This is a genomic window from Rhizobium skierniewicense Ch11 (assembly GCF_023757665.1).
In the GTDB taxonomy this organism is placed as follows: domain Bacteria; phylum Pseudomonadota; class Alphaproteobacteria; order Rhizobiales; family Rhizobiaceae; genus Agrobacterium; species Agrobacterium skierniewicense.
In genome coordinates, this window is record NZ_RXPG01000016.1 from 115,344 (window position 1) to 171,910 (window position 56,567).

Sequence of the window (56,567 nt, forward strand, 5' to 3'; positions counted from 1 at the left end):
CAGCCCCATAATGACGTTGCCGTTGAAGACGCTGGCGTTGATGCCTGCGTCTTTGAGGCCTGGCAGGATGCTTGGTACGGAATAGCGGGCTCCCACCGCATCGATGAGCACACGAACCTCGACGCCCCGGTTTTGTGCCTGGGTCAAGGCGTCAACGAAGCGGGTTCCTATTCTATCCTGATCGAAAATATAGGTTTCGAGAATGATCGAGCGTCTTGCGTTGGCGATGGCTTCCAGCATGGCCGCGTAAGCGATATCGCCGCTTCCTAGGGGCTCTATCGTATTGCCGGTGGTCAGCGCGTTGCGTGTCACCCGGTCTCCCACGGTTTTCATGGCCGAAAAACGTCGTCCAAAACGTGCAATGACGATGTCATCACTGGCATCGAAACGCGCAACGCGATCCATTATCGTACCGTGCATCAGGGACCGCTGTTGGCCCAGTGAACTGCGACGGATACGGTTGATCCCGGCGATCGCGTAGATGACTGCGCCAATCACAGGGGAAAGAACGATCACGCCGACCCAGCCCAGCGCCGTGCGGACCTCTTGCTTTGTCATCGTCGCGTGGATAGCGGCCGTTGCGCCCATGATGACAGACAAGGTTGCCAGAATATGGGGCCAGTAGGTCGTGACAAGTTCGATCATGTCGAGGAATATAGAGGAGTTCGGCTTGGCCGCAAGGCGGGTCACATAAAGCCGGGTAGGGATATTTTAAGGCTTTGTAAGCTATAAATGTCGAAGATAATTCACTAAATCCGACGAAATCATGAACGCTGGTACAGACATCTCCGTGGCAACGCGAGGGCCAATGACAAGCCCTCAGACTTGTATTCAGGCTGGATTTATTTTACCACCGTTTTACCTTCTGCAAATCGGTGTAACGCCATGCGTTTGAGACATATTCTGCTTCTCGCCTGTACGGCTCTGATGCTGACTGGCTGTAACGAAACGCTTGAAACAGTCGAGCGGGACGTGTCGCATGTCAAGAACAAGGTTGATTACCCGCTCTCTCCGTCCATTCTCGCTGAAATCGACAAGAAGAATATGGATCGCAATGCGCCGATCCTGATGCGTATTTTCAAGGAAGAGGGTAAGCTTGAAATCTGGAAAGCGCGACGCGACAACCGTTTCGAGGTGATCGCGTCCTACGATATTTGTGCATGGTCGGGAAAGCTTGGGCCCAAGGTCAAGGAAGGCGACCGTCAGGCGCCGGAAGGTTTTTACAATCTGACGCCAGCGCACCTGAACCCGAATTCCAACTATTACCTTGCCATCAATACCGGTTTTCCCAACCGCTATGATCAGGCAAACGGCCGCAACGGCACCAATCTTATGATCCACGGCGCGTGTTCGTCGTCGGGGTGTTATTCGATGACCGATGCGCAGGTTCTTGAAATCTACGGTTTCGCACGCGACGCCTTCAAGGGCGGCCAGAAGACCGTGCAGCTTCAGGCGTTGCCATTCCGTATGACGGCGGAAAACATGGCGCGTCATCGCAACAGCGAGCACTACGAATTCTGGAAGATGCTGAAGGTCGGCTACGACAATTTCGAAGTCACCAAGCGCCCGCCCGAAGTCAATGTCTGTGAAAAGAAATACGTGTTCAACCAGCAGGCCGAAGGCGGACAGTTCAATGCTTCCGCTGCCTGCCCGAAAATGAGCACACCACCCGCTCTTGCCAGTGCCCTTCAAAGCTATGCCAAGACCTATGATGTTGCCTACGCCAAAGCGACGAAGAAGCTTGACGGGATGGTTTGGTACGACCCGAGCGAGGCCGAGCGTAAAGCGATTGTAGCAGCAAAGCGCAAGGGCCGTGAGCCTGCTTATGCGCCGACTGGTTCTGCTCTCAAGGCCGGACGATTGATGAAGGAAACCGAATTCGTCGCGCTCATGGAAAAGAAGGCTTCCAAGGGCATTTCTGGGCAGGCCGCGACCGCTATGGCTTCAGCATCCAACCCGGGTGCAACCACTGCCGCGACGCTTGGTAGGCCGCAGAACGACGCTGGCCGCGTGGCGCCAACTGTCATGGTTGCGGCGACACCTGCTGCTCCCGCCCAGCAGACGGCTGTTGCGCAAGCTGTTCCGGTTCCCGCTGTCAATCCTCTGGCTTTCTCCGCGCCATCGCCAGTTGAGGATGCCCAGAAGAAGCCGTTCTGGAAGTTCTGGTCCAAGGAATGACGGACACCGTTCCCCTGGTTTATGATTTAAGGGGGCTGAAATGCCCCCTTCCTGTTTTGAAAAGTCGAAAGAAACTATCGACGATGGTCGCGGGTGAGACGCTGTGGGTGGAAACCACAGACGATCTCGCCGTGCTCGATATCGCCCATATGTGCAACGAAGACGGCCATAGTCTTTTGGAAACGGTTGCGATGCCAACAGGCCATCGGTTCTTGATCCGCAAGCGGTAAATGGCTTTGACCGATGGCGTCTAGACGCCGCGCTTGTTGCCCCAGAGCAGCACATGCAGCTGCGGAAGAACGCGCACGTCGAACCACTGGTCGGCGCTCACTTTCTCCACAAGCGACAACATCCGGTCCATGACACCGTCGATATCGACGGTCGCATGATCGTCGTCGGGCGGTGGTGGTGTGTGGTTGCCGGGCTGAAGATAAACCGGAAGGTGGGGATAGCGCTGGTGGGCGTCTCTGGCATATGCAAAGTCTGCATCGTCAAACACCACGATTTTCAGCGCAAGTTGCGGGCCGCTGCCTGCTGCTATGAGACAGCGCTCGAATAGAGCCCAGTCCGTCTGCATGCCACTGGATGGCGGCTTGGGACTGAGAACCAGATAGTCGAGGTCTGCGAACCAGTCTTTCGCAAGGCTTCCCTGGGTTTCCAGAGCAAAGCGGTAACCTTCCCCATGACCTCTGTTAATGAGCGGGCCAAGCGGCTGAATGGCTGGATTTCCGCCAGATAGGGAGACTACCAGAGGTTTTCCACCCGATAGCTGCGTGACCTGCTGCCAGATGGCATCCGCCGACATGGGCTGCCAGTCGTCACGATACTTGCTATCGACAGCATGGAGCGTATCGCACCATGCACAGCGATAATCGCATCCACCGGTGCGAACGAAGACGGTGGGAAGGCCGATAAGGGGGCCTTCGCCTTGGATGGTCGGGCCAAAAATCTCGCTGACACGAACAAGCGCTTCTTTTTGCGTGATCATGGCTTTGGCTGAGGGCGATACTCGGCCCATGTTTTTGCTGTTTCGCTGACGCGAACAGCGCTCGTTTCCGGCAGGCGCTCTTTGCACCAGTCATAGAAGTGCTTTGCAAGGCATTCAGCGGTGACGCTGTCATGCCCCATGACATCGTTGAGGTGGCGGTGATCGAAATGGTCATCGATGTAACGCTTGAGCGGCGTAAGCTCCTGATAATCACGCACAAAACCATGGCCGTTGAGTTCTTGGCCTGAAAGTTCCACTTCAACGATGTAATTGTGTCCGTGCAGCCTTGCACATTGGTGGTCTGCGGGCAGGCTTTTGAGCTGATGGGAGGCAGAGAAGTGGAATTCCTTTGTGATCCGGTACATCACTTCACCTCCTGCGCTGCATAGGCACTGGTGGCTGCGATCCAGAAATCCGGGTCTTCGTAATCTGTCGGGTCCTCGACACGTGCTAGGTGAAAGGCTTCACGTCGTTCCACACAGGTGCCACAGCGCCCGCAGTGGCGTGTACCACCCTTGTAACAGGACCATGTTTCAGCAAACGGCGTCTCGTGCCTGGCGCCATCTGTCACGATATCGGCTTTGGAGCCTGTGACATAGGGCGCGTGGAGCTTGACCCTGGCATAGCCTTCGAGGGCGTGGCGCTGCATATCGTTGAAACTGTCGATGAAGCCGGGACGGCAGTCGGGGTAGATGAAATGGTCGCCGCCATGAACGGCAATGGCAACGGCATCCGCCTGTTGGGCTGCTGCCAGCCCGAAGGCGATTGTGAGCATAATGGCATTGCGGTTGGGAACGACGGTGGAGCGCATCGTGTCTTCCGCATAATGGCCGTCGGGAACTTCGACATCGTCTGTCAGGGCCGAGCCCGTCAGATGCGCGCCGATGGTGCGGATGTCGATCATATGATGGGCAACGCCAAGACGTGTTGCGCAACGCGCTGCGAAGTCCAGCTCCTTCTTGTGTCGCTGTCCGTAGTCGAACGATACGAGTGCGAGTAGTTCATGTTCAGCTGCAATTTTATGCGCAAGCGAAACCGAGTCCAATCCGCCAGAGCAGATGACGATAGTCTTCATGTTGAGATCCCTTGTTTTGACCGGGTGGGCTGCGACCGGATTTATGGTTGCGGCTTCTAGCGCAAGTCGCGATCATTGTGAAGAGGCGCTCGCTTTTTAGAGCCGACGCCTTAGTGGGCGGTAAGCTCGGTTATTCGCCCACCAAAAACGAGGGATTTGATGTCATGCGATGACGACCGATAGGAAGCATGATTGGTCGACCCGACGTCGGGTCTGCGATGATGCAGCTCTCCAGGCCGAAGACGGCTCGGATGTTATCTTCCGTCAAAACCTGTTCAGGCGTTCCCATGACGTGCAGACGCCCATCCGCCATGGCGACGAGATAATCGGCGTAGCGTGCTGCCAGATTAAGATCGTGAAGGACCATGACGATGGTCGTGCCGCGACTGTGATTGAGGTCGGTCAGGAGATCAAGCACCTCAATCTGATGGCTGATGTCCAGAAATGTTGTCGGCTCATCGAGAAGCAGGAGTTCCGTCTGTTGCGCGAGTGCCATGGCGATCCAGACCCGTTGCCGTTGCCCGCCCGAAAGCTCGTCCACCGCCCGTTCTGCAAGTTCGAAGGTCTTCGTTGCTTCCAGTGCAGTGGCAACCGCCTGGTCATCCTCATTGGTCCACCTGGAAAGAAAGCCTTGATGCGGGTGCCTCCCGCGACTGACGAGATCTGCTACCGTGATGCCCTCAGGTGCTATGGGGGATTGCGGAAGCAGGCCCAGTGTCCTCGCCAGCTTTTTGGACGCGATGGCGTGGATTGATTGTCCGTCCAGCAAAACATGTCCTGTTTTCGGGGAAAGAAGACGGGACATGGTGCGCAACAGCGTGGATTTACCACAGGCATTGGCCCCGACGATGACGGTGATCTTCCCCGACGGTACGGTAAGATCAAGGTTTTCCAAAATCAGATTGTCGCCGTAACCTGCGGACAATTGGCGTGCCTGAAGAGAATGAGTTGTCAAAGCGAGCCTCCGCTCCGGTTGACGCGTATGATCAAGAAAATCAGATAGGGTGCGCCGAGCGCTCCGGTGATCACCCCCACCGGATAGCGACTTGGCAGCAGGAACTGCCCAGCGTAATCCCCTGCAAGCACCAACACGGCTCCGATCAAGCCTGCGGGAACGAGCACTGAGCCATGAGGGCCGACGATGCGCTGCGCAATCGGACCTGAAAGAAATGCCACGAAGGCAATTGGCCCCGTGATGGCCGTTGCGCAGGCAATCATGCCGACGGACGCGATGATGACGATGACGCGGGTAACGCCGACGCGCACGCCCAATGCGGCGGCCGTGTCATCCCCCAACCTCAGCGCCTGAAGATCGCGCTGGCGGCCAAGGAGCAGTGTCGCGAAGACAAAAAGCCCCAGCAGAAGCGGCAGGACCTGCGAGAGCTGCGCGCCGTTGACGCTGCCCGTCAGCCATCGCATGGCTTCCTGCAGGTTCCAGGCCGGGGCGGTCGAAAGAATATAGGCGATCATGCTCTCCAGCATGGCAGAGACACCAATGCCGACAAGGATGAGCCGCGTTCCGGCAACACCGTTTCGAGACGACAGGCCATAAACTGACAAGGCGACGCCAAGGCCTGCCACCACGGCAAAGACCGAAACGATGGGACCTTTCAGCGACAGGATGACGATTGCAAAGACCGCTGCCGCGCTCGCACCGGAACTGATGCCGATAATATCGGGGCTTGCGAGAGGATTGCGCAGCATGATCTGGAAAGCCACGCCGCCGAGCCCGAAGCTGAGGCCCGCCAGAACGGACATCAAAGCGCGCGGCAATCGCAACTGTCCGACCGTAAAGCTTGCGCCAGCGACGTCCTCGCCCAGCAACACGCGCATGACATCTGCTGGCGACGTAAAGGATTGACCGAGCACAAGAGTGAGCACGAAGAGCGCAAACAGGAGGACGATGAGGGCAGTCATGACCCGCAGATGTCTGCGCGCATGTTTCGCGCGGCTTTCGGTGATGGAACGAATGATCGAAGGCAGCATCGTCATAGTTCGCGCACCCGCTGGCGCCTGACGACCCAAATGAAAAACGGCGCACCGATCAGCGCAGTTACAATGCCCACGTCGAGCTCAGCCGGGCGCGCGATGATGCGCCCGGTAATGTCTGCAGCCAGCAACAGGCTGGCTCCCCCCAGTGCAGAAAACGGTAGGAGCCAGCGGTGATCGACCCCGACCAGCAGCCGACAGAGATGCGGCACGACAAGCCCCAGAAAGCCGATGGGTCCACAAACCGCCGTGGTCGCGCCGCAGAGGAGGATCGCACCAAGTGCCGAAAAGGCGCGGGCAACTGCCACACGCTCACCAAGGCCTGCCGCCAGTTCATCCCCCAGTGCCAGCAAATTGAGCCTTCGTGCCGAAAGCATGCTGATGAGAAAGCCGATGGCGAGAAACGGCAGGACTTGCGAAATGCGATCAAAGGTCGCGCCGCCAACGCCGCCAATCTGCCAGGACCGAATACCCCCCGCAATGTCATTCCTAGGCAAGACGACAGCAATGACCAACGACGAAAATGCGACGGAGGTTGCAGCGCCTGCCAGCGCCAGCTTGAGAGGCGTGGCACCTCCACGGCCCAGTGAACCGATTGTGTAAACGAACACGGCAGAACACCCCGCACCCGCGATTGCCGTCCAGATAAAGGCATTGGCCGAGGCAATGTTGAACCACGCAATGGCACATACCACCGCCAGCGAAGCACCCATATTGACGCCGAGTATCCCGGGGTCTGCCAAGGGATTGCGCGTGACACCCTGCATGATGGCGCCGGACAGACCCAGTGCCGCACCTGCAATCAATGCCAGCAGGGTCCGGGGTATGCGAACGAGAACGGCAGCCTGACCGATATTGTCGCTATGTCCGCCGAAAGCCGCGAGGATATCGGTCCACGCGACCTCTCTCGTGCCGATGGCGACGGAAAGCGTGCACAACAACGCCAGGATCGCCATCACGACGACGAGCCAGAGCGAACGGCTCGTGTTGGAACGCCCCATAACACCGATCGGCGCATTGTGCTTGAAGCGTCGAAACGTCATTATTGCCGTCCAGTCGACTTTTCTGCTGCGGCGGCCAGCAAAGCTACATAATCTTTCAAGACCCACGAGATGGACAGAGGTGTGGGGTTCGCCGCCGTGCCGAGAGGGTTTCGTCCCAGCATGACGGTGGATTTGTGAAGAACCGCAGGCATTTTTGACAGGAGCGGGTCGGCCTCCACCGCGTCAAGCAATGGCTGCCCGCCATAGGTCACGATGATGTCGACATCGTCAAAGGCATCAACGCGCTCGGCACTCAGGCTGGACGCGAATTGTCCAGGCTTTGAAGCCTCTCTGACGCTTTTTGGTGATGTCAGACCGAGGTCCGCAAAGAATTTCACGCGCGTATCGTTTGCGGTGTAGAAATTGATGGTGCTGAGGTTTGTGGCGTCCAGATGCGTCACAAACATGGCCGATTTGCCTTTTAGTTGCGGATAGCCGGCGACCGCTTGAGCAATCTCACCTTCGGTGCGTTCGATCAACGCCTCGCCCTCTGCGGCCATGCCGAGACCTGCGCTGTTGAAGCGGATCGTCTCGCGCCAGTCTGTGGCCCAGGACGATTGCGGGTAGGCTATCACAGGTGCGATTTGGCTCAGCGTATCGTAATCCGCTTGGCTCAGACCGGAATAGGCAGCCAGGATGACGTCCGGTTTTGTAGAGGCGACAGCTTCGAAATCGATGCCGTCTCCCTCATCAAACAGGACAGGCGTCTGGGCACCCAATGCTTTTAGCCTTTCTGCCACCCAGGGCAACAGGCCATCCCCGTCATCGTCACCGAAATTTGCCGCAGCAAAACCAACCGGCACGATGCCGAGAGCCAGGGGCACTTCATGATTGGCCCAGGCGACCGTCGCAATACGTTCAGGCTTCTTGTCAATCGTGGTCGTCCCCAATGCGTGCTTGATGACGAGGGGATAGACCGTTGCGTCCACAGTCTGTGCTCCTGATGCGGTGGCGAAAGACATGATGATGGCAATGATGGGCGCGAAAGCGCGGGTAACGCGCAGCATGGGCGATACTCTCCGAAATTAAAGTTGAGTTCGTTTCTCAGCTTCATAGTCTCCGGTCAAGGTTGATGTGGTGGTGACGCAACAGGCAGCGAGGAAGTTTCCGTGGTTTTTTCCAAAACCGTGGAATTGTACAATACCGGATAAACTCTCTCAAGTTATTCCCCTTGCCATGGAGCTCCGGTGTTCTGCCGAGATTGCCAGCGACAGCAACACCACTTCTGGAATTTGATCATGAAGACTGAGACAAAAAGCGGGAACTTGGGCCAGCAATGGCATCGCTATTACAACGCGATCCTGTTGGGATGCACGGCACTTGCCGCATTTTCTCCGACGCGGCTCATCGCGCAGGACGCGGGCGCTTCAGGCGCCACGGTTCTTGAAACAATCGTTGTGGATGGATCAGGTGGCGACGACAACGAAAAATCAATCATAGCCAGACGCACGACGGGCGCTGGGAAGATGCCAAGCGAAGTCCTGACAACACCGGCTTCGGTCTCCGTCATCACGGCAAAGGAAATCAAAGAGCGCGCCGCGACCAGCGTCGAGCAGGTTGTACAGTACACAGCCGGCGTGGTCACTGATTTCTATGGTTCGGATGATCGTTGGGATTTTTTCGATATCCGCGGTTTTACGCCCTATACCTATCGTGATGGACTGGCCATTGGCAGGACGTTCGGTGGCGTTCGCGAAGAACCCTATGCTTTCGAGCGTATCGAAGTTCTCAAGGGGACAAGTTCGAGCAGCTTCGGATCGGCCGAACCTGGTGGTGCGGTAAATTATGTCACCAAATTGCCGAAAAGCGATCGTTTCGGCGAGGCTTACGTAACTGGTGGTTCGTTTGACCACAAGGAACTTGGGTTGGATTTTGGCGACAACATCACGCAAGACGATACGCTTTCCTATCGCTTGACGGGCAAGTTCCAGAACGCGGATGCCGAGTACGACTATTCGAAGGATAACGAGAAATTCCTCATGGGCGGACTGACATGGCGTCCCACGGACGTAACGAACTTGTCTTTTGTCTTCGATCACCTGAACAAGGATGGCGTACCGGGCAGCGGCGGCCATCCTTTTGGTTCGGATTTCGACAGAAGCAAATTCTTCGGTGAGCCGGACTATTATTTCAACAACACCAACCGCAACACATACAGTCTGATGTTCGATCATGACTTTGGAGATGGTCTGAGCTTTGGCTCAAAGGCGCGATATAGCAAGACGAATACAGGATTTGGGAGTGCATATCTGCAGAACCCGACAGCCGGATTTCCAAACCTGACGGATCGTTACTTTTTTGGTAGCGACAAATCCTCCGAACAGTTCGTCATCGACGCCAACCTTGTCTATGAGCGGACCTTCGACGACATCGAGAGCCGCACGCTTCTTGGCGTCGAATACAATAATTTCAAATCCGAAGAGGCCAGTCTGTATGTGCCCAACGGACCGCCACCGATTGATTCTGCAAATCCGGTCTATACAGGTGGCCCGAACGTCGGGCTCACACCTGGAAATGGAAACGATCAGACAACCAAGGCAATCTATCTTCAGCAGGATGTCACTTACCAGGACAGGTTGACGGTTAGCCTCGGTCTGCGAAACGATTGGCTTGATCTCAGCCAGACCACTTTATCGTCTGGTGCTTCGACGTCGGATGACCATAGCGAACTCAGCAAAAAGCTAGGCATTAGCTATAAAATTACAGAGGAATTTGCGGCCTTTGCAAGCTACGCCGAGTCGGCAGCCGCCCCGGGCGTCGGGACAGAGCCAACGACCGGCAAGCAATATGAAGTTGGCATAAAGTATCAGCCGGAGGCTTTTCCCGCTCTTTTCACCGCCTCGCTCTATGATCTGACAAAGGGAAATATTACGGTCTATGACAGCGTGACGTATCTGCCGGATTCCGTCGAAAAGGTTCGCCACCGCGGGATTGAACTTGAAGCCAAAGCCGAGCTGACGAACAGCATCAATCTGATCGCGGCCTACAGCTATATCGACTCCAAGATCGAAGAGCCGGGCGGCGCGAATGACGGCAACCGCCTTATGCGCGTCCCCAAGCATGTCGCATCAATTTGGACAACCTATACACTGGAAGGTGAGGGCGCACGCGGCGATACGACCTTTGGCGTTGGGGCCCGGTATTCCGATAGCTACTTCACGAACATCCAGAACACGATAGCGTCTGAAAGTGCGATCGTGTTCGATGCCGCCCTTACTTACAAGATCAAGGAAAATACGACGCTGCAGCTGAATGCCAGCAACATTTTTGACGAAAAACATGTCGCAAGCCAGGACAGCGGTGGGATTTATTACAATCCAGGCCGCGCGATTTACGCAACGCTTCGTCAGACTTGGTAGCGTTCCTAGAGCGGTTCCATTTAACAAGGAAACGCTCTAGATTAGAACGCTGCGATTGAACAAGAAAACGCTCCAAGGCTAAAACCGCTACCATGAGTTGGTGGCGGTTTCCTGCGTATCACAAAACTGTTTTGAAATCAGCCGCACAGCGAAGGGGGCGCGGTAGACCCCACAAGTTCGTTATCGTCGCTGTCGCAAGAAGGTTGGTAACCAACACATACGCGGTCTTTAAAAGCGGCTCCACATGGAGCCATCAAAGCCAGATTTAAACACAGTTGCTAGGTCTGTAAATCGATTCGAAACACCAGGTTCTTATCGACCGAGAACATTTGTCGATGCAGCATTGACGCACCTCCGAGAGCCGGTCCCTCTAACCCTGTACGCGACAGATTTACAATTGGCAGCGGATGATCGTCCAGCAAATTGCCCCTGATGTTCAGTTGCGTATGTTCGACGCACAGGTGGTAAAGTGCAGCCACGCGCCCGCCCAGAACAATTCGTGACGGATTGAAAATACTGCTGATGAGCGCTAATCCGCGCCCGAGATAGAACGACCAGTCTTTGATCGTTTTGAGTGCAGCCGGTTCCGCATTTTGTGCAGCTTTCATGAGCGCGTCAACGGTCTTGCAGGTTCCTCCATAATGGCGATGGCGCGCAAGAACGGCATCGTGGCCGACAAAACTTTCGAATGACCCGCTGGGTGTGGCGAGTTCGACGAAGCCTTGTTCTCCAAGAATGATGTGGCCGAATTCGCCTGCATAGCCATCGTGACCACGGAGCAATTGGCCAGAGGTCACGACAGCCCCACCCACGCCTGCGTCAAGAAGGATATAAATACTGGTATCGTTCTGGTCGATCTGAGATCTGTATCCGTCGGCAAGTGCGAAAGCATTGGCGTCATTTTCGGCAACGACAACAGGCATTTCCGGCAAGAGGGCAGACATTCGCTCCAACAGTGGAACGCGCCTCCACCCCAGGAAGGGTGCACGCAAAACCGTGCCTGACCTGTCGATGACGCCCGGCACGATCACGCTTAAACCGCGCAGAATGTAGCCTGGTCCGATACTCCGCACCACTTTGCTGACGCAACGAGCGAGTTGGCTGGTGAGCTTTTCAAAGTCTTTCCTGTCGGTTTCAAATTGGAAATTACGATTGGCAATAATCGATCCGGCAAAATCAAGTGCGATGATCGTGATATGCCCGACCCCAATATCCGCTCCCAGGAAAAGACCGTGTTTCGGGTTGAGGCGCAGAAACGTGCCAGGTCTTCCGGTGCCAGCCCCCTTATCTTCACCCGAGGTATCCTCTAGCAGCAGACCTTCATCAGCCAGTCCCGCGACAAGACTGCTGGCCGTCGATCTTGTCAGACCGAGTTCACGGGCGATATTTGCCCGGCTGACCTTTCCCGCGCGGAAAACGACCTCCAGAACCCGTATTTCGTTGATGTGCCTTACGGCGCGTGGCATGGACATCGATTTTCTGGCCTTTGGCATTCTAAAGTAAAAGAGGGACAATCAGGGACGTCAGGATCGCATTCAGGCCCATGGCAATACCGGAAAAAAGTCCTGCGACCGGATCAACGGAGTAAGCGCGTGCCGTGCCGATACCGTGGGATGAAAGTCCTACCGCAAATCCCCTCGCGCTATAATCACGGATTTTCAAGGCATTCATCAGTGGAGTGACGATGATTGCGCCGCAAATTCCGGTCATAATAACGACAGCCGCCGTTAATGCAGGGTCTCCGTTCGATCCTTCCGAGATAGCCATTGCTACTGCGGCAGTCGTGGATTTCGGTGCCAGTGACGCAACTACTGTCTGATCGAAATCGAAGAGCTGAGACAGGAAAATCGTCGAACTCACCGCAGTTACACTGCCGACAAGCGATGCACACAGGATAGGAAACAGGTTCGCTTTTACGAGCGAGATCTGCCGGTAGAGCGGAATACCGAGTGCGACCGTGGCCGGCCCCAAAAGGAAGTGTATGAATTGCGCGCCTTCGAAATACGTCGTGTAATCGATGCTTGCAAGTTGCAGGATTCCCACCATGAGGCAGACGCTCATCATGACGGGGTTCATGAAAGGATTAGCCGGACGCAGATCGCACACACGCAGTGAAATCTGCCATATTGCCAGAGTTCCCACCAGCCAGAGAAGCGATGAGGTCGACAGATAGACCCACAGGCCGTCAGTCATGTCTCTCTCCTCCCGTGAGGCGCTTTACCGATATGAAAACGAAAACGGTCACCAGAAGAGTTAAGACCGTGGAGATGAAGACGATCATCAGCAGCGCGATGCCTCTGTTCGCGAGAAGGTCTAAATGCTGAATGATACCCACTCCCGCCGGCACAAACAGAATTCCAAGATTGGCCAGCAATGCCTTCGACGCGTTGACGGCGTTGTTTTCCAGGTCCGGGAGCCAATTGCGCGCCGTCAGTCCTTTTAGAAAAACCGCAATCAAAGCCATTCCGATAACGGGACCCGGAACGACGTTGCCCGAAAAATAAGCGATAATCTCGCCAATCAGTTGAAAAAGCAGAATGGTCGTTATTCCCGTCAGCATCGTCTAGCTCCAACAATATGTATGTTGACACTAAACGATCAATATGTTTGTTTTCAACCCAAACAAACGGGAGGAGCATCGTTTGTTTTGGAGGGACGGCATCGGGCCGGTCTGTGGGAGGATAATATGCGTTCTACCTTTAAAAAGATGGCCCTAGCGGCCGTCCTTGGTGCATCTGTATCAGGCTATGCCTTCGCTCAGGAGAGCGTTGAGGTATTGCACTGGTGGACGTCGGGCGGTGAAGCTGCCGCTGTCGGCGTGCTGAAGGAAGACCTTCAGAAACAGGGCGTGTCGTGGCAGGATATGCCGGTTGCCGGTGGCGGTGGAGAAGCCGCGACGACCGCGTTGAAAGCCCGTGTCGCATCGGGAAATCCGCCAACCGCGGCCCAATTGCTTGGCATGGCAGTCAATGAATGGTCTGAAGAGGGCCTTCTCGGCGACCTGACGCCTGTCGCCACAAAGGAAGGCTGGGATAAAGTCGTTCCCGGCGCGATCAAAGCCTTTGCCGTCCATGATGGCAAGTGGGAAGCGGTTCCTGTCAATATTCACCGACCAAACTGGCTATGGATCAATGCCAAGGTTTTCAAGGATAACGGCCTTCAGCCTCCGACAAACTGGGATGAATTCAATACGGTCGCCGAAAAGTTGAAGGCCAAGGGTATCGTAGCGCTGGCGCATGGCGGTCAGCCTTGGCAGGACACGACCATTTTCGACGATGTTGTGCTTGGCCTCGGTGGTCCGGATTTTTATAGAAAAGCTATTCTTCAACTCGATGAAACAGCGCTCGGCTCGGATACCATGGTCAAGGTTTTTGACCAGATGCGCAAAATTCGTGGTTTCGTTGATCCTAATTTCTCAGGCCGCGACTGGAATCTGGCAACCGGCATGGTTCTTAAGGGCGAAGCCGCGATGCAGCTCATGGGTGACTGGGCCAAGGGCGAGATCGTCAAAGCCGGATTGAAGCCAGGTGTCGATATTCTATGTGTTACCGCGCCTGGTACCGAAGGTTCCTTCCTTTTCAACACTGACTTTTTCGCGATGTTCCCGGTCGGAAAAGACAAGGTTGATGCTCAGAACAAGCTGGCAACCAGCGTCATGTCGCCGAGCTTCCAGGAAGCATTCAACCTGGTGAAGGGGTCAATCCCGGCCAGAACAGATGTTTCCGGCACCAAATTCGATGCTTGCGGACAGAAGTCCATGGCCGATCTGAAAACGGCCGAGGCTGCTGGCACACTGCTGGGTTCGCTTGCACACGGTCATGCCGAACCATCCGGTATTCAGCGTGCCATGTTTGATGTCGTTACCCAGCATTTCAACTCTGACATGTCGTCGAAGGATGCCGTGGCCGCCCTGATCAAATCGGTCAACGCAGCCAAATAATGATCTCTCGCGGACAACACCGTCACATCTTTGGATGTGGCGGTGCATGTGATCCGGCCCAGAGTTCAGGGCAAAACAGGTGGACAACTCATGTCTTTCTCAAAACGTGTCAGAGGCGCATTGCCTGCGATTGTCTTGTCGCCATCTGTCGCGGCGATAACGGTCTGCGTTTACGGTTTCATCGCCTATACTGCACTGCTGTCTTTTACCGGATCGAAGATGTTCGCGCGTTTCGATTTCGTCGGCTGGCGGCAATATGAACGCCTTTTCGACAATCCGCGCTGGATCACTGCCATCGAAAACATGGCTATTTTCGGCGGTCTTTATGTTGTTGGCGCAACCTGCCTCGGACTGTTCATCGCCATTTTGATCGATCAGAAAATCCGTATGGAGGGCGTGTTCCGGGCGATCTTTCTCTACCCCATGGCGCTGTCTTTTGTTGTAACAGGGGTCATCTGGCAATGGCTGCTCAATCCCGGGGTTGGCCTTGAGCATATGATGCGTAGCCTCGGCTGGGAAAGCTTCACCTTTCAATGGCTTGTCGATCCCGATATGGCGATTTACACCATCGTCATCGCCGGGGTGTGGCAGGTTACTGGCTTCGTCATGGCGCTGTTTCTGGCCGGTCTGCGCGGCATCGACACCGAAATCCTTCGCGCTGCCCGCATTGATGGCGCGCCGATTCACAAAGTCTACACGCGCATCATCATTCCCGCCTTGCGCCCGGTTTTTCTCACCGTCTTCGTCATCGAGGCACATCTTGCCATCAAGAGCTACGATCTGGTGGTGTCACTGACCAAGGGCGGCCCGGGTGTTTCCACCGAACTGCCCTCGACCTTCATGTATTCGATGACCTTTACCCGCAACGAGCTTGGTGTGGGTGCCGCCAGCGCCACCGTTATGCTGGTCAGCCTTGCGAGCATCATCGTACCCTATCTCTATTCGGAGCTTGGCAATGACCGCACAGCCTAAAGGCAACATGGCAGGAAAGCTGCGCGTTTCAAAAGTGGCCGGGCGTGTCTTCATCTATGCCTGCCTGACCATTCTCGCCGCAGCCTTTCTGGCGCCGCTCGTGTCCATGCTGTTTACCTCACTCAAGGGCATGGAGGAAATCCGCTCCGGCAATCTTTTGTCCGTTCCCATGGCGCCTACGGTTGAGGCTTGGAAGACCGTATGGAATGCCGCGTGTATCGGCGTGACCTGCACAGGACTGAAGGGCTATTTCGGCAACTCGTTTCTCATCGTCATTCCGGCCACGCTGCTGTCTGTAGGTCTCGGCGCGCTGAATGGCTATGTCTTCGCCAACTGGCGGTTCAAAGGCGACAATGTCCTGTTCGGGCTTATCCTGTTTGGTTGTTTCATCCCGTTTCAGATCGTTCTTATTCCTATGGCCGGCCTGCTCGGCACGTTCAACCTGGCAGGCACGATTTCCGGTCTGGTTCTCGTCCATGTCATCTATGGTGTGTGCTTCACCACGATGTTTTTTCGCAATTACTTCGTGACCGTGCCTGCCGAAATCTTCAAGGCAGCGCGCATCGATGGCGCGGGCTTCTGGGCAGTCTTTTTCCGCATATTGCTGCCGATTTCCTGGCCCATCGTCATGGTTTCGATCATCTGGCAATTCACCGGCATTTGGAACGACTTCCTCTTTGGCGTGTCGTTTGCGGCTGGTTCCAACCAGCCCGTGACGGTTGCTCTCAACAATCTTGTCAATACGTCGACCGGAACCAAAGCCTATAATGAGGATATGGCTGCTGCGATGATCGCTGCCCTGCCGACCATCCTCATTTATGTGGCGGCGGGCCGCTATTTCCTTCGTGGCCTGATGGCCGGCGCAGTCAAAGGATAACCATTGTGGCCAATCTCGCAATCAACCACGTCACAAAGAGTTTCGGCAGTCTCGAAGTCCTCAAGGACATCAATATCTCGATAGAGGATGGAGAGTTTCTGGTTCTTGTCGGTCCGTCCGGCTGCGGAAAATCGACGCTGCTGGCGATCATTGCCGGTCTCGACAGCCACACATCGGGAACCATCACCATCGACGGCAAGTCTGTGGAGGGTCTGGAGCCGAAAGAGCGCGATATCGCCATGGTTTTCCAGTCCTACGCGCTCTATCCCGCCATGACGGTGGAGCAGAATATCGGCTTCTCGCTTGAAATGAGCAAGATGCCAAAGCCAGAGCGAACCGAGCGCGTCAACAAGGTGGCGGAACTTTTGCAGATCACGCACCTTCTGAAGCGTAAGCCGGGGCAACTTTCGGGCGGCCAGCGCCAGCGTGTGGCCATGGGCCGGGCGCTTGTGCGCGAACCGAAAATTTTTCTGTTCGATGAGCCGCTATCGAACCTCGATGCCCAACTGCGTGTGGAGATGCGCACCGAAATCAAGAAGCTGCACCAGCGCCTCGGCTCGACCATCGTTTATGTCACCCATGACCAGATCGAGGCCATGACCATGGCCAGCCGCATTGCAGTGATGAAAGATGGTATTCTCCAGCAATTCGGCACCCCGGAAGAGATCTATGACCGGCCCGCCAATGTCTTCGTCGCCACCTTCATGGGGTCTCCGGCCATGAACCTTTTGCCCGCAACCGTGGTGGAGGGGGAGGGCGGATTGCAGCTCCGGCTAGAGGGCACCGGCGTGACGCTGCCGGTTCCGGTGCCAGCACTTTCGACCGGACAACAAGTTCTGCTCGGCCTGCGCCCCGAATGGCTTTCGCTGGTCACAGATGCGGGAAACACGCTGGCGCGGATCGATATGGAGGTCGATGTCATCGAGCCGACCGGTCCTGACGTCTTCGTGGCATTGCGAGCTGGCGAACAGGAAATCATGGCTCGCCTGCCCACCGGAACACCGGTGCGCACTGGACAGAAGGCAGCCTTTTCCATCGACCTTTCAAAGGCTGTGCTGTTCGATGCCGAAAGCGGTCTTGCGCTGAGCAAGGATCGGCCCATCAGCTGAACGGCCAGCCGTTCTCTACCCGTTCAAATCGTGAATTCAGGAACTTATAAAATGCCAGCAAAACAGGAAAACCGACTCCGGGTCGGCGTGCTAGGCGCGGGGCAAATTGCCCAGGCGGCCCATTTCGAAAGCTGCACCAAGGCCGCCAATGCCGATCTCCATGCCATCTGCGATGTGGCCGACGATCTGCGCGAGCGCATGATGATCACGCATGGCGCAGCAAAGGGTTACAACGACTATGACCGCATGCTGGCCGATCCCGATATCGATGCAGTGATCATCGCCACAGCCGATGCCTTCCACGTTCCTGCCTCCATCCGGGCGCTTGAAGCTGGCAAGCATGTGCTGTGCGAAAAGCCTGTCGGGCTGACGGTTGAGGAGTGCCTGGAACTGCGCTCTGCCGTGGAAAAATCCGGTAAAGTGTTTCAGGTCGGCCACATGAAGCGCTTCGATGCCGGTCTTCAGGCGGCAAAGTCCTTCATCCAGGACGAGATGGGCGATCTGGTGGCGCTCAAGGCGTGGTACTGCGATAGCACTCATCGCTATCCCATGACCGATGCCGTGCAGCCATTGATCGTTACCAGCGCCAATGCCAGAAAGCCATCTGCCAACCCCAAGGCCGATCTGCGGCGATACTATATGCTGGCTCATGGGTGCCACCTCATTGATACGGCTCGTTATTTTGCGGGCGACATCATCTCAGTGCAGGCCCGGCTTTCAGAGCGCGCCGGGATCTGGTGCTGGTTTGTCGATCTGGAATTCGCCTCCGGTACGCTCGGTCATCTCGATCTCACCGTTCAGGTCCGCATGGACTGGCACGAAGGTTTCCAGATCTACGGTAAGAACGGCAGCATTCTCGGCAAGACCTATAACCCGTGGTATTACAAGAGCAGCGAGGTCGATATTTTCCGTGAGGCCGATGGCGCGACCCACCGTGTTCTCGGTGCTGATGGCCACTTCTATCGCCGCCAGGTAGAGGGCTTTGCCCGCACCATTCTTGACGGCACACCGATGGAAGGCGCCGATATTCATGATGGGCTCGCCTCGGTGCAGGCCATGGTGGCCATTGCCCGCTCGGTCGAAACCGGCAAGCCGGTGAAGCTCGGCGATGTCGCAGGTGGCGTGTGATGAAGCTCGGAATTTTCGCCAAGACTTTCGAGGGAACCACGCCGCAAACGGTGCTGTCTTCGGTGGCTGCTGCGGGCTTCGATTGCACCCAGTATAATATGGCATGCTCCGGTTTGCCCTCGATGGCGGATGCGATCAGCGCGGAACAGGCCGGCACCGTGGCCGACGCGGCCAGAAAGACGGGTATCGCGATCGTTGCGGTATCCGGCACCTACAACATGATCCATCCCGATCTGGTTGAGCGCGAGGCGGGACACCGCAGGCTGGAAACCCTTGCCGCACGCTGCGCTGACATGCAAACGAACCTGATTACGCTGTGCACCGGCACCCGCGACCCCCACGACCAGTGGAAAGAGCACCCCGATAACGATACGCCGGAGGCTTGGCGCGATCTGTTACAAGCCATGGAGACCGCCATCGGTATTGCCGATCGCTACAACATCGATCTCGGTATCGAGCCGGAACTTGCCAATGTCATCAACTCCGCTGAAAAGGCCCATAGTCTGATTGCTGAGCTGAAAAGCCCGCGCATCAAAATCGTTCTTGACCCGGCCAATCTGTTCGAGATCGCTGCGCTTCCGCAACAGCGAGATATCGTGTCAAAAGCGATCGATCTCCTGGGAGACCGCATCGCGATGGCCCATGCCAAGGACCGCAACCGCGATGGACGTTTCGCAACCGCGGGCAAGGGTGTTCTCGATTACCGGCATTATCTTGGCAGATTGAAAGCTATCGGCTTTGGGGGCAGCTTGATCACCCATGGACTGACGGCCGCTGAAGCCCCCGGCGTTTCTGCCTTCCTCAAACGGCAACTTGCGGAGCTCGTATGATGCGCCACGGAGAGCCATTCAAAACAGGCGATGGTACGTGTCTGAACGTCGATACGTCTGGTGAGGGCACACCTGTGGTGTTCCAGCATGGCTTGTGCGGCGATGCTGGACAAACCTCAGAGGCGTTTCCGCTTGGCAACGGTTTCCGGCGTGTTACCGTTGAAGCGCGAGGCCACGGGCGTTCGGAGCCTGGCGATCTTGCTCGTCTGTCCATCGCCACATTCACCGACGATCTGGCTCTCTATATCATGAATCACCTGACTGCTCCGGTGGTTGTCGGCGGCATTTCCATGGGGGCAGCCATTGCCCTGCGCCTTGCAGTCACGCATCCCGATCTGGTGAAAGCCCTCATCCTTGCACGGCCTGCATGGGTGATCAATGCGGCGCCCGCCAATATGGCGCCCAATGCTGAGGTCGGACGTCTACTGAAGACCATGCCGGCTGAGAAAGCAAAAGCCACCTTTCTGGCAGGTGAAACCAGTCAACGTCTGGCGCTTGAGGCGCCGGACAATCTGGCCTCGCTCTCCGGCTTTTTCACGCGCCAGCCGCATGACGTCACGGCTGCCTTGCTCACCGCAATTTCCGACGATGGACCCGGTGTCAGGCAAGCCGATCTTGGCAATCTCCGTGTGCCGACCCTGGTCATCGGTCACGAGGAGGATGTCGTCCATCCACTCGCCCATGCGCAGGCGCTGGCGTCCATGATCCACGGTGCGCGTCTTGCGCAGATCACCCCCAAAACCGTCAGCCGCACGCAATATATCGCGGATTTCCATCTCGCTATCGGCAATTTTCTGAAGGAACTTTGAAATCATGCCCCATAAAACCTGGATCAACGATCTCCCCAAAGACCGGCTTATCGCGGAATTTTCCGTGTGGTCGGCAGATCTTGTGCACCTGGCCGACGATCTTGCTCGCGTCGATGAACATGTCGATATTCTGCATATCGATGTTGCCGATGGCCATTTCGCGCCCGCCATGCTGTTCTTCCCCGATCTCGTGGCGGGGGTGCGCAAGCTCACGAAAAAGCCCATCCATGTTCATCTGATGATTGCCGACAGCATCGTTCTCTCGCAGATCGAGCAATTTGCGGATGCGGGCAGCGATCTTATCAGCCTGCATGTCGAAAACGATGCGGTGGCTGATGAGGCGCTCGATCTGCTGGAACGCCGTGGTGTTGCCGCGGGCATGGTGCTGCGCGTTGAAACCCCTGTCGAGCGTGTGCGTAAATACGCCGCCCGTCTCGATTTCCTGACCCTACTCGGCACGGCCATCGGCGTGAAGGGCCAGGGTCTTGATGAGAAGGCTGGCGAGCGCCTCGGACAAGCGCGGCAGATCATCGAGACGTCCGGCGCCGAGCATCGCATCGTGCTGGCCGCCGATGGCGGTATTCGCGAACATACCATGCCTGTACTTCGGGCTGCGGGTGCGCAAACCGTGGTTCTCGGCTCCCTCGCATTCAACGCGCCATCGCTTCCTGAGCGAATGACGTGGCTCCACGCTCTCTGACCCGTGGTCATGTGAATGAAGAAAATCGCCATCGGAATAGATCTGGGCGGGACTACGGTTCGTGCCGCTCTTGTGGATCGGCGCGGCCACGTTCTCGCCCGCACAGAGGATAGCACGAACGCAGGGGCCGGCCCGGAACAGGTTTTGCAGCAGATTAAGGCGCTGGCGGATGGTCTGCTTGCAGAAGTTGATCCTCTCACTGTCGTTGGCATCGGCGTATCGGCACCCGGCCCACTCGACACGGTGGCGGGAATTGCAACCTACACGCCGACGCTTGCAGGATTTGTGGATTTTCCCTTGCGCGCTGAGCTGCAAAAGCGTTTCTCCTGCCCATTAAGCCTGGAGAATGACGGAATTGCTGCCGCAATCGGAGAGTGGCAGTTTGGTGCGGGAATGGGGCTCGAAAATCTGGTCTATGTTACGGTTAGTACGGGGATAGGCGGGGGCATTATTCTTGATAATCGGGTGCTTAGGGGACGAAAAGGTATGGCGGGTCACGTCGGCCATATGTCGGTTCAGGCAAACGGTGCGCTTTGCCCATGTGGAAACCATGGTTGCTTTGAAGCTTATGGATCGGGAACAGCTTTTGCATTGCGTGCGATCGAAAGCGCTTTCCAGTGTTCGGAAACGAGCCTTGGCAAAGACGGTGCTGTCATTGACGGAGCCGCGATCTTTGCTGCCGCAAGAGGTGGCGACCACCTGGCCAACAAGCTCATCGAGGAAGAAGCTGAAATTCTTGGAAGAGGCTTTACCAGTCTGATCCACCTATTCAGCCCCGATGTCGTCATCATGGGCGGTGGTCTTTCACATGAGTTCGCACGGCTCAAGCCGGGCATCCAAGCTTATATCAGCCAATGGGCGATGCCCGCCTTCAGGGAAGTGCCGGTCGTTCAGGCGGCGCTGGGACAGAACTCTGGTCTTGTCGGCGCGGCCGCTCTGGCCTTTTATTCAGATGCTCTCGCCGGCAGTTGAACGCGGTCGTCAAAATGGCTGCAATGAATGCTTCAGATAACAATCCTCAGCTGCGGATATTTTTTTGAAAAGCTATTGATTGAAACGTGATTGAAAATCATAAGGTGCCGGTCGTTGGTTGCTCACATCAGCGGCTCGTTCGATTGAGAAATGTCAGGCCAGGTGCTCAGAAATGAGCATTCCATCGCGCTCCAAGGGCCTATGTTGGTCTGGATACGCCGGACATCATGTAAGGTAAATGAAAATGCTCTCACTCCCCGCTATTATCGGTATTTCCTTCGGCGCTGCTGGATATGCAGCGTTCAGCAGAAAGAACAAACCTTGGAGCTTTCTGAAAAGGTTGGGATATTTCATCGCGGCGTCACTGATAATTCTGCTGTTCATGCTCGCCGTCAATTTTGGGCTCTATTACATGAACCTGCAAAGCTGACCGTTCTGTTTCGCAATGACGGTGAGGAGCAGGTCAACCCAGACGCGCTTTCAGTTCTGCATTCTCTGCCTCAAGCTGGTCGAGGCGGACGCGTCGCGGCTCGATGGCGGCTGCGATCTCTGGCTGGGTGAAACGCGGCGTGATATGCTGTTGGCAGTTCCAGTCGAAGCTGACCAATTTCAGCCGGAAAACGCGCTCCAGTTTCGCTTTATATCCGCGATCACTAACGAGTTCTGTGAGCGCGGGCTCATCGTCCAGCGAAAGCTTCTCGACATGGACATAGATTTTCAGGCGGCTGCGGTTGGGATAATCCATCAGGATCAAGCAGGCGCGGTCGTTCGCCGCGAAATTCCCCGTGCTGATATACTGGCGATTGCCACGGTAATCAGCAAATGCAAGTGAGCGGTCGTCGACCACTTTAAGAAATCCAGGCGGCCCGCCCCGATGCTGGACATAGGGCCAGCCCGTTTCAGAAACGGACGCCATATAAAATGTATCGCGACTGTGAATAAACGCTTTTTCGTTTTCGGTAAAACGGTCAAACTCGCGGTGTCCGCTGAAATCAGCCCACAGGCTATCCGCACCCATCTCGGCTTGCGCGGCCCGAACACTGGGTGTTATCGCGATGTCCAGAAATCCATATGCCATGCTTGTCTCCGACGGGAAACGGTTGCGGCGTTCAGAGACTGAGCGCCGCAAGTCTGTCATCAAGGTCGTGTCACTTCTTTTTCGTCGTGCTCTCGCTCGCTTTTACCTGCGATCCCAGTGTGGGTGCTGGAGCCGCTGCGGCCTTGTCTTTTTTTGGTTTTCTGACTTCTTTGTTGCTGCGGACTTGACCCTTGGCCATTGAATGCCTCCTTGGTTGGTCTTACGATCTAGCAACCAAGTGGTCGCCAAACGCAAGCAGTTTTTGCTCTCATATCCAATCGGCCTCGCTGTCTGCAAATCCAGCGGGAACCGTGTTCAAAAAAATGTTTATGTTTGCTTGTGTCGACCCGGCGCGCCGAGTTCACGCCATTGGCGTCCATCACGCTCGATGAGATCCTGCGCAGATTTTGGGCCCATACTTCCAGGTTCATAAGGCTCGGGCGTTCCGCCTTTTGCCCAAAGATCCAGAAACGGCTGCACAGCGGCCCACCCGGCTTCGATGCCGTCTGCACGTTGAAAGAGCGTCTGATCTCCTACGAAAAGCTCGTAGAGAAGAGATTCGTAGCCTGTCGTTTTGCTGATATCGAACCGGTCCGCATAGCGGAAATCAAGCGCCACCGGCACGGTATCGACCGACTGGCCGGGCGATTTGATCGACAGTTCCATGCTCAGACCCTCATCCGGCTGCACCTGAATGACGAGCCTGTTGGGGGGGAGGTCAGGTGTGACATCGGTTTGACGAAATTGCGCAAACGGAACCTGCTTGAAAGTCACGACGATCTCTGTATCCCGGGCCACCATTGCCTTGCCGGTACGAAGGTAAAACGGCACGCCAGCCCAACGCCATGTGTCCGCATAAAGCTTCAAGGCAACGAATGTCTCGGTGTTCGATTGCGGTGAGATGTCTTTCGTATCCCTGTATGCGGGAATGGCGGCACCGTTCGACGTTCCGGCACAATAGGCACCACGGGCAGAATGGCTCTGTGCTTCCTCGGCCGTGTAGACGCGCAACGCCTGCAGCACCTTGCTCTTTTCGTTGCGGATGGCTTCGGCGTTGAAGCTGTTTGGCGGCTCCATGGCGACCATGGCCAGAAGCTGAAACAGATGATTGGGCACCATGTCACGCAGCGCGCCTGTCGCATCGTAGAATTTGCCGCGCGAACCCACATCGACGATTTCCGCAGCCGTTATCTGCACATGATCAATGTAATTGTTGTTCCAAAGGGCTTCTATCATCATATTGGCAAAACGCGCCGTCATGATGTTCTGGACGGTTTCCTTGCCAAGGAAGTGGTCGAGCCGATAAACCTGCTTTTCTGAAATCGTATTCAAAATCCGCGCATTCAGCGCCCGTGCAGAGGCGAGATCCGTCCCAAAGGGTTTTTCAATCGCAACCCGCCTGAACTCCGTGTCTGTTTCTTCGACCAACCCATGCTGGCCCAGTTTTTCGACGATCGTTCCGAAAAACTGAGGTGGGACAGCCAGATAAAAGGCTGCATTTCCAACCGCGGTGCCAGCAAGACGGCTGGCGATCTCGGCGTAGATTTCGTCCTTGGTAAAGTCTCCACTGATGTAGGAAATGCGCTGCTTCAGGCGAAGCCAGGCCTGATCCGCCGAAACCGGCTCCGCGCCGCCCAGCCCGGACAAAAAGCTGTCCAGCCTTTCCACCAGCATGGCATCGTCACCCGGTTCGATACCCACACCCAGTATGTGAAGGTCGTCACCGACCAATCCGCTGCGAGTGAGGTTGATGAGGGACGGGATGAGGAGGCGGCGGGTGAGATCGCCCGTAGCGCCGAAGATGACGAGGGCAACCGGAGGAGCAGGGGCAGCGTCCAAAATGATATCTCCACATTCGCGAAAGACTGAGACGTTCGGTTGATCAGGGCAAAGCTAAAGCATGTCGCGCTTCATTGTCCTCAATGAAACGATAACGGACATGCGACAAAACAAGAGCTAAAGCATGTCGCAGTGTATCCTATTCACAGAGACAGGCTTTAGTGCATGCTTCAGACCGGATTATGTCTGGTTCCAGCTTCGCACCACCGGTTCGTCAAGATTGTGTTCATATCCCAAGACACTGATGCTGGCGGTGTCCAGAATGAAGCAGGCGCCCGCGGCTGCGTCCAAGCCCAGCCACCGGGCACCCAAAACCCGCAGAAAATGCGAGCTCGAGAAGATGAGGACATTGCCGCCGATTGCTCTGATTTTTGCAACGGCTGCATCAGCTCTATCGCTGATATCCTGAACGCTTTCTCCGTCCGGGCAGCCGTGTCGAAAAACATTCCAGTCCGGCGTCTGCGTTTGTATCTCTTTTGTCGTCAGGCCTTCGTAACGACCGTAGTTCCACTCCGCGAGATTGCTCTCGATCTCGGCTCTCGCGCCGAAGCCCGCCAGATCACAGGTTTTCTGCGCGCGTTGCGACGGGCTGGAGAGAACGGCATCGAAAACGATCGCTGGTAAGCGCTTTCCCACAAGCCTTGCTGCGGCCTCTCCATTTGGAGTTAACGGAATATCGCTGCGCCCGGTATGGCGGCCCGAAAGCGTCCAGTCCGTTTCGCCGTGACGAACCAGAACGATCTGCGGGTATTTCGTGGTCATGTCGGCGCCCTCTCGATTGATGAAAACTGATCTCATCTCGACTTCGCTAGGTGTACTGACTTCACGCCGAAAATGCGTCCTTTATCTTCAAAGGTTCGCATCTGTATCTATCCATCATGCAGATGGTCGCATCCGATCCTTCGAGTGATGAACAGTTCAAGGGCCCAATCGCGTTGAGCGTCGTTCAGGACTACTGGCAGGTGTCCGCGATTTTTTTGAGTTCGACGGCAGGTTCCAGCATCGTGTCGGGAGCCTTGCCGACAAACCTGTAGGTTCCACGCCAGAGACCCTCTGCGGCTTTGGAAATCCGAAGCCTGTGGTCGCCATCCTTGCAGGATGCATCATAGGCCAGATCACCCATGTCGGTGAAATCCAGATCACATTTGCTCGCTTGCGCCTTGGGAAGAACCGGGTTCATGTGGGCCTTTGCGGCGGCTTCATTGTAGCAGATTTGAAAGACCTGCTCATCGTTCTTAAGCTCTGGTGTCGGAATGGGGGTGAAGAGACGCACCTGCCATAAACCCGTTGGAAGGCCGGTTTCCTGCGCCAGACCGGGTGTCGCCAGCAGGGAAAGAGCAAGGGGAACCGAAAGTCGGACGAGGGAGATTGTCTTCATCACTTGCATTCTCCCATCCGTTTGACAACGACATCGGTCGTAGGTTGCGGCATGTCCATATCGCCTTCGTAGGTCTCGTTGTAGGAAATCTGGCCGGTAAAACTCTCGCCATCCTTTTCGGGCTGGAGGTACATGCCCCATGACGCTCCGATGCCACCAAGGTCACACTCCGCGCGCATCTGCACGCCGCTGTCGTAAAAATGAACTTTATCAATCAGAACGCATTTCACGCCTTCAGGTTTTGGCATCAGTGGCAGAGTGTCGGCTGTCATGTCGTCCTTGACGCAGATATCCCTAGACGTTTCGACGACCTTCATCTCGGTCTCGGTCCGTTGCAGCGTTTTCCATGTGAAGCGCCAGAGACCACCCCATTCAGGCCGCTCCGTCGGGGCTTCAACGGCAGCGCCGTCCGAGCGAGCCTGAGGAGACGAGAGGTCCATGGTCTGGAGGGCCAGTCGTCTCGAAAACCAAGCGCCCAGAATGTTAAAATCGTTGAACGTGATGTGGTAGGGTTTCAGAACTTCATCCTGTTCTCCCAACGACGTGCCAGCCACCGACGCTTTCCGGGAGTAATAGACCTGGATTTCACGAAACGCCTCCTCCGGCATCGGCTCGCTTTGCGTCAGTGGTGCCTGATTGAGCACCGATTGCGCAACATCCTGACCGAACGCGGCATAGGTGCCTTGCGCATTTTCCGCAAAATAGGCACCAAAGATTTCCACCATGGCAAAGGTCGGATCAACCTTCATCCGCTGGCCAAACGCCGCGCTTGCGGCATCGAAGTTAGCCTTGTCGGTGCCGAATTTCTGGTAAATCGCTTCGTGGTTGCCATTGGGGTCGAGAAATATGGCGTAGGTTATGTGACCGTATTTTCTGAAATCGATCCCGTTGACGGGCTCCAGCATCTTGAGATCGAAGCCCTCACGCATGGTCGCAATCTTGGGCGGAGTTGCTGGCGAGGGTGTCTCGATCGGAGCAACGGCATCTTGAGACATCCCCGTGGCCGGAGCCGACATGGCCATGACGGCGGACAAGGCAGCAATACACAGGCGTGACACGGCGATATGTCCCTCTACAAATTATCGATATTTATAAACCCAGAGCTCCTATAAAAATCATTATGAGCTGAAAGACGCTTATGCAAGGTTGAACATATCGAAGGATAGCGTCTTCTTCGCTACCATCAGTGCAACCCGCCGACACCCAGCAGCCGTTCGACCGCAGCCTTGTCATCGGACAGTTGGATCGGCGTTCCCGTCCATGCCACGCGACCGCGCTCGAGGACGATGACGGTATCTGCAAAATCGAGCGCGCTTTGAATACGTTGCTCCACCAGAACGATCGTCATGTTTCCTGTCTTGGCCAATTCCGAAAAGACCACCATCAGCTCTTCGCAGATGACGGGTGCGAGGCCTTCGAGAGGTTCGTCGAGAAGAAGGACAGAGGGGCGACCGAGGATGGTGCGCGCGGTGGACAGCATCTGCTGCTCCCCACCGGACAACTGGCTACCCAGGTTTCGGCGTCGCTCTTTCAGACGCGGAAACATCGTGTAGGCTTCTTCCATCGCGCTTTTAGGGCGGGATTTAAGGCCAACGGACAGGTTTTCCTCCACCGACAGGCTTGGAAAGATGCACCGGGCCTGTGGCACGTAGCCGAGACCCGCATGTGCGCGTGCGGCACTGGCCATAGGCGTGACATCGACAGACCCGATATGGATCGTGCCGCCGTAGCGTTTCGTCTGTCCCGCAAGCGTCGACAGCAACGTTGTCTTGCCCATTCCATTGCGTCCCAGCAGAGCCAGCCGCCCGCCGGATGGAACGGAGAAGGAGATGTCTTCCAGAATCCGCGTCGGTCCGTAGCCGGCCGACAGTCCGGCGACATCAAGCGGCATGGCTTGCATTGGCGTAGCTCCCCAGATAGGCCTCGCGAACGCGGGCATCCTGTGTGACATCGGCAGGTGAGCCGTCGAAAATAATGGTGCCGGCAGCCAGTACGACCACGCGTTTCGCGAAGCGAAAAACGAGGTCCATATCGTGTTCGATCATCAGGACGGCAAGGTCTTGCGGTAGATCGGCAAGGGCCTGCTCGATGCGACCCGTGTCGCTTTGTGGAACGCCTGCTGCCGGCTCGTCGAGCAGGAGAACTTTCGGTTTGAGCGCCATGGCGACCGCCAGTTCCAGCAGCCGCTGTTGGCCGTAGGCAATCTCTCTGACGCTGCGATGCATGAGGTCCATCAGACCAAGCGTGTTCAGCAATGCATCGACTTCAGCCATGACATCGCGCATGCCGAGATAGCTTCCGAACATGCGTCCGGTTTTCCCCTGGCGCTGCAAAACCGCCAGAGCGATATGTTCGGCCGGGGTCATGTCCAGAAACAGGCGTGTGACCTGAAACGAACGAACGAGGCCGCGTTTGACGCGACCGTTGGCGTCGATTTTCGTCACCGTCTCTCCGTTGAGCCTGACATCCCCGGAATCGGGATGAAGGTTGCCGGTGACGAGGTTGACGAAGGTGGTCTTGCCGGCACCGTTTGGGCCGATGAGGGCAACCCTGTCTCCCGGTGCCATCGACAGCGAAACGTTGTTTGTCACCGAAAGCCCGCCAAACGATTTCTGAAGGTTGGCGACTTCAAACACAGCACTCATGGGCGCACCTGACGTTTGCGGGCAAGCCATGTCGCCGCCGTTCCGTATAGTCCCTTGGGGGCGAAAAAGACGACGACGATCAGCAGCGCGCCGACCATCGTCAACCAGTGGAAGGGGTTTGCGGCCGAAACATAGTCTTCAAACAGCATGAAAACGACCGTTCCCATCAAGGCGCCAAACAGCGAACCGGTGCCGCCGAGAACGACCATGACCAGCGCTTCGGCAGACATTGTAAACGACAGGCTATCGAGGCCCACGACCTGGGTGGTGATCGCATTCAACGCGCCGCCAATACCGGCAACAGCGCCCGAGATCACGAACATTTTGATGATGGCGGTTTTGGGTGATCCGCCCATGGCACGCACGCGCACAGGGTCTTCCTTGATGCCGCGGCACAGCATGCCGAATGGCGAGCGGACGATGAAGCGCAGTATGATGAACACGACCAGGAGAAGCGCCATGGAAAACGCATAGGCCGTGTGTCCATAGAGATCGAATTCGAACAGCCCGAAAATAGGGTCGGGCGATATGCCAGACAGGCCATCGCTGCCGCCGGTCCAACTGGATGCCTTGTTGGCAAATTCGTGGAACAGATGAATGAGTGCAATGGACAAAACAAGTTGCGGCAGCCCGTGTCCGCGCAGAAGGATGATGCCGCTCAAGAGCCCAGCCAGTGCGCCACCGCCGATACCGGCAAGCGTCATCAGCAACGGGTCGTTGACGCCGTAATGCGCCGAAACGATGCCCGCCGCATAAGCGCCGGATCCAAAGAGTGCGGCATGCCCCAGCGTGGCAACACCACAATATCCCGTGACCAGATCGAGCGATAAGACCAGAAGTGCGACTGCAATGATGCGTGTGAGCAGAGCGAGATTATCGGGAAAGAGGACATAGCCGATAACGGCGAAGACGATGATCGCGGCGATGCCGCCCACGTCCCTTAGGATCGAGCGGCGCAGCCTTGCGGCCCCTTGTTGTTTTGGGTTGGTGAGTGTCACCATCTCAACGTGCCCTCCCGGCAAAACCGCGCGGAAAGACGCAGATGATCGCGACGACGGCGAGATAGAAGAAGAACTCGCCGAATTCAGGCATGAGGTAGCGTCCGGTCGTGTCGATACTGCCCAGCACGAGGCAGGCAATCAAGGCGCCTGAAATTGAGCCTGCGCCGCCCACCGAGACGACCACGAGGAACGTGACCATATAGCGCAGAGCATAATAAGGCTCCACAGGGAGAAGTTCGGCACCGACCACGCCACCCATCGCGGCAAGGCCGACGGCGACAGCAAAACTCAAGGCGTAGATGATCTCGGTTCGAACGCCAAGAGCCGCAGCCATGGACGCATTATCCACGGAGGCTCGCAATTTGACACCGAAGCTCGTTCGCTCGATGGCAAACCAGAGGCCTATGGCGACAGCAAGCCCGCAGGCGATGGCAAAAAGCCTGTGTATGGGAATGGTGCGAAAGCCCAAATCTGCCGATCCCTGCAAGGCTGGGGGCAGCGGGATGGTTTTCAATGTCGGCCCGAAAACATAATTGGCGATCCCGATGATGCAGAAGGTGATGCCAATCGTCATCAGAACCTGGGTCAGTTCCGGCGCGCCATAAATACGACGATAGAGAAAGCGCTCGATGGGAAGTGCAATGATGATCGTACCGATGATAGCGGCAAGAACGCCGATCCCATATCCGAGCCCAAGGTCGCGCACCGCATAGGACGCGATATAACCGCCAATCATCGCAAAGGCGCCATGCGCCAGATTGACGACACGCATCAGACCCATGGTGACGGACAGGCCGATGGAAATGACGAACAAGACCATGCTGTAGGCGAGCGCATCGACGGCGATACTGAAAACTGTCTGCATGAGGTGATCCCGATGCGCTACGGACGAGTGGGAGGCCACGGACCTTGCTTTTCTGGTCCGTGGTCTGCCGAGGGGTTAGGCCATGGTGCGACCGCTACTTGGCGGCGGAAAGGCCGGGATCTCCCTGCTTCTCAAAGGTCTGAATTTCCTTGTTGAAATAGGTCCCGTCCTGCGCCTTGGTGACCTCGCGCAGATAGATGTTTTGCGTGATGTGGCGGCTTTCCTGGTCTATTGAGACCGGTCCGCGTGGGCTGACCCACGATAACCCCTTTACGGCCTCGACGGCTTTTGCAGCGTCCTGCTTGCCGCCGGTCGCCTCGATCATCTTGTAGATCACGTGCATGCCATCATAGGCGCCCACAGAAGGAAACGAAAGCTCCGCCTTGTTGCCAATGGCCTTGGACGCTGCTTCGACGAAAGCCTTGTTTTCGGGAGAATCATGCGAAACGGCATAGTGGAACGTCGTCTGTATCCCGAGCGCTGCTTCTCCGAGCGCCGGCAGGTCGGATTCCTGCGTCAGGTCACCGGGGGCAAAGAACTTGATTCCACCGGATTTCAGTCCGTTTTCGTTATAGGCCTTCACGAAGCCGAGGGTCGTGGGGCCTGACGGCAGAAAGGCGAAAACGCCCTGAGCGCCAGAATCCTTGATGCGCTGCATGATGGGGCTGAAGTCGTTGGTGGAAAGCGGCATGCGGATCGCCTCTACGACCTGCCCACCCTCCTTTTCGAACGCCGCCTTGAACGCGTTCTCGGCATCCACGCCGGGACCATAGTCGCTGACGACCGAGATGGCTTTCGTGACACCAGCGTCATGCGCGACTTTTGCGATTGGCGTCGAGGTCTGCCACGTAGTGAACGACGTGCGAACGACAAGCGGACTTTTGGTGACGATGGCCGATGTTGCCGCGTTCATGATGACGAGCGGCGTATTCGCCTGCTTCAAGATAGGCGTGACAGCCATGGCATCAGGGGTGAAATAGAAGCCGGCGAGATATTGCACCTTTTCTTTGACAACGAGTTCCTGCGCGAGCGCCTTGGACTGCGCAGGATCTGCCGCGGGCAGATCGCGATAGATGATCTCGACGGTGTTGTCTCCGACCTTGTTGCCGTTGGTCGCGATATAGGCGTCTATTCCGGCCTTGAAATTCTTGCCCTGCAAAGCGAACGGCCCGGAAAACGGCCCGACGACACCGACCTTGATGGTATCGGCATAAGCCGCGCTGCTCATGGTGATTGCCGCTAGCGCGGCTAGAACGAACCGTTTCATAAATCCTCCCAGATCAATGGCGCACTCCCGCACCAGGGCGACAGGTAGCCGCGACCGTAACGATCATAGGCAGGGCAAAACGGTAATGTAAAATGAATAAATCAGGCCTGACGCATATACCCCAAGTTATGCATGGCTCAGTTTTTCGTCTTACACCTTGGTCCCGAAGTTTTCGAATGTGCCACTGTCGATGAAGGTTTCGAGCATCTCTCTATAAGGTGCGATGTCGATCTTGTTCGCCACGAGCCAATCGGGATTGTAATAGGTCGCGGCATACCGGTCGCCACTATCGCAGATCAGTGACACCAATGATCCCTGCTTGCCGTCCTTCATCATTGCTGCCGCGATCCAGCATAGGCCGAAGAAGTTGGTGCCGCTGGAACCCCCGACGCGCCGGAACAGACGTTCCGACAAAACGTGCATCGCAGCGATGGAGGCCGCATCCGGTACCTTGATCATGTGATCGATAACACCTGGAATGAACGAGGGCTCGACGCGTGGACGCCCTATGCCTTCGATGCGGGAAGGGGTCGAACAGGTCACATGGCTGTCGCCGGACATATAGGACGCATAGAATGCCGAATGTTCAACATCGACAACGCACAGCCGCGTGGACAGATTACGGTAGCGGATATAGCGACCGATGGTCGCTGAGGTGCCACCTGTTCCCGCGCTCATGACCACCCATTCGGGCTCCGGGTGTTCTTCGCTTCTCATCTGCTCGAATATGGAATCGGCAATGTTGTTGTTGCCGCGCCAGTCCGTTGCGCGTTCGGCATAGGTGAACTGATCGAGATAATGACCACCGGTTTCGGCTGCCAATCGTTCGGCGACGGTGTAGACCTCTGAAGGTCGGTCAACGAAATGACAGGTGCCGCCAAAGCGCTCGATGGCCTCAACCTTCTGGCGGCTGGTGGAATGCGGCATCACGGCGATGAACGGCAGATCGAGAAGATGCGCGAAATAGGCTTCGCTGACCGCAGTCGATCCCGAAGATGCCTCGACCAGCGTGGTGCCTTGGGCAATCTTGCCGTTGCAAATGCCGTAGAGAAACAGCGAACGCGCCAGTCGATGCTTGAGACTGCCGGTCGGGTGGGTCGATTCGTCCTTGAGGTAGATCGAAATACCCTTCAAGCCCTTGAAGACCGGCTTGACCAGATGCGTATCGGCCGAGCGGCGACCATCCCCCTGAAGGATGCCGATTGCGCGGCGCGCCCATTCGCGATCCTCGCAAGCCGGCAAGGGTGTGACGGGTGGTGTGGACAGGCAATCGGTCATCACGCCCATGATGTTGGTCGCTCCTTTGGAGACCGCAAACGCAGAGCGCATCCCCTGCCACTTGCTCGATTGCTCGCCATCACGATGATTGCTTCCCCCAAAAGATGCTGTGTTTTACGACGTTCGTGCCTATCCCGGAATACAGCGGTCGCCAAGCATAAAAGTTCTGGATTGCACCAAGTTCGGTCTGATACAGGAAGACGCAAGCAAGGCAGACGCGTCAAGGTGTTCGGATGCTTTTGGATATGCAGCGACGAAAGGCTGGCGCGTGATTATCTGTTTTGACATCGGCGGAACGGCCATCAAGGGTGCAGGGGCTTGGGCTGTGAATGATATCAGGCCGTTACCACGCCAGCAGACGCCCGTTCATGATTTCGATGCCTTCGTCGGTGTTTTGAAAACGGCGATTTCGGATATCGGCGCAGTGCCGGATTGCGTTTCTTTTTCTATTACAGGCGTCATCGATCCCGATACGGACAAGGCCATTATCGCCAACATTCCGTGCGCGCATGGCAGGCTGCTGAAGTCGGATCTCGAAGCGGCGCTCGGTCTTCCCGTTTTGCTGGCAAATGATGCGGATTGCTGCGTTCTGGCAGAATACGGTGTCGGGGCAGCGCGGGGTCATCACGTCGTCTTCGGTGCCATCCTCGGGACCGGTGTCGGTGGTGGTCTCGTCATCGATGGAAAGCTGATCAACAGCACGGGTGGCTTTGCCGGTGAATGGGGCCACGGGCCGGTGGCCGCCACGCGCGCAGGAAACCCACCGCTCGATCTTCCTCGCTTTGCCTGCGGCTGCGGACTGGAGGGTTGCCTGGATGCCGTTTGCAGCGCGCGTGGCATGGAAAAACTCCACAAGCATATTTCTGGAAAAGCACTGACTGCGGAGGAGATCATCGGCGACTGGCAAACCGGTGATGCGGATGCCGTCCGCACGATCGATGTCTATATCGACATGCTGTCCGGCCCGCTGGCAATGGTTGTCAATGTCACAGGCGCGACCGTCGTCCCGGTTGGTGGAGGGCTTTCCAAATCGGCGGCATTGATCGAAGCCATCGATCAGGCTGTTCGCCTCCGCATTCTGCGGCGTTTCGCCCGCCCACTCGTGGTGCAGGCGCAATGCATGGTAGAGCCCGGCCTCGTCGGTGCCGCCGTCCTTGGCTTTGATTTTCTGGCGAATCGGAGGATCTCGTGACAGGAGCACGTCCTGCCAGGAGATCGTTTTCGGGTCTTCTTTACATGCGCGCCGCCCAGTTTGCACCACGGTTGAAGATGGTTCTCATTTCGGGCACAGAAAACTCCTTTGCCTGATGCCCAAGGGCCGAGAAGAACACGCGGCCCTTTCCGTAATTTCGCTTCCAGACCACGGGCATGACGACGCCATCGATCCACCATGCGTGATCGCCCGTAAACGTGGTGGTGGCCAACACTTCGTTGGACGGATCCACATGCATGTAATATTGTTCCGAGGTGTAGGGGAAATCAGAAATTCCCTGCATCAGCGGATCATCGGAACGTGTGATGTTGACGCGGTAGTCGATGATATCGCCCGGGTGAGCCACCCATTGTCCGCCGATCATGAACTGATACTCGACGCATTCGCGAAAGCTGTCGCCCGCCTGACCGTGAAAACCGGCAAGCCCCACACCGTTTTCGACAGCTTTCGCCAGGTTCTTGATCTCTTCCTTCTCTATTTTCGACATGGTGATGATGGGCACCACGAGGCTCAGCTTGTGGACCGACGGATCGGCAAAGGCTTCCGTCGAGCTTTCAACGCGAACCGTGAAACCATCCGCTTCCAGCATGGTCTTGATGACATCGGCGCATTGCTCCGGTTCGTGTCCGCTCCAGCCACCCCAGACGATCAGTGCTTCCGGCATATCTTTCCTCCTCAGAATTTTAACGTCCAAGCTGGCCATCGACCAGCGATTGTGCCAGCGGAGCGGGACGCTCCACCTTGGTTGTGATGGATATTGTCGTGCCGGTGTCGGATGCTGTCTGGAAAGCCTCCATCACCTCCAGCACGTGCAACGCCAGATCACCGTTTGCCCGGTGCGGACGGTTCTGTCTGATGGCGTAGGCCATATCGGCGACACCGATGGAACGATAGTTGCCGTCACTATAGGGTGCGGTCAGTGCCTGCGGCTCAAAATCCCCGCCCTTGCGCAAAAGCTCGATTTCACCACCGAAATAGTTCGGGTCCGGCACGATCATTGTGCCTTCCGTGCCGTAGATTTCCAGCGGGACGTGTTTGTGTCCAGCGACATCGAAGCTCATGCCAATCTGAACGACTGCGCCGTTTTCGAATGCCATCATGCCAGACACGTGGGTTGCGACATGAACCGGTATCGTTTCACCCTTCTTGGGTTCGCTGGTGATGAGCCGCTCGTTGCGAGGAGAGAAGGCAAAGCCTGCCACCTTTGCAATTGGCCCCAGCAGGTTGACGAGATCAGTGATGTAGTAAGGCCCCATGTCCAGCATCGGCCCTCCACCAACCTCGTAATAGAAGCCGGGGTTGGGGTGCCAGCGCTCATGACCGGGACACATGAAAGTGGCTGTGCCGCCAACGGGGATGCCAAGAACACCCTGATCGATGAGCGTGCGTGCCGTCTGGTGGCCACCGCCGAGAAAAGTGTCCGGTGCCGATCCGACACGCAGGCCCTTGGCTTTCGCAGCATCCACGAGCGTTTTGCCTTCGGCGAAATTGATACCCAACGGCTTTTCCGAATAGGTGTGTTTGCCAGCGTTCAATGCGCGCAAACCCACCTCGACATGCGCCTTGGGAATGGTGAGATTGACGATGATCTCCATTTCGGGATCATCCAGCAAATCCTCGATTGATCTTGCTGCGAGACCGAATTCACCGGCCCGCGTCCTGGCGGCCTCAGGGTTCATATCCGCAAGCCCCCGGATGTCGAGAATGGGGAAAGATACCATGGCTTTGAGATAGGCGCTGGAGATGTTTCCGCAGCCAATGATGCCGATACCGACCGTCTTCATATGATTTCCTCCCGTAAATCAAATTGCGAACGCATTGCCTTGTACCAATCTGTAACGTTAAAGTAAGCTCAAAATCCAGGGATTCGTATGTCATCAGGAAATTAAAGGAATTTATCCCGCTTAAAGCCGAACGCCTTGCTCAGGTCGTGAGGTTGTTTCACTGATAGACGGTCATCGCGTCATCGCGCGTAAAAGCACACAGAAGAAGGCCATTTTCGGCTACAGGAATGCGATAATGTTTTCACACGACAGGACTGATTTCGGACCAGATTTTTTGTTTGGCATTGCCATGGCGGCGCACCAGATCGAGGGCGGGCAGACGGACGGGAGAGGCTCTTCCATCTGGGATACTTTCGCTGCCACGCCGGGGAATACGAAGAACGCGGATACGGGACAGATTGCCTGCGACCACTACAACCGCTGGCCTGAAGATCTTGATCTCATCAGGGATGCGGGCTTTGATGCCTACCGGTTTTCCTTCGCATGGCCAAGGCTCATTCCCGAGGGGACCGGTGCGCGCAACCAGGCGGGGTTTGATTTCTATGACCGCCTGATCGATGGCATGCTGGAGCGTGGCATCAAGCCCCTCGCGACACTTTACCATTGGGATTTGCCAAGTGCATTGCAGGATCGTGGCGGCTGGATGAACCGCGATACGGCCTATGCTTTCGCCGACTATGCCGGAGAAGCGGCGCGCCATTTCGGTGACCGGTTGGAAAGTATTGCAACGTTCAATGAGCCATGGTGCGTGACCGTGCTCAGTCATTTCATGGGCATGCACGCGCCGGGCTACCGCGATGTCAGAGCGACCGCGCGCGCCATGCATCACGTGCTGCTCGCCCATGGACTCGGGATCACCGCAATGCGGGACGCGCGTGTGAAGGCAAAGCTCGGCATCGTCGTGAATATGGAAAAGACAGAACCGGCCAGCCAGAACGCAGAGGATGTGGAAGCGGCAGCACTCGGCGACGACATTTTCAATCGCTTCTTTCTGGATGGCGTCATCAAAGGGACATATCCGCAGCGTGTCGTGAAAATCCTGGAGCCCTATCTGCCTGCCGGATGGCAGGACGACATGGCGACGTTGAGCCCTCCCGTCGACTGGATTGGCATCAACTACTACACCCGTTCGCTTTATAAATATGATGAAAGCGTGCCTGTTTTCCCCTTTACCCAATCACGCGGTGATCTGGAGAAGAGCAATATCGGCTGGGAAATCTATCCGCAGGCCCTGACAGAGTTTCTGGTGCGGGCGTCGAAAGACTATCCGGGACTGCCGATCTATGTCACTGAAAACGGCATGTCTGAAACCGATGAAGCAAAGCGGATCGATTTCTTTGACAAACACTTTGCCGCAATCATCGAAGCCCAACACCAAGGTGCCGATATCAGGGGCTACATCGCATGGACCTTGATCGACAATTTCGAATGGGCTGAAGGCTATGGCCCGAAATTCGGCATTGTCGGAATGGACGCAGCCACCCGGGACCGCAAGCCCAAAGATAGCTACCACGCTTTTCGGCAGATGCTGACGAAGGGTTGATCGTTCTTGCACATCCAGCCAGCCCGCTTCAGTGGGTGGCTGGATGTTGAGCGTACAGGCGTGCCGTCAGAAGCGCATGCCCGGCACGGCGAGAGGATTGTCCGTCACCGCCTGTCGATCCGGCGTGTCGATCTTGGCGGCGCCCGTAAAGGCTCCGAACAGGTCTTTCACGAAAGCCTCGGGCAAATCCTTTGTGATGAGCACCATACGGGTCCGCTTGTCGGATGGGTCAGGCCAGGCAGCCAGCCGTTGTGGCGCATGAAAGATCGACTGGACCCCATGTAGCACGAGGGGACGGTCAAGATTATCCGACAGTTGAACGATGGCCTTCATGCGCAAAAGCTTCTCCCCATGCGCAGACCGGAGAAGATCGACGAACATTTCAAGCGCGATCGGGTCGATTGGTCCGTCGTGGACAATCGAAAATGAGCGGATCGATGCGTTGTGTCGATTAACGTCGTGGTGGTGGTGATGTCCGGCGTGATCATTGTGATCATCGTGATGGTCGTGATCGTGTTCCGCCTCCTCACCCAGCCAGCGGCTGACATCTCCCACTTTTGCCGCCGCGTCATAAAGGCCGTTTTCCAGAAGTGCGACTGCAGACCAGTCCTGACGATCACCATTCTCGATGGGTGCGCGTGGATTGAGCGTTTTGATGTGGGTGATGAGGGCGGCGACGTGTGCTTCATCCGTCATCGTCTGCTTTGTGACGATGAGCCGATCTGCAACGGCAATCTGCTTGCGCGCTTCCTCATGCTGGTCGAGCGTTGAGGCTCCGTTGACGGCATCGACGACTGTCACGACACCATTGAGCGAGACGTTCTGCGCGATCACAGGATTGCCGATGATGGACTGCATCACCGGAGCTGGGTCTGCAAGGCCTGTGGTTTCGATGACGATCCGATTGACCGGCTTCAATTTACCGGTCTGGATGCCGTCCATCAACTCCGCAAGCGTATCCACCAGTTCACCGCGCACCGTGCAGCACAGGCAGCCTTCTGCAAGCTCGATGATGCCATCACCGGACCGTTCCACCAGAAGGTGATCGATGCTGACATCGCCGAACTCATTGATGATGATGGCGGCATCCTGCATTGCAGGGTCTTTGAGAAGCTGATTGAGCAGCGTTGATTTTCCCGCACCGAGAAAACCCGTGATGATGGAGACTGGAATGCGATCGAGTGCCATAGACGACCTGTAGCGTTAGAACATTACATTTGACGCCACGTCTTATAACAAGAAATACCGTATGCGATAGCGTCGATCTACAAAAGGACAAACGGCCCATTGCAGGGAATGAACCGTTTCAAAAAAGGCGTCAGAATGTAGGGCGGGGGATCGGGATCGGCACATTCGCCGTGTTATCCTTGGCGGTCGTGTTGGCCGCTAGCGTCTCGCTGCCGGGGATCAGTCCCGCATAGGAATAGACAGGTGGGCGCGTCATTTCCTGAACGAATGGCGACTTGATGATCATTCGTCCGGCGTCGTCGCGACTTTCGCTGCGCACTTTTGCAGCTTTCGGATTGCAGATATCGGCACTGACGTCATTGACGAATTGCGTTTCACCGTAGGGCGCAAGTGATGCGATGGATACGCCCTGGCTGGTTGGTGCCGTCAGCCCCATTTGCAGGAGGTCCGCTGATTGGTCGGTGCGGCCCGCAAGACTATCGGCGCCGAGAACAACGCTGATGACCTGCCTGCCATTGCGTGTGGCAGAAGATACCTGATTGAAGCCGGATGCGCAGATGAAGCCGGTCTTCATGCCGTCGGCACCCTCGAAGCGACCGACGAGCATATTGTAATTGGCGTAATTTTTCTTGCCGGTGCTGACGCCTTCCAGCGCGAAATATCCCGCATATTCTGGAAACTCACGCTTCAAAATGAGGGCGAGAACGGCGAGATCACGCGCGGTTGTGTATTGCCCTTTGCCCGGCAGACCGTTCGGGTTGACGTAGTGCGTGGAGGACATGCCGAGGCGAGCAGCCTGCGCATTCATCTGCGCCACAAAATTTTCTGTGGTGCCGCCAACCGTTTCGGCAATCGCGACGGCCACGTCGTTGGCGGATTTGATCAGCAACAGTTTCAACGCGCTATCCAGCGTCAGCTTGGAGCCCGGTTTGAAGTACATCTTGCTGGCCGGCTGATCGGCGGCTTTCTTGCTCATCACCACTTCTGTGGTGGGGCTCAGCTTGCCGGATTTCATGGCGCTAAAGGCGATATAGGCCGTCATAAGTTTCGTGAGGGATGCGGGATACCATTTGCGGAAGGCTTCCTGATGCGAAATGACCTTGCCAGTGCGCACATCAATCACCATTTTGGGATTGGCATGGGCAACCGATGCCAAAGCCAGAACACTGGCGGAGATCGCGGCAAAGGTTTTCACAAGCCGCCCTGCGGCACGGTTTGGTCTGGATTTTTCTTGCAAGGCGTATCCTCGAATTCCCGTCTTTGTTCCGGGATTTGCAATATTCACCATATATGTCCTTGCAATGGCAAAGTACATTGATTGCGTCAATTATGCGGCGCAATATTCGCAGCGAACGTGTGTTTTGCAGATGTCGAGAATGGGAAATCGGGAATAACAGTATGCCAGTTTTGAACAGAGCCGCCGAATTGCAAGCAGAAGCAAGCGAGTGGCGACGCAGTCTCCATGAAAATCCTGAACTCCTTTACGACGTTCACGAAACCGCCGCGTTCATTGCAGGCAAGCTCGAATCTTTCGGTGTTGACGAGATCGTGACAGGTATTGGCCGCACCGGCGTGGTCGGTATCATCCATGGTCGGCATGGACAGGGGCGCACTGTCGGGCTCAGATCCGATATGGACGCTTTGCCGATCATGGAAGAGACCGGCAAGCCCTGGACGTCGAAGGCACCCGGCAAGATGCATGCCTGTGGTCACGATGGCCATATGGCCATGCTGTTGGGTGCGGCAAAACATCTGGCGGAAACACGCAATTTCACAGGCTCGGTCGCTGTGATCTTCCAGCCAGCGGAGGAGGGTGGCGCTGGTGCGCTTGCCATGGTCGAAGATGGCCTGATGACGCGCTTCAAGATCGATGAAGTCTACGGCATGCACAATATGCCGGGTATACCTCTGGGATCATTTGCCATCCGCAAGGGTGGGATCATGGCAGCGCCGGACAAGTTCTCCATTATTGTCAAAGGTCGTGGTGGCCATGCGGCTCAGCCGCATCGTACGACAGACCCGATCTCAATCGGGGCGCAGATCGTGACCAATCTCCAGCTGATTGCGTCGCGCAACACCGATCCCATCCGCTCGATCGTCGTGTCAGTTACGCGTTTTCAGGCGGGTTCCAGCCATAACATCATTCCCAACGAGGCGGTGATCGCAGGCACGGTCCGCACGCTGGATGAGGGCGTGCGCGACGTGGCACAGGAACGCATCAAGCAGATTGCTGAGGGCATTGCGACAGCCAACGATGCTGAGGCGGAAGTGGTTTACGAGCGGCATTGTCCCGTGACGGTCAACCATGCCGCTGAAACCGAGCACGCTATCCGCATCGCCCGCGATATCGTCGGCGACAAGAATGTCGATCCCGATGTGGACCCATCCATGGCGGGAGAGGATTTTTCCTACATGCTCAACGAACGCCCCGGGGCCTTTATATTTCTCGGCAATGGGGAGAGTGCCGGGCTGCACAATCCGGGCTACGACTTCAACGATGAGGCGATCGCCTATGGTGTGTCCTACTGGGTGAAGCTTGCCGAGCAGCGACTGGCTGGCTGAAAGGCTTGAGAGTGTGAACGACCGCGATCTTTGCGCGCGGTCGTTCCCCATCTTTGCGTTAGAACGTTTCCATTTAACAAGGAAACGCTCTAAATGCGCGAACCAGCGGCATCGAAAAGATGGAAATGGGCTGGATCCGCCGTGATCGTCACAGTCTGGCCGATTTCCATTGCCGATCGACCGGGAACGCGAAAGACGATGCTACCGCCATCCGACATTTCGCCGTGAACATAGCTCTCCGCACCGACCAGTTCTACCGCCGCGACTTGAACTGGCAGCTTGAATGCGGCGTTGGAATCCGTGTCCGCAATAATGAGGTTTTCCGGGCGAACCCCGATTGTCACCGCATTGGAGGGAATGCTTCCATTTTCAGGGACGTTCCAGACGGAGCCGTTGAGTGGCAGCAGGTTCATCGACGGAGAACCGATGAAGGTGGCGACGAAACTCGTCGCTGGCTTTTCGTAAAGTTCGATAGGCGTGCCAACCTGCTCGATACGTCCCGCATTCAGGACCACGAGGCGATCCGCAAGCGTCATCGCTTCCATCTGGTCGTGGGTCACATAGATGCTGGTCGTGGCGAGAGAGCGTTGCAACCGCCGGATTTCGACACGCATCTGCACGCGCAGCTTTGCGTCGAGATTGGACAGGGGCTCATCGAACAGGAACGCAGACGGTTTGCGCACGATAGCACGGCCCATGGCAACGCGTTGACGCTGGCCACCTGACAGTTGGCGCGGCTTGCGCTCCAGATATTGTTCGATTTCCAGAGCTTTTGCCGCATCCGTTATCCGGCGGTCGATTTCGTCCATCGGTGTGTTGCGGTTCTTCAGGCCGTAAGCGAGGTTCTGGCGCACCGTCATGTGCGGGTAAAGCGCATAGTTCTGGAAAACCATGGCAATGTCGCGCTCGGCAGGTTCGAGATCGTTGACGCGCTTGCCCGCGATGTCGATGCTGCCGGAGCTGATGCTCTCCAACCCGGCAACCATGCGCAGAAGCGTCGACTTTCCACACCCCGACGGTCCGACCAGCACGATCATTTCACCGTCCTGAATGTCCAGCGAGACGCCCTTGATCGCCTCGATGTTGCCGCCATAGAGTTTGCGGACGTCCTTGAGTTCGATTGTCGCCATTACTTTTCAGTCTCCACCAAGCCTTTGACAAACCAGCGCTGCATGAAGACGACGACAAGAACGGGAGGGATGATCGCCAGGATCGCTGTCACCATCACGTAATTCCACGGTGTCGAAGCATCGGTGAAATCCACCATGCGGCGCAGGCCAATTATGATTGTGTTCATTTCGGCGCGATCCGTTACCAGCAACGGCCACAAATATTGCGTCCAGCCATAGATGAAGAGGATCACGAAAAGGGCGGCGATATTCGTTGTCGAAAGCGGCAGCAGAATATCGCGCATAAAGCGGAACGGCCCCGCATTGTCGATGCGCGCCGCCTCAACCAGTTCGCCGGGTATCGTCAGGAAGAACTGGCGAAACAGGAATGTTGCTGTCGCAGACGCCATCAAGGGAAGTGTCAGGCCCGCATAGGTGTTCAACAGGCCGAGGTCTACGATCACCTTGTAGGTTGGCAAAATGCGGACTTCCACCGGCAACATCAGCGTCACGAAAATCATCCAGAAGAACCCCATGCGGAAGGGGAACCGGAAGAAGACGATGGCAAACGCCGAGAGGAACGAGATGACGATCTTGCCTATGGCAATCGCGACCGCCACGACGAAGCTGTTGAACAAAAGCCGCTCGAGACTGACGCCCACGACACGTTCCACACCGCCGGAAATCGCCTCGTGGTAATTTTCTACCAGATGGCCTGCTGGCAGCAGCGACATGGGCGGACGCAGGATGTCCGTCGATGTCGCCGAAGACGCGATGAATGTGTAGTAGATCGGAAATGCCACGATGATGATGCCAATAACCAGCATCAGATGGGCCATGAACGTTGCGATGGGACGGTTCTGGATCATGATGCTTTCCTCAACCGTAATGCACGCGCCGCTCGACGAAGCGGAACTGGAATGCCGTGAGCGCAATGACGATGACCATCAGGACCACCGATTGAGCGGCGGATGAGCCGAGGTTGAGATTGACGAAGCCGTCATTGTACACCTTGTAGACCAGCGTTTCCGTGGCCTTGGCCGGGCCGCCGCCGGTGACGGAGTGAATGATGCCGAATGTATCGAAGAAGGCGTAGACGGTGTTGACGACCAACAGGAAGAAGGTGGTCGGTGCCAGAAGCGGGAATATGATCGTCCAGAAACGCCGGGCTCCCCGTGCACCATCGATTGCTGCGGCTTCCAGCAGGGACTTGGGTATGGCCTGAAGACCCGCAACAAAAAACAGGAAATTGTAGCTGATCTGCTTCCAGGCAGCAGCAGCGACAACCAGCGTCATGGCCTGATTGCCATCCAGCAGAGGATCCCAGGCGATGCCATTGCGGCGCAGAAGATAGGCGAGCGTGCCCATGGCCGGGTTGAACATGAACAGCCACAGCATACCGGCCACGGCGGGCGCGACGGCGTAGGGGATGATCATCATCGTGCGATAGAAGCCCTTGCCGCGCACCACCAGATCGGCAGCCGTTGCCAGCAGAAGGGCAGCCGCCATCGAAAGCAGCGCCGTTGCGATGCTGAAAACGACGGTGACCTGAAGCGCATGCAAGTAGTTGGGGTCGGACAGAATGGCTGAAAAGTTTGCAAAGCCGACGAAGGTACTCTGAAGGCCGAACGGATCCTCCCGCATCGCGGACTGGTAGAGCGCCTGGCTCGCCGGCCAGAAAAAGAACACGACTGTCAATACGATCTGTGGAGCAACCAGAAAGTACGGAAGAATTTTGTTTGGAAAGACGACGCTTTGCAAAAGCGGGCTCCTTTGGAGTGTCGGGCAGATGGTTTTGTAGACTATGGAACGTTTGGAACGGCGCGGAATATGTGTTCTGCGCCGTTCTCTTGTTCCCCAGTCACCGTTCTAAAACGGGCCAGAAACAAAATTTATCTGCCGATTGCCTGCTGGATGGCTGCGTTGCCGCGTTCGACCGCCTTGTCGAGGGCGGCTTTTGCATCCTGCTTGCCAGCGAGCATCGTTTCGAACTCTTCATTCATGATGTCGCGAACCTGCGGGAGATTGACCAGACGTACACCCTTGGAGTTTTCTGTCGGAGGCTTGCCCATCATCTGCAGCAGAGGCGTTTCGCGCGCTGGATTCTTTTCATAGAAGCCAGACTTCTTGGTGTCCTCATAGGCCGCAAGCGTTACCGGCATATAGCCGGACACCTGATGCAGACGCGACTGAATTTTGGTCTGGGACAGGAAGTGGAAGAATTCTGCGGTGCCCTTGTATTCGTCATCGGACTTGCCGCCGAAGACCCAGAGGCTGGCGCCACCAGGGATAGTGTTTTGCGGGCGACCGTCACCCTCGTCATAGGGCAACTGGCCGATGCCGTAATTCATGCCGCTCTTGACGATATCGCCAAGGCCTCCGGAAGACTCGGTCAGGATGCCGCATTCGCTGGACGTGAAAAGCTGCTTGGCCTCGGATGTGCGACCGCCGTAACGGAACGTGCCGTCCTTGGCGAGATCGGCAATCGCTTGAAAATGCTTGACGAAAGGCTCTGAGTTGAAGGCCAGCTTCACGTCGGTGCCGGCAAGGCCGTTTTCATTGCTGCCGTAGGAAAGGTTGTTCCATGCCGCAAAGTTTTCGGTCTGAATCCATGTCAGCCATGTGGATGTGAAGCCGCAAGGAGCAGCGCCGCTCGACTTGATCTTCTTGGCGGCATCGAAAACCTCTGCCCAGGTCTTGGGTGGATTTTCAGCATCCAGTCCGGCCTTCTTGAAGGTGTCCTTGTTGTAGTACATGATCGGAGAGGAGGAATTGTAAGGGAACGACAGCATCGTGCCGTCCGGCTTTGAATAATAAGAAACGATGCCGGGCAGATAGTCGGCTTTATTGAATTTGAAACCGCCCTTTTCCAAGACATCGGCCACCGGCACGATGGCGCCCTGCGCACCCATCATCACACCACTGCCCGCATCGAAAACCTGAATGATGGCTGGCGGTTGCTTGGCACGGAACGCCGCGATGCCTGCATTGAGCGTTTCAGGGTAGGTGCCTTTGAAGACAGGCAGGATCTTGTAGTTGGATTGGCTTTCGTTGAATTCTTTTGAAAGCTGCTCGACAACTTCGTTGTTTGCACCCGTCATGGCGTGCCACCATTGGATTTCCGTCGCGGCGAGCGCGCTGGACGCCATCAAAAGAGCAGTTGCAGCTGTAGTCACTGATGTGAGAACGACTTTCATGGAATTTCCTCCCTACCATGAACTCATTTTATAGCGATTGAGAATCGCCTTTAGCATTTCTTGCTCACTTACGTCGCTCGTAGCAACCTCTTTTTGCGCAAGAGGGCCGAGATGCTCGTTAGTCTGCTAATATAATGAGGAAACCGGCTGATAGCAGGCGAATAGAGAATTGTGTCGGTTAAATCACGCCCCATGCACGAAAGCGCCCGCGTCCGGTCATTTCCCGCAGCTCGAGTTGGTTGGCGAGACCCACGGCCCCTTGAGGTGTCGTTCCCAAGGCTTTCACAATCATGGCCGTGGAAACAACCGGTCTGGCTAATACCAGCGCGATCAATTCCGGCAGGCGTGAGTTTGACCGACGACCGGTCAGTCTGCGGTCCATCCGGCTCTTGGCATTCAGCAGACGATCGTGCTCTCTCAAACCGATGTTGGCTGCTTCCTCCATACTCTCCAGGAATGCCCGGATCCGGTCGCGTTGGTTAGGCGCATTTCGTCGCTCACGCGGAACTGCGCGCAGGCCGGTGTTGAGCGGAGCCAGATGGGAAACCGTGAGCCCTTCCGCGCGCAGCAATGCCGCTGCCAGTTGGCGTCCCATCCACGGACTTCGCTTGAGGACTTCGAGCTTGTTCCATGCGTCGAGTGCGATCGCTGCGCGTAGCACCGGCGGCAACCCCTCGGTTGCTGTCAACGCCTGTTTCCATTCGCTCAACCGCTCGTCCTCGTCCCAATCGAGGTCACGTGTGACATCGTTCTCCCGCAGATATGGCTTTGCAGCCTCCGTGCTTATGGAGGAAAGGGTCGCGGTGCTGCGCGCGATCAATTGGTCGATGGCCGACAGCTCATCCCTGAGGGGTGCGGTTTCGTCGTCGTCCGCCGTTGTTTCGGCATGGCTTATGCTTTGTGATTTCGGGCGCGCGTGGATGTCGCTCATATCGGCCCCATCCCTGCCGCGAAGGCGAGAAAGCCCGGATTGACTGAGAGCCCATTGGGGTTCGTTGCCGGATATCTGTCTGCGAGCTCGCAAGATGCGGTTGGCAACCCCCAATTCATGGGTCGGTGCGCGAATGTCCATATGAGCGTCGTGCAGGACAAGATCTTCTATATGGACAAGTTCGCCATCGACCCACAGGGATGACACCGCATCCATAAAATCCTGCCGCTCGAGAAATCCGCCACCAATGGGTGAACGTAAAATGCGCTCATCCAAACGTGCCAAGGCCTCCGTCGCCTTGGCGCACGGCATCAACAGCGTCGCGAGGGACAGTCGAGTGACATCGTAAAGCATGGATTTTGATAGAATGCGCCGGATATGAAAGCAATTTCGACACTGACTTTCATTTGGTTTTACCCGGGTTTTATGGTTTCAGGAGAGAAATTTCGACTTCAAACCCATCGCTGCGCCCGGTGGCGGGTGATAGGACGCGAAGCGATCCCTTCATCTGAGCGACCAAATGCTGAACGATGGCAAGACCCAGGCCAGAGCCCGCAGCCTGCGTCGCGCCTCTGGTAAAGCGTGTCGTCAGTTTAGGGAGAAGTGCGGGATCGATGACTGCACTTTGATTGACGACGCGAAACGAGTTGTCGTTGCCGATGTAAACATCCACACGGCTGCCGTCCGGGCTGTGGATCAGTGCGTTTTCGACAAGATTGCGGACGACGATCCCGAAAGCGTCGGGATTGATTCTACCCTCCAGCGCGCCGTCGCGGGCCATGTGCAGTTGAATGCGGTTTGCCCCGAGATCGGAGCGCTCGATGTCTTCCAGGACCAGTTCTATGATCTGTAGCAGATCCGTATCGGTGTCGGAGGTGCCGATCCCCGCATCCGCCCGGGACATTTGCAGAAGTTTCTCGGCAAGTTGCGCGAGATGAGAAAGGGATCGCTCGATCTGGTCCACTCTCGGCGCGAACGCGAGGGGAATATCGGCCTTCAGACGCTGGGCCTGGGCAAGCGCACCTGCAATGGGTGTTCGCAATTCATGGGCGCTATTGGACGCGAACGCCCTCTCGGATTCCAGAGCCGCGCGCAAACGCTCCAGCAAAAGGTTGACGGATCTGGCGATCGGGTGAAGTTCTCGCGGTAAATGCTGGTCATCAACAGGTACCATGTTGCCACTGTCCTTGCGCCCGATCTCATCTCTTAACGTCTGCACGGGTGCAAGTGTGCGCCGAACGACGAGCACAACTGCGACGATACTTGCCGGGATCAGAAACAGCAGAAACAGCACCAGCGCTGTCCCTGCCTCGACAATGGCCTCCCGGCGGTTGGCAAAGGCGTCCGCGACTTGCAGATAGAGGCTGCCGTCCGCGTTGCCGACCGTGTAGATGCGGTGCGTGGGCGTATCGGCAAACCCGGACGTAACCGGCACGTCAAACGGCTCCGCAGCGCTGTCGTAGGAGCGCAGCAGAAGCTCTCCCTCGCGATCACGCAGCTGGTAGGTCAGATATTCCTCTCCCGTGGCTGGCTGCACGAGCCGACGCTCGGCTTCGGGACTACGTTCCTTTAGGTCGTCTGCGATCAGCGGCATCAGCCGCTCAGCGGTTTCCTGCACGGAACTGTCGAAGATTTCCGCAAACTCATCCTGCATGACCATGATACCGAGACCAGAAGCGATCATCCAGGAGAGCGCGACCACACTTGTGAGCGCGATCACCATGGTGCGGGTCATACTGTCTTTTCGTTTCATTGCGTTACCTGATCGTGTAGCCGAGGCCGCGTACCGTTTCGACCCTGTCGGCCCCGATTTTCTTGCGAAGGCGGCTAACATAGACTTCCACGGTATTGCTCTCGATTTCTGCCCCGAATTCGTAGAGTGTCTCGTGCAGTTGCGCCTTCGAGACGACGGCTCCGGGTCTTTCAACCAGTTTGTCCAGCACCGCCCACTCGCGTGCGCTCAGCGTCAGCGACTGCCCGTTGACGATGATGTTGCGGGCGACCTGGTTGATCTCGATGCCCGCCAGTTTGACGACCGATGCCGAGCGGCCCTCATAACGGCGGGAAACGGCCAGCATGCGCGCGGTCAATTCGCCCAGATTGAAAGGTTTGACGAGGTAGTCGTCTGCGCCGGAATTCAAACCTTCAATACGGTCAGACACCTGGTCGTGAGCGGTCAAAATAATGACAGGCGTTGCATCATTGCGATTTCGCAAGCCCTTTAATATGGAAAGGCCTTCACCATCCGGCAGTCGGAGATCCAGCAGAACGAGACCATAGGCAACGGTGTGCGTTGCGGCTGTCGCATCGGCGACGGTCTTGAACCAATCGACGGCATGGCTTGCTGCGGCAACATGATCCCTAAGCGCTTCGCCCAGCACATGATCGTCTTCGACAAGCAGAACACGCAAGAATACCTCGCTTTCGACCCCAACGACCGGAATATTACAGTGGGTATTCTGCGTATCTGATCTCGTCAAGTTGCATATGATCAAGCTGCCGGTCTGTGGGCGCAATTGCTGAAGACATCAAGCGACCGGTCGTAGACGGATGTCGATATGTTCATCATGCCCAAAATGCTGTGGAAGAAGTTGTCATGTGACCGCCCGCCCGTCTGTGCATCCTTAGCAAGGCAAGCGCTGTCCAATCCCATTGATTTTGCGAAGTCATTATCAACCCAGACAACAAAGGGAACATGCGTCTGCTCGGCCGGGGCAAGAATATAAGGCGCACCATGCAGATAGATTCCATTTTCACCCAGTGATTCACCGTGGTCGGACGCATAGATCATACCCGTCGCCAGCTTGTTGGATCGCGCTTTGAGCTTGTCGATAATGGCTGAGAGGAAGTGATCGGTGTAAAGGATCGTATTGTCGTAGGCGTTCACGATCTCCGAATCCTGGCAGTTCCCAAGCTCGGCGGTCTGGCAATCGGGCGTGAATTTGCGATATTCGTCCGTGTATCGAAGATGGTAGGTAGGGCCGTGACTGCCCAATTGGTGAAGGACAATCACGCTATCCTTTGTCACGCCATCCAGCCAGCTATCGAGCCTGTCCAGAAATATATCGTCGCGACATTCGCCCGTCGGGCAGAATTTCGGGTCCTGAGTGGCGGAAAGATCGAAATAGGGTATGCGGTCGGCGACGTTCTTGCTGCCCGTGTCATTGTCCCACCAACGGGTATCGACACCTGCATGGACGAGAACATCGACAAGATTTTCATTCGATAACGCCTTGCTGTGACTGTATTCCGAGCGGGTAAAGCGGGAGAACATGCAAGGAAGCGATATGGCAGTCGCGGTTCCGCAGCTCACCGTATTGGGGAAGTAGACGACGTTCTGCACCTTGAGTTTCGGATTTGTCTCACGGCCATATCCGTTCAGCGAAAAGTTCGCTGCACGTGCCGTCTCCCCGGCGACGATGACGGTGATGCGCGGCTTATGAACGCCAGCCAGAGCCGGCATGATTTTGGCGTCCTGCCCGGTAGGGGACACCGTCAATTTCGCCTCCTGATCCGCCTGCATCACGTAATGGATCGTCGAGGAGATCGGCGTCAGCGGGTTCAGACTTTTGACGAGATCCTTGTGCTGGCGCACGGCGGTCGTGAACGTCTTGGAGTTTGCCGCAGCGATGGCAATCGTTACAGAGAGACATGCGATGATGGCGAGTGTGTTCCACAGCAGTTTCGAGAAAAACGGGCGGTGCTCGATCTTGATCACGCATAGAATGGCAATCGGGATGCCGGCAAAAATGGCGAGATGGAGGGCAAATCCCGGAGTGATCAGATTGTTGGCTTCGGCATGCGTCGTTTCAAACGCGTTTCGCACCATATCGCTATCGATGACTGCGCCGAACCTGTCCATGAACCAGGAAGAGAGCGCAGCGACGATGATGAGAAAACCGAATATCGGCTTGGTGACATATTTTGCCGTGAACAGAATGAAGACGGCCGAAAATGCAGCACCCAGCGCGACGTATAGCCCGAAAATAGCGACCGGATAAGGAGCAAGATAGGTGTGCACCTTTGCCCAGAACGTGTGATTTGTAAACGCCAGTACATAGAGCGCTGTCACCACTCCGAGTGTGACGCTACCGACGGCAGGCCGCCTGACCTCAGTACGGCCGTTTCTCAATGTTGTAGATGACAAAGACATCGCATTTCTTCCCATAAGCCAGACCATAGACGCACCCGCTGAGGAAAAGCGGTGACGCAAAATGGTGTCTGAGAAGGTGGATGTGTCATGGAGCTGACATGAAACTGAACGACGTGTTATCGATAAACGTCATCATGTCCAGCGTGATTTTACGCTTCGATCCCTGGCGACGGTTGGCAGACGCTATGGAAGAAATGCCAAGAGCTTACGCTCGTCGGCCCGAAGGCCGGAGGTTTGTTTCGAGTCGCTGCCAAGCACTGTTTCCAGACGTTTGATTGCCTTTTCGTCTGTTGCGATATCCAGCACTGCGGGATGCACATAGCTCTTTCGGCAGATCGTCGGGGTGTTCGACAACTCTTCGGATGCCGCAACGCACATGCTCTTGATGGTCGGCCGATCACCGCCCTCAAGCGCACGTGCGGCATGCCCGAAGGCTGCGAGAGTGCCGCCCCATGTGCGAAACGTTTTTGCCGAAATTCCTTCGCCAGCGCTTTGAGAGATGTAGGCGTTCAATGCGCTGGAATCGACCGGGTGGACGGCACCCGCGTCGTCCTGCCAGACAAACAACTGTCTGCCGGGAAGATCGGCGATATTCTCCAGAATTCGCTGCAGGCGAGGATGCTTCAGCTTGCGCTTCACGCGCTGTCCCCCCTTGGCTGCAAACCGCAGCTCGATCGTTTCGCCGAATTTGATGTGTTTCTTGAGAAGTGTTGTTGCACCATAGGTGCCATTCGTTTCCAGATACGTCTTGTTGCCCACACGTAAATGGGCTGCGTCGAGAAGGAGAACGAGGGCAGCAAGGGTCGCATTCTGTCCAGTTTCCTGCTTTGCAATATCGGACGCCGCGCGTCTGCGGATCGACGGTAAGGCCTCGCCGAACGTCTTGAGCTGGTAGAATTTCGTATCGCCCCGGAAGGCATGCCATTCAGGGTGATAACGATATTGTTTGCGTCCACGCGCATCATAGCCGGTGGCTTGCAAATGGCCGGTTGGATCGAGGCAAATCCACACCTTTTCGTAGGCTGGTGGCACGCCAAGTGATTTGAGGCGGTTGATTTCGATCTTGTCTGAGAGACGTTCGCCACTGGGTAGGCGGTAGGAAAACCCGCTGCCGCGGCGTTCGCGTGCTATGCCCGGCTCTTGATCGCTGACATAGGTGAGCCCGATTTTTTTCAGTAAGCGGATTGGTAACTGGTTCATGTTCGCAAATGGCTCCTCATCCTACGCAGGATAATGCGCCCAGCGCGTTCGTGTTCCAGAAACAGCTAAAGGACGCGGCCGGGAGCGGGTTTGTCAACGCTCCCGGCCGCGTTGCTTCAAGCGCCCGGCGTGAGCTTCAGGATCTGGGACTTGCCGCCGCCGCGCTGCTCCGTCACCGCATAGATGGAGCCGTCGGTGCCGACTTTCACATCGCGGATGCGCTCTTCCAGGGGCAAGCGGCTTTCAGAGACAACCTTGTCGTTGTCGATTTTCAGGACAACGATGCCTTTGGTGACGAGGCCGCCAATGATCATCGAGCCCTTCCACTCCGGAATGGCGTCGGAATCATAATAGGCCATGCCCGATGGACCGATGACTGGGTCCCAGTAATAGACGGGCTGTTCCATTCCGTCCTTGGACGTCATTCCGTCTCCAACAGCGCCGCCGCTATACTCGATACCATACGTGATGACAGGCCACCCGTAGTTCAGGCCGGCCTTGGGTAGGTTGAGTTCGTCGCCACCCTTGGGACCATGCTCCACGGTCCACAAACGGCCCTGACCATCAAGCGCTGCGGACTGCATGTTGCGATGACCGTAACTCCAGATTTCAGGTAAAGCGTTGTCTTTGTCGATGAATGGATTGCCTTGGAAGGCTTTGCCATTGGTATCGATACGGAAAATCTTGCCCAGCCCACTCGATACATCCTGTGCCTGAACACGTGGTTCCTTGTCGGAACGTTCGCCGACAGTCACGTACAATTCCTGATTGGGACCGAAGACAAGGCGCGAACCGAAGTGCTTGTCTCCGTCATAGGTTGGCATCTGGCGGAAAATGACCTTGGTGTCTTCCAGTAGGGCTTTTCCGTCGCTTTCAACAAGTTTGGCAGATGCGACAGAGGTGCCGTTGCCACCATCACGCGGCTCCGAAAATGAGAAATAAATCATTTTCGATGTATCGAAATCAGGCGCAAGCGCGATATCCAGAAGCCCGCCCTGGCCAGCTGACGACACCTCGGGCACACCCTCGAGGGCGGGGCTTGCCTTGCCGTCCGTCACGATATGCATCGTGCCTTCCTTGGCAGCCACAATCATGCGGCCATCTGGGAGTATTTCCATTGACCACAGATGCGGAAGCCCATCAGCAACGACGGTTTTGGTCAGTGACGGCATTTTGTCGGGTTGCGGGGCGCGCGTCTGTCCAGGGAACGCAGGTCGCTGATCCGGCGCATTGGCCTGACCCACTTCAGCCGAGTTGGCAGATTGAGCGTGGACATTTTTACCCAGGGGCACCACGAGGCACATGGCGAGAACAGTCGTTGTAAGTAGATGGACGCGCGGCATAGATCTCCCTTCCAAATTATGATGACTGGCCGGAAACATATGGGTCGCAGTTTCGTTTCATCAAACCGTCTCAACAAAACTTGATCCCATCGTGTAAATCTGACGTTCTGATATTTCATGGGTAAGAATTGAGTTGGAACGCTTTGATTTGCCACCAGTTTCTCTTCGTTGAAATGCCAAGGAGGATAGAATGCAAATCGTGGTCAACACGGAAATGGAAACGGCAGATGTGAAGCCGATCCAGAGCGTCGCGGAGTTCTGCCGCCGCTATCGGCTGGATGAAACAGAAGAGTCGCGCTTGCGCACGCTCTTCGGCGAATTCGCATCGCGCCATGAACTCCTGATGAATGCTCAGAGAAAGGCCGTGTTTCGCTGATCAGATGGACGGTGTTGCATTCAAAATCATGAAAACGTCATAACGCGTGCTTTTTCCAAGTAACTGATGAGATGGTTTACGGACGCCGGGCATGGGTTCGGCGCGAAGTGGCCATTTCAAAACGACACGTTTTTGAGCGTGGACCAGCGCAATCTGCATAAGTTCTGCCTGATCAGGATCGGCTCCTACCAATTCCCGCAAGACCCGCATTTCCTTTTTTACCAGCGCGGTGTTTTGACGTGGCGGATGCATCGGGTCGATCAAAATCACTTCAGGAGATAGCGTGGGAATGATGTCCCGCGAATCGCCATGAAGCAGCGTCATTCTCGACACGATAGTCTCATAGGCGCCACCTTCAGCCTTGGCGCGCAACATCGCATCATGTAGCAGGGCATGCATCTGCGGCGATCGTTCAATGAGGGTCACTTCCGCTCCCAGCGAAGCGAGCAAAAACGCATCCCGTCCCAGTCCTGCGGTGGCATCGACTATTTTCGGAAGTTTGCCACTTTTCAACCCTGCCGCTTTGGCCAGTGTCTGGCCTCGACCCTCACCTGAGCGCAATCTGTGCCCGACGGCACCGCCGACAAAATCCACGATAAAGCGTTCGTCACGATCTTTGTCCGTCATTGTCATCTCAAAAAGGGCAGGCAACGTTGAATGTTACATCGCGACCGTCGGGGTGTCGAAATCCCAACGCCTCGGCATGCAACAGCAAGCGCGTGGATGCCTTCAAAGCGTCGCCATCGGAGTAAAATTCATCGCCCAATATCGGGTGACCGATGGCCTTCATGTGGACCCGCAACTGGTGTGTCCGCCCGGTCAAGGGATAAAGCATAAGCCGTGTTGCCGGAAGCGGTAGCCGATCAAGAACGCTCCATCTGGTTTGCGACGCCCGGCCAGCCTCGTGGTCCACGCGGTGGCGCGGTTTGTTGTCAGGATCAATTGCGAGCGGAAGGTCGATTTGACCTGCCTCGCCATCAACATGTCCCCAGACAACAGCGACATAGGATTTCTGCGTCGTTCTGTTCTCGAACTGCGAGGCGATCGTAGCATGAGCGTTACGGTTCAGCGACATGAGCACGATGCCTGAAGTATCCTTGTCCAGCCGGTTGATCATCAAAGCCTTGGGAAACTGTTTTTGAACGCGCGTTGCCAAGCTATCGGAAAGTGCCGGGTCTCGACCTGGAACCGACAAAAGGCCGCTCGGTTTGTCGAGCACAACGATATCCTCATCCCGGTAGAGCACGGAGATATATGGCTCCATAGGCGGATGGTAATTCGGATTTGAAAGCGCAAATGACATGCTGCCTCATAGCACAAATTTTGCTGATGGCGAGGTGGTCTATGGCGGCGTTTGTGGCAACGGAAGCGTCACGCGTCCACCTGTCAGGTTCAAAACCATCCGGGCAACTTCGGTCGCATGTGAAACGGGCACCGCAAGAGATAAGTTCGCACCGCTGTCGGTGAATGTCTCTGCTTTTATCCTGAGATTTGGTACTGCCAGAAGTCTGGCCTTTACCAAGGCAAGATCGGAAAATCCGCAGTCCAGGGTCGTCTCGACTGTTGCAACAAGCTGTGTTTTTCCGCCGTTGCGCAAGCAGATTGCAGCAGTACCTCCATACGCGCGCATCAAGCCGCCGCTGCCCAAAAGAACGCCTCCGAACCATCGCGTGACAACCACTGCGATGCAGTCGAGGGACTGTCCGTCGATGGCTTGCAAGATGGGTTTGCCAGCGGTGCCGGATGGCTCTCCATCATCGTTAAAGCGATAAACCTGGCCAATGCGCCATGCCCAGCAATTGTGGCTGGCCGTTGCATCCGAACGCTCCTCGATGAAGCATTTGGCCGCCTGTTCATCCGCGACAGGGCCGGCCCATGCAATGAACCGGCTTTTCTTGATGTCCTGAGAACAGGTTTCGAGGCCATTGAGCGTGAACATGACGCTTCATTAGCGCATGTATTGTGACAGGCAAATCGTTATAAGGCAGACCGTAACGAAAACAGCGGTGGGAATTTGGCAATGCAGGACAAGCAAGTCGCCATCATTGGAGGCGGGCCAGCCGGTCTGATGGCAGCGGAGATTTTGTCCGCAGCAGGTCTTTCGGTCACAGTGTATGAGGCGATGCCAACGGTTGCACGGAAATTCCTGATGGCAGGCAAGTCCGGCCTTAATCTCACGCATGCAGAAGATTACCGCGATTTCGTCACCCGATTTGGCAAGGCCCATGCGGTGCTTGCACCCGCGCTTGCCGCGTTCAAGCCGGACGCGCTTCGTTCCTGGGCGCTTTCGCTTGGACAGGAAACTTTTACCGGAACATCTGGTCGCGTTTTTCCGGTCTCCATGAAAGGCTCACCGCTCTTGCGAGCATGGCTTTCGACGTTGCAGCAACAGGGCGTCGTGATCAAAACCCGTCATCGCTGGACTGGTTTTGAAGGCGATGCTTTGACATTTGATACGCAGGGTGAGGGTATCGTTGTCAGTGCCGATGCGGTTCTCCTCGCTCTGGGCGGTGCGAGCTGGCCGAAGCTCGGTTCCAACGCCGCCTGGGTTCCGTGGCTGGGACAGAAAGGCATCGACATTCATGGGTTCCGTCCCGCCAATTGCGGGTTTAATGTTGGCTGGAGTGACTATTTCAGCGGTCGATATG

58 protein-coding genes (2 of these 58 cut by a window edge) are annotated in these 56,567 nt (G+C 56.3%); 18 read left to right on the plus strand and 40 right to left on the minus strand.

Going from position 1 to position 56,567, the window contains the following annotated elements; genetic code table 11:
• Positions 1–645, minus strand: partial view of a cardiolipin synthase gene (gene cls / locus EKM04_RS13100; protein WP_174155480.1) — the 5' portion only. Its footprint begins 816 nt before the window's first position; the window shows 645 of its 1,461 coding nt (coding positions 1–645); the start codon lies at positions 643–645; its stop codon lies off the left edge, out of view.
• Positions 646–885: 240 nt separating this feature from the next.
• Here cls and EKM04_RS13105 point away from each other — a divergent pair, with 240 nt between their 5' ends.
• Together EKM04_RS13105 and EKM04_RS13110 are read left to right on the plus strand one after the other, a co-directional pair.
• A complete protein-coding gene (locus tag EKM04_RS13105) occupies positions 886–2,178 on the plus strand; it encodes a L,D-transpeptidase family protein (protein ID WP_183894836.1) in 1,293 nt (430 codons plus the stop codon).
• Positions 2,175–2,408: a sulfurtransferase TusA family protein gene (locus EKM04_RS13110; RefSeq protein WP_174155454.1), complete on the plus strand. Its 234-nt coding sequence runs from the start codon at positions 2,175–2,177 to the stop codon at positions 2,406–2,408. Before EKM04_RS13105 ends, EKM04_RS13110 begins: the two co-directional genes overlap by 4 nt.
• Before the next feature lie 20 nt (positions 2,409–2,428).
• On the opposite strand, the gene queE is transcribed toward EKM04_RS13110, so the two are convergent.
• The 7 genes from queE to EKM04_RS13145 form a co-directional block, all read right to left on the minus strand.
• Positions 2,429–3,166 (minus strand): 7-carboxy-7-deazaguanine synthase QueE, encoded by a 738-nt coding sequence (gene queE / locus EKM04_RS13115; RefSeq protein WP_234910905.1) that lies wholly within the window; start codon positions 3,164–3,166, stop codon positions 2,429–2,431.
• Positions 3,163–3,531: a 6-carboxytetrahydropterin synthase QueD gene (gene queD, locus EKM04_RS13120; RefSeq protein WP_183894840.1), complete on the minus strand. Its 369-nt coding sequence runs from the start codon at positions 3,529–3,531 to the stop codon at positions 3,163–3,165. The genes queE and queD overlap by 4 nt, the downstream gene beginning before the upstream one ends.
• Positions 3,531–4,241 carry a 7-cyano-7-deazaguanine synthase QueC gene (queC, locus tag EKM04_RS13125; protein WP_183894842.1) on the minus strand — a complete coding sequence of 237 codons (711 nt, stop codon included), beginning with the start codon at positions 4,239–4,241 and terminating at the stop codon, positions 3,531–3,533. Before queC ends, queD begins: the two co-directional genes overlap by 1 nt.
• 130 nt (positions 4,242–4,371) lie before the next feature.
• A complete protein-coding gene (locus tag EKM04_RS13130) occupies positions 4,372–5,196 on the minus strand; it encodes an ABC transporter ATP-binding protein (RefSeq protein ID WP_183894844.1) in 825 nt (274 codons plus the stop codon).
• Complete coding sequence (locus EKM04_RS13135; RefSeq protein WP_412762959.1) at positions 5,193–6,158, minus strand: FecCD family ABC transporter permease; 966 nt, start codon at positions 6,156–6,158, stop codon at positions 5,193–5,195. The genes EKM04_RS13130 and EKM04_RS13135 overlap by 4 nt, the downstream gene beginning before the upstream one ends.
• Before the next feature lie 71 nt (positions 6,159–6,229).
• Positions 6,230–7,273 carry a FecCD family ABC transporter permease gene (locus tag EKM04_RS13140; protein WP_174155448.1) on the minus strand — a complete coding sequence of 348 codons (1,044 nt, stop codon included), beginning with the start codon at positions 7,271–7,273 and terminating at the stop codon, positions 6,230–6,232.
• Positions 7,273–8,235: an iron-siderophore ABC transporter substrate-binding protein gene (locus tag EKM04_RS13145; RefSeq protein WP_234910913.1), complete on the minus strand. Its 963-nt coding sequence runs from the start codon at positions 8,233–8,235 to the stop codon at positions 7,273–7,275. The genes EKM04_RS13140 and EKM04_RS13145 overlap by 1 nt, the downstream gene beginning before the upstream one ends.
• A gap of 276 nt (positions 8,236–8,511) precedes the next feature.
• Between EKM04_RS13145 and EKM04_RS13150 the strand changes: the two genes are divergently transcribed.
• The gene (locus EKM04_RS13150; protein WP_183894850.1) at positions 8,512–10,632 is read left to right on the plus strand and encodes a TonB-dependent siderophore receptor; all 2,121 of its coding nucleotides are present in this window, start codon (positions 8,512–8,514) and stop codon (positions 10,630–10,632) included.
• Positions 10,633–10,910: 278 nt separating this feature from the next.
• On the opposite strand, the gene EKM04_RS13155 is transcribed toward EKM04_RS13150, so the two are convergent.
• From EKM04_RS13155 to EKM04_RS13165, 3 genes are read right to left on the minus strand one after another with little or no spacing between them, the layout of a single operon-like run.
• Positions 10,911–12,098: an ROK family transcriptional regulator gene (locus EKM04_RS13155; protein ID WP_183894852.1), complete on the minus strand. Its 1,188-nt coding sequence runs from the start codon at positions 12,096–12,098 to the stop codon at positions 10,911–10,913.
• Between the two features lie 28 nt (positions 12,099–12,126).
• Positions 12,127–12,825 carry an LrgB family protein gene (locus EKM04_RS13160; RefSeq protein WP_183894854.1) on the minus strand — a complete coding sequence of 233 codons (699 nt, stop codon included), beginning with the start codon at positions 12,823–12,825 and terminating at the stop codon, positions 12,127–12,129.
• A complete protein-coding gene (locus EKM04_RS13165; protein WP_183894856.1) occupies positions 12,818–13,192 on the minus strand; it encodes a CidA/LrgA family protein in 375 nt (124 codons plus the stop codon). Before EKM04_RS13165 ends, EKM04_RS13160 begins: the two co-directional genes overlap by 8 nt.
• Positions 13,193–13,318: 126 nt before the next feature.
• On the opposite strand from EKM04_RS13165, the gene EKM04_RS13170 reads away from it, so the two are divergent.
• From EKM04_RS13170 to EKM04_RS13215, 10 genes are all read left to right on the plus strand, one after another.
• Positions 13,319–14,572 carry an ABC transporter substrate-binding protein gene (locus EKM04_RS13170; RefSeq protein ID WP_183894858.1) on the plus strand — a complete coding sequence of 418 codons (1,254 nt, stop codon included), beginning with the start codon at positions 13,319–13,321 and terminating at the stop codon, positions 14,570–14,572.
• Between the two features lie 90 nt (positions 14,573–14,662).
• Positions 14,663–15,544 carry a carbohydrate ABC transporter permease gene (locus EKM04_RS13175; protein ID WP_174155441.1) on the plus strand — a complete coding sequence of 294 codons (882 nt, stop codon included), beginning with the start codon at positions 14,663–14,665 and terminating at the stop codon, positions 15,542–15,544.
• On the plus strand, positions 15,522–16,421 hold the full coding sequence (locus tag EKM04_RS13180) for a carbohydrate ABC transporter permease (RefSeq protein ID WP_434060049.1): 900 nt from the start codon (positions 15,522–15,524) through the stop codon (positions 16,419–16,421). Before EKM04_RS13175 ends, EKM04_RS13180 begins: the two co-directional genes overlap by 23 nt.
• 5 nt (positions 16,422–16,426) lie before the next feature.
• The gene (locus tag EKM04_RS13185; RefSeq protein ID WP_183894860.1) at positions 16,427–17,530 is read left to right on the plus strand and encodes an ABC transporter ATP-binding protein; all 1,104 of its coding nucleotides are present in this window, start codon (positions 16,427–16,429) and stop codon (positions 17,528–17,530) included.
• Positions 17,531–17,581: 51 nt separating this feature from the next.
• A complete protein-coding gene (locus tag EKM04_RS13190) occupies positions 17,582–18,658 on the plus strand; it encodes a Gfo/Idh/MocA family protein (protein ID WP_174155438.1) in 1,077 nt (358 codons plus the stop codon).
• On the plus strand, positions 18,658–19,488 hold the full coding sequence (locus tag EKM04_RS13195) for a sugar phosphate isomerase/epimerase family protein (RefSeq protein ID WP_174155437.1): 831 nt from the start codon (positions 18,658–18,660) through the stop codon (positions 19,486–19,488). Before EKM04_RS13190 ends, EKM04_RS13195 begins: the two co-directional genes overlap by 1 nt.
• Complete coding sequence (locus tag EKM04_RS13200) at positions 19,488–20,297, plus strand: alpha/beta fold hydrolase (protein WP_183895085.1); 810 nt, start codon at positions 19,488–19,490, stop codon at positions 20,295–20,297. Before EKM04_RS13195 ends, EKM04_RS13200 begins: the two co-directional genes overlap by 1 nt.
• A gap of 4 nt (positions 20,298–20,301) precedes the next feature.
• Positions 20,302–20,997: a ribulose-phosphate 3-epimerase gene (locus EKM04_RS13205; protein ID WP_183894862.1), complete on the plus strand. Its 696-nt coding sequence runs from the start codon at positions 20,302–20,304 to the stop codon at positions 20,995–20,997.
• A gap of 15 nt (positions 20,998–21,012) precedes the next feature.
• Positions 21,013–21,969: an ROK family protein gene (locus EKM04_RS13210; protein ID WP_183894864.1), complete on the plus strand. Its 957-nt coding sequence runs from the start codon at positions 21,013–21,015 to the stop codon at positions 21,967–21,969.
• Positions 21,970–22,213: 244 nt separating this feature from the next.
• The gene (locus EKM04_RS13215) at positions 22,214–22,399 is read left to right on the plus strand and encodes a hypothetical protein (RefSeq protein ID WP_174155434.1); all 186 of its coding nucleotides are present in this window, start codon (positions 22,214–22,216) and stop codon (positions 22,397–22,399) included.
• Positions 22,400–22,432: 33 nt separating this feature from the next.
• On the opposite strand, the gene EKM04_RS13220 is transcribed toward EKM04_RS13215, so the two are convergent.
• The 12 genes from EKM04_RS13220 to EKM04_RS13270 all read right to left on the minus strand — a co-directional run bounded on the left by EKM04_RS13220 (position 22,433) and on the right by EKM04_RS13270 (position 33,320).
• Positions 22,433–23,047 (minus strand): pyridoxamine 5'-phosphate oxidase family protein, encoded by a 615-nt coding sequence (locus tag EKM04_RS13220; RefSeq protein ID WP_183894866.1) that lies wholly within the window; start codon positions 23,045–23,047, stop codon positions 22,433–22,435.
• A gap of 70 nt (positions 23,048–23,117) precedes the next feature.
• Positions 23,118–23,246 carry a hypothetical protein gene (locus EKM04_RS22940; protein WP_268842296.1) on the minus strand — a complete coding sequence of 43 codons (129 nt, stop codon included), beginning with the start codon at positions 23,244–23,246 and terminating at the stop codon, positions 23,118–23,120.
• Between the two features lie 128 nt (positions 23,247–23,374).
• A complete protein-coding gene (gene zwf, locus EKM04_RS13225; protein ID WP_183894868.1) occupies positions 23,375–24,886 on the minus strand; it encodes a glucose-6-phosphate dehydrogenase in 1,512 nt (503 codons plus the stop codon).
• Between the two features lie 180 nt (positions 24,887–25,066).
• Positions 25,067–25,648 (minus strand): histidine phosphatase family protein, encoded by a 582-nt coding sequence (locus EKM04_RS13230; protein WP_183894870.1) that lies wholly within the window; start codon positions 25,646–25,648, stop codon positions 25,067–25,069.
• A 190-nt stretch (positions 25,649–25,838) separates the two neighbouring features.
• On the minus strand, positions 25,839–26,264 hold the full coding sequence (locus EKM04_RS13235) for a hypothetical protein (protein ID WP_183895107.1): 426 nt from the start codon (positions 26,262–26,264) through the stop codon (positions 25,839–25,841).
• Positions 26,264–27,322: a hypothetical protein gene (locus EKM04_RS13240; protein WP_234910906.1), complete on the minus strand. Its 1,059-nt coding sequence runs from the start codon at positions 27,320–27,322 to the stop codon at positions 26,264–26,266. Before EKM04_RS13240 ends, EKM04_RS13235 begins: the two co-directional genes overlap by 1 nt.
• Before the next feature lie 125 nt (positions 27,323–27,447).
• Positions 27,448–28,164 (minus strand): ABC transporter ATP-binding protein, encoded by a 717-nt coding sequence (locus tag EKM04_RS13245; RefSeq protein WP_183894872.1) that lies wholly within the window; start codon positions 28,162–28,164, stop codon positions 27,448–27,450.
• Positions 28,145–28,909, minus strand: coding sequence for an ABC transporter ATP-binding protein (locus tag EKM04_RS13250; RefSeq protein WP_183894874.1), 765 nt, complete (start codon positions 28,907–28,909; stop codon positions 28,145–28,147). Before EKM04_RS13250 ends, EKM04_RS13245 begins: the two co-directional genes overlap by 20 nt.
• Positions 28,906–29,910: a branched-chain amino acid ABC transporter permease gene (locus EKM04_RS13255; protein WP_183894876.1), complete on the minus strand. Its 1,005-nt coding sequence runs from the start codon at positions 29,908–29,910 to the stop codon at positions 28,906–28,908. Before EKM04_RS13255 ends, EKM04_RS13250 begins: the two co-directional genes overlap by 4 nt.
• Before the next feature lies 1 nt (position 29,911).
• Positions 29,912–30,775 carry a branched-chain amino acid ABC transporter permease gene (locus tag EKM04_RS13260; RefSeq protein WP_183894878.1) on the minus strand — a complete coding sequence of 288 codons (864 nt, stop codon included), beginning with the start codon at positions 30,773–30,775 and terminating at the stop codon, positions 29,912–29,914.
• Between the two features lie 94 nt (positions 30,776–30,869).
• Positions 30,870–32,042: an ABC transporter substrate-binding protein gene (locus EKM04_RS13265; protein WP_183894880.1), complete on the minus strand. Its 1,173-nt coding sequence runs from the start codon at positions 32,040–32,042 to the stop codon at positions 30,870–30,872.
• A 150-nt stretch (positions 32,043–32,192) separates the two neighbouring features.
• Positions 32,193–33,320 carry a PLP-dependent cysteine synthase family protein gene (locus EKM04_RS13270; RefSeq protein WP_183895089.1) on the minus strand — a complete coding sequence of 376 codons (1,128 nt, stop codon included), beginning with the start codon at positions 33,318–33,320 and terminating at the stop codon, positions 32,193–32,195.
• Between the two features lie 268 nt (positions 33,321–33,588).
• Here EKM04_RS13270 and EKM04_RS13275 point away from each other — a divergent pair, with 268 nt between their 5' ends.
• Positions 33,589–34,512, plus strand: a complete 924-nt coding sequence (locus EKM04_RS13275) for an ROK family protein (RefSeq protein WP_183894882.1) — start codon at positions 33,589–33,591, stop codon at positions 34,510–34,512.
• A 40-nt stretch (positions 34,513–34,552) separates the two neighbouring features.
• Here EKM04_RS13275 and EKM04_RS13280 read toward each other — a convergent pair whose 3' ends face one another.
• Positions 34,553–35,197, minus strand: a complete 645-nt coding sequence (locus EKM04_RS13280) for a ThuA domain-containing protein (protein WP_183894884.1) — start codon at positions 35,195–35,197, stop codon at positions 34,553–34,555.
• A gap of 19 nt (positions 35,198–35,216) precedes the next feature.
• Positions 35,217–36,317, minus strand: coding sequence for a Gfo/Idh/MocA family protein (locus EKM04_RS13285; protein ID WP_183894886.1), 1,101 nt, complete (start codon positions 36,315–36,317; stop codon positions 35,217–35,219).
• Positions 36,318–36,552: 235 nt separating this feature from the next.
• On the opposite strand from EKM04_RS13285, the gene EKM04_RS13290 reads away from it, so the two are divergent.
• Entirely contained in the window at positions 36,553–37,860 is a 1,308-nt protein-coding gene (locus EKM04_RS13290; protein WP_183894888.1) for a GH1 family beta-glucosidase, read from the plus strand.
• A 66-nt stretch (positions 37,861–37,926) separates the two neighbouring features.
• On the opposite strand, the gene EKM04_RS13295 is transcribed toward EKM04_RS13290, so the two are convergent.
• Together EKM04_RS13295 and EKM04_RS13300 are read right to left on the minus strand one after the other, a co-directional pair.
• Positions 37,927–39,048, minus strand: coding sequence for a CobW family GTP-binding protein (locus tag EKM04_RS13295; RefSeq protein WP_183894889.1), 1,122 nt, complete (start codon positions 39,046–39,048; stop codon positions 37,927–37,929).
• Between the two features lie 130 nt (positions 39,049–39,178).
• Entirely contained in the window at positions 39,179–40,243 is a 1,065-nt protein-coding gene (locus EKM04_RS13300; RefSeq protein ID WP_412762961.1) for a D-alanyl-D-alanine carboxypeptidase family protein, read from the minus strand.
• Positions 40,244–40,446: 203 nt separating this feature from the next.
• Here EKM04_RS13300 and EKM04_RS13305 point away from each other — a divergent pair, with 203 nt between their 5' ends.
• Positions 40,447–41,610: a M20 aminoacylase family protein gene (locus EKM04_RS13305; protein ID WP_183894893.1), complete on the plus strand. Its 1,164-nt coding sequence runs from the start codon at positions 40,447–40,449 to the stop codon at positions 41,608–41,610.
• An 89-nt stretch (positions 41,611–41,699) separates the two neighbouring features.
• Here EKM04_RS13305 and EKM04_RS13310 read toward each other — a convergent pair whose 3' ends face one another.
• From EKM04_RS13310 to EKM04_RS13355, 10 genes are all read right to left on the minus strand, one after another.
• A complete protein-coding gene (locus EKM04_RS13310; protein WP_183894895.1) occupies positions 41,700–42,740 on the minus strand; it encodes a sn-glycerol-3-phosphate import ATP-binding protein UgpC in 1,041 nt (346 codons plus the stop codon).
• Positions 42,740–43,588 (minus strand): sn-glycerol-3-phosphate ABC transporter permease UgpE, encoded by an 849-nt coding sequence (ugpE, locus tag EKM04_RS13315; protein WP_183894897.1) that lies wholly within the window; start codon positions 43,586–43,588, stop codon positions 42,740–42,742. The genes EKM04_RS13310 and ugpE overlap by 1 nt, the downstream gene beginning before the upstream one ends.
• A gap of 10 nt (positions 43,589–43,598) precedes the next feature.
• The gene (ugpA, locus tag EKM04_RS13320) at positions 43,599–44,480 is read right to left on the minus strand and encodes a sn-glycerol-3-phosphate ABC transporter permease UgpA (RefSeq protein ID WP_174155763.1); all 882 of its coding nucleotides are present in this window, start codon (positions 44,478–44,480) and stop codon (positions 43,599–43,601) included.
• A gap of 131 nt (positions 44,481–44,611) precedes the next feature.
• The gene (ugpB, locus tag EKM04_RS13325) at positions 44,612–45,916 is read right to left on the minus strand and encodes a sn-glycerol-3-phosphate ABC transporter substrate-binding protein UgpB (protein ID WP_183894899.1); all 1,305 of its coding nucleotides are present in this window, start codon (positions 45,914–45,916) and stop codon (positions 44,612–44,614) included.
• 178 nt (positions 45,917–46,094) lie between these two features.
• Positions 46,095–47,201, minus strand: a complete 1,107-nt coding sequence (locus EKM04_RS13330; protein ID WP_183894901.1) for an RHE_PE00001 family protein — start codon at positions 47,199–47,201, stop codon at positions 46,095–46,097.
• A 70-nt stretch (positions 47,202–47,271) separates the two neighbouring features.
• Entirely contained in the window at positions 47,272–48,600 is a 1,329-nt protein-coding gene (locus EKM04_RS13335; protein ID WP_183894903.1) for a sensor histidine kinase, read from the minus strand.
• A gap of 4 nt (positions 48,601–48,604) precedes the next feature.
• Complete coding sequence (locus EKM04_RS13340; protein WP_183894905.1) at positions 48,605–49,258, minus strand: response regulator; 654 nt, start codon at positions 49,256–49,258, stop codon at positions 48,605–48,607.
• 80 nt (positions 49,259–49,338) lie between these two features.
• Entirely contained in the window at positions 49,339–51,000 is a 1,662-nt protein-coding gene (locus EKM04_RS13345; RefSeq protein ID WP_183894907.1) for a phosphoethanolamine transferase, read from the minus strand.
• Positions 51,001–51,183: 183 nt separating this feature from the next.
• Positions 51,184–52,200: a DNA topoisomerase IB gene (locus EKM04_RS13350; protein WP_183894909.1), complete on the minus strand. Its 1,017-nt coding sequence runs from the start codon at positions 52,198–52,200 to the stop codon at positions 51,184–51,186.
• Positions 52,201–52,316: 116 nt separating this feature from the next.
• Complete coding sequence (locus EKM04_RS13355; RefSeq protein WP_183894911.1) at positions 52,317–53,543, minus strand: PQQ-dependent sugar dehydrogenase; 1,227 nt, start codon at positions 53,541–53,543, stop codon at positions 52,317–52,319.
• A 190-nt stretch (positions 53,544–53,733) separates the two neighbouring features.
• On the opposite strand from EKM04_RS13355, the gene EKM04_RS13360 reads away from it, so the two are divergent.
• Entirely contained in the window at positions 53,734–53,919 is a 186-nt protein-coding gene (locus EKM04_RS13360; RefSeq protein WP_174155771.1) for a hypothetical protein, read from the plus strand.
• Here the strand turns inward: EKM04_RS13360 and EKM04_RS13365 are convergent, their stop codons facing one another.
• The 3 genes from EKM04_RS13365 to EKM04_RS13375 are packed head-to-tail and all read right to left on the minus strand — an operon-like array spanning position 53,920 to position 55,858.
• Complete coding sequence (locus EKM04_RS13365) at positions 53,920–54,546, minus strand: class I SAM-dependent methyltransferase (protein WP_174155772.1); 627 nt, start codon at positions 54,544–54,546, stop codon at positions 53,920–53,922. It abuts the gene before it with no gap.
• Between the two features lie 7 nt (positions 54,547–54,553).
• On the minus strand, positions 54,554–55,222 hold the full coding sequence (locus EKM04_RS13370) for a pseudouridine synthase (RefSeq protein WP_183894913.1): 669 nt from the start codon (positions 55,220–55,222) through the stop codon (positions 54,554–54,556).
• A 39-nt stretch (positions 55,223–55,261) separates the two neighbouring features.
• Positions 55,262–55,858, minus strand: a complete 597-nt coding sequence (locus EKM04_RS13375) for an IMPACT family protein (protein WP_183894915.1) — start codon at positions 55,856–55,858, stop codon at positions 55,262–55,264.
• A gap of 81 nt (positions 55,859–55,939) precedes the next feature.
• Between EKM04_RS13375 and EKM04_RS13380 the strand changes: the two genes are divergently transcribed.
• On the plus strand, positions 55,940–56,567 hold the 5' portion of the coding sequence (locus tag EKM04_RS13380) for a TIGR03862 family flavoprotein (RefSeq protein ID WP_183894917.1). The gene runs 587 nt beyond the window's last position; 628 of the gene's 1,215 nt are visible here — the first part of the coding sequence; it begins with the start codon at positions 55,940–55,942; its stop codon lies beyond the right edge, outside the window.

What these genes read in the sequence shown, in the direction of transcription:
- EKM04_RS13105 (WP_183894836.1), top strand. Translation starts at nt 886, where the DNA reads ATGCGTTTGAGACATATTCTGCTTCTCGCCTGTACGGCTCTGATGCTG.
- EKM04_RS13110 (WP_174155454.1), top strand. Translation starts at nt 2,175, where the DNA reads ATGACGGACACCGTTCCCCTGGTTTATGATTTAAGGGGGCTGAAATGC.
- queE (WP_234910905.1), bottom strand. Translation starts at nt 3,166, where the DNA reads ATGATCACGCAAAAAGAAGCGCTTGTTCGTGTCAGCGAGATTTTTGGC.
- queD (WP_183894840.1), bottom strand. Translation starts at nt 3,531, where the DNA reads ATGTACCGGATCACAAAGGAATTCCACTTCTCTGCCTCCCATCAGCTC.
- queC (WP_183894842.1), bottom strand. Translation starts at nt 4,241, where the DNA reads ATGAAGACTATCGTCATCTGCTCTGGCGGATTGGACTCGGTTTCGCTT.
- EKM04_RS13135 (WP_412762959.1), bottom strand. Translation starts at nt 6,158, where the DNA reads ATGACTGCCCTCATCGTCCTCCTGTTTGCGCTCTTCGTGCTCACTCTT.
- EKM04_RS13140 (WP_174155448.1), bottom strand. Translation starts at nt 7,273, where the DNA reads ATGACGTTTCGACGCTTCAAGCACAATGCGCCGATCGGTGTTATGGGG.
- EKM04_RS13145 (WP_234910913.1), bottom strand. Translation starts at nt 8,235, where the DNA reads ATGTCTTTCGCCACCGCATCAGGAGCACAGACTGTGGACGCAACGGTC.
- EKM04_RS13150 (WP_183894850.1), top strand. Translation starts at nt 8,512, where the DNA reads ATGAAGACTGAGACAAAAAGCGGGAACTTGGGCCAGCAATGGCATCGC.
- EKM04_RS13155 (WP_183894852.1), bottom strand. Translation starts at nt 12,098, where the DNA reads ATGCCACGCGCCGTAAGGCACATCAACGAAATACGGGTTCTGGAGGTC.
- EKM04_RS13160 (WP_183894854.1), bottom strand. Translation starts at nt 12,825, where the DNA reads ATGACTGACGGCCTGTGGGTCTATCTGTCGACCTCATCGCTTCTCTGG.
- EKM04_RS13165 (WP_183894856.1), bottom strand. Translation starts at nt 13,192, where the DNA reads ATGCTGACGGGAATAACGACCATTCTGCTTTTTCAACTGATTGGCGAG.
- EKM04_RS13170 (WP_183894858.1), top strand. Translation starts at nt 13,319, where the DNA reads ATGCGTTCTACCTTTAAAAAGATGGCCCTAGCGGCCGTCCTTGGTGCA.
- EKM04_RS13175 (WP_174155441.1), top strand. Translation starts at nt 14,663, where the DNA reads ATGTCTTTCTCAAAACGTGTCAGAGGCGCATTGCCTGCGATTGTCTTG.
- EKM04_RS13190 (WP_174155438.1), top strand. Translation starts at nt 17,582, where the DNA reads ATGCCAGCAAAACAGGAAAACCGACTCCGGGTCGGCGTGCTAGGCGCG.
- EKM04_RS13195 (WP_174155437.1), top strand. Translation starts at nt 18,658, where the DNA reads ATGAAGCTCGGAATTTTCGCCAAGACTTTCGAGGGAACCACGCCGCAA.
- EKM04_RS13200 (WP_183895085.1), top strand. Translation starts at nt 19,488, where the DNA reads ATGCGCCACGGAGAGCCATTCAAAACAGGCGATGGTACGTGTCTGAAC.
- EKM04_RS13205 (WP_183894862.1), top strand. Translation starts at nt 20,302, where the DNA reads ATGCCCCATAAAACCTGGATCAACGATCTCCCCAAAGACCGGCTTATC.
- EKM04_RS13210 (WP_183894864.1), top strand. Translation starts at nt 21,013, where the DNA reads ATGAAGAAAATCGCCATCGGAATAGATCTGGGCGGGACTACGGTTCGT.
- EKM04_RS13215 (WP_174155434.1), top strand. Translation starts at nt 22,214, where the DNA reads ATGCTCTCACTCCCCGCTATTATCGGTATTTCCTTCGGCGCTGCTGGA.
- EKM04_RS13220 (WP_183894866.1), bottom strand. Translation starts at nt 23,047, where the DNA reads ATGGCATATGGATTTCTGGACATCGCGATAACACCCAGTGTTCGGGCC.
- EKM04_RS22940 (WP_268842296.1), bottom strand. Translation starts at nt 23,246, where the DNA reads ATGGCCAAGGGTCAAGTCCGCAGCAACAAAGAAGTCAGAAAACCAAAA.
- EKM04_RS13230 (WP_183894870.1), bottom strand. Translation starts at nt 25,648, where the DNA reads ATGACCACGAAATACCCGCAGATCGTTCTGGTTCGTCACGGCGAAACG.
- EKM04_RS13235 (WP_183895107.1), bottom strand. Translation starts at nt 26,264, where the DNA reads ATGAAGACAATCTCCCTCGTCCGACTTTCGGTTCCCCTTGCTCTTTCC.
- EKM04_RS13245 (WP_183894872.1), bottom strand. Translation starts at nt 28,164, where the DNA reads ATGCAAGCCATGCCGCTTGATGTCGCCGGACTGTCGGCCGGCTACGGA.
- EKM04_RS13250 (WP_183894874.1), bottom strand. Translation starts at nt 28,909, where the DNA reads ATGAGTGCTGTGTTTGAAGTCGCCAACCTTCAGAAATCGTTTGGCGGG.
- EKM04_RS13255 (WP_183894876.1), bottom strand. Translation starts at nt 29,910, where the DNA reads ATGGTGACACTCACCAACCCAAAACAACAAGGGGCCGCAAGGCTGCGC.
- EKM04_RS13260 (WP_183894878.1), bottom strand. Translation starts at nt 30,775, where the DNA reads ATGCAGACAGTTTTCAGTATCGCCGTCGATGCGCTCGCCTACAGCATG.
- EKM04_RS13265 (WP_183894880.1), bottom strand. Translation starts at nt 32,042, where the DNA reads ATGAAACGGTTCGTTCTAGCCGCGCTAGCGGCAATCACCATGAGCAGC.
- EKM04_RS13270 (WP_183895089.1), bottom strand. Translation starts at nt 33,320, where the DNA reads ATGACCGATTGCCTGTCCACACCACCCGTCACACCCTTGCCGGCTTGC.
- EKM04_RS13280 (WP_183894884.1), bottom strand. Translation starts at nt 35,197, where the DNA reads ATGCCGGAAGCACTGATCGTCTGGGGTGGCTGGAGCGGACACGAACCG.
- EKM04_RS13285 (WP_183894886.1), bottom strand. Translation starts at nt 36,317, where the DNA reads ATGAAGACGGTCGGTATCGGCATCATTGGCTGCGGAAACATCTCCAGC.
- EKM04_RS13290 (WP_183894888.1), top strand. Translation starts at nt 36,553, where the DNA reads ATGTTTTCACACGACAGGACTGATTTCGGACCAGATTTTTTGTTTGGC.
- EKM04_RS13295 (WP_183894889.1), bottom strand. Translation starts at nt 39,048, where the DNA reads ATGGCACTCGATCGCATTCCAGTCTCCATCATCACGGGTTTTCTCGGT.
- EKM04_RS13305 (WP_183894893.1), top strand. Translation starts at nt 40,447, where the DNA reads ATGCCAGTTTTGAACAGAGCCGCCGAATTGCAAGCAGAAGCAAGCGAG.
- EKM04_RS13310 (WP_183894895.1), bottom strand. Translation starts at nt 42,740, where the DNA reads ATGGCGACAATCGAACTCAAGGACGTCCGCAAACTCTATGGCGGCAAC.
- ugpE (WP_183894897.1), bottom strand. Translation starts at nt 43,588, where the DNA reads ATGATCCAGAACCGTCCCATCGCAACGTTCATGGCCCATCTGATGCTG.
- ugpB (WP_183894899.1), bottom strand. Translation starts at nt 45,916, where the DNA reads ATGAAAGTCGTTCTCACATCAGTGACTACAGCTGCAACTGCTCTTTTG.
- EKM04_RS13330 (WP_183894901.1), bottom strand. Translation starts at nt 47,201, where the DNA reads ATGCTTTACGATGTCACTCGACTGTCCCTCGCGACGCTGTTGATGCCG.
- EKM04_RS13335 (WP_183894903.1), bottom strand. Translation starts at nt 48,600, where the DNA reads ATGAAACGAAAAGACAGTATGACCCGCACCATGGTGATCGCGCTCACA.
- EKM04_RS13345 (WP_183894907.1), bottom strand. Translation starts at nt 51,000, where the DNA reads ATGTCTTTGTCATCTACAACATTGAGAAACGGCCGTACTGAGGTCAGG.
- EKM04_RS13350 (WP_183894909.1), bottom strand. Translation starts at nt 52,200, where the DNA reads ATGAACCAGTTACCAATCCGCTTACTGAAAAAAATCGGGCTCACCTAT.
- EKM04_RS13355 (WP_183894911.1), bottom strand. Translation starts at nt 53,543, where the DNA reads ATGCCGCGCGTCCATCTACTTACAACGACTGTTCTCGCCATGTGCCTC.
- EKM04_RS13360 (WP_174155771.1), top strand. Translation starts at nt 53,734, where the DNA reads ATGCAAATCGTGGTCAACACGGAAATGGAAACGGCAGATGTGAAGCCG.
- EKM04_RS13365 (WP_174155772.1), bottom strand. Translation starts at nt 54,546, where the DNA reads ATGACGGACAAAGATCGTGACGAACGCTTTATCGTGGATTTTGTCGGC.
- EKM04_RS13370 (WP_183894913.1), bottom strand. Translation starts at nt 55,222, where the DNA reads ATGTCATTTGCGCTTTCAAATCCGAATTACCATCCGCCTATGGAGCCA.
- EKM04_RS13375 (WP_183894915.1), bottom strand. Translation starts at nt 55,858, where the DNA reads ATGTTCACGCTCAATGGCCTCGAAACCTGTTCTCAGGACATCAAGAAA.